Source organism: Hymenobacter sp. BT491 (assembly GCF_014349165.1).
GTDB lineage: Bacteria > Bacteroidota > Bacteroidia > Cytophagales > Hymenobacteraceae > Hymenobacter > Hymenobacter jejuensis.
Genome location: NZ_JACSJJ010000002.1, coordinates 1,267,880 through 1,325,550, shown reverse-complemented (window position 1 = coordinate 1,325,550; position 57,671 = coordinate 1,267,880). Strand labels below are relative to the sequence as shown.

Annotated in this window: 49 protein-coding genes (2 of these 49 running past the window's edge); 27 read left to right on the top strand and 22 right to left on the bottom strand. The window is 57.4% G+C overall.

Annotation, left to right across the window (positions count from 1 at the left end; translation table 11 throughout):
• Both H9I52_RS11390 and H9I52_RS11385 read left to right on the top strand, forming a co-directional pair.
• A protein-coding gene (locus H9I52_RS11390) for an FkbM family methyltransferase (protein ID WP_187453934.1) crosses the window boundary here: on the top strand, window positions 1-441 show its end. It extends 444 nt beyond the left edge of the window; only the last 441 of its 885 coding nucleotides appear in the window; the start codon falls outside the window, past its left edge; its stop codon occupies window positions 439-441.
• A gap of 63 nt (window positions 442-504) precedes the next feature.
• A complete protein-coding gene (locus H9I52_RS11385; protein WP_187453933.1) occupies window positions 505-2,151 on the top strand; it encodes a M28 family peptidase in 1,647 nt (548 codons plus the stop codon).
• A 74-nt stretch (window positions 2,152-2,225) separates the two neighbouring features.
• Here the strand turns inward: H9I52_RS11385 and H9I52_RS11380 are convergent, their stop codons facing one another.
• Both H9I52_RS11380 and H9I52_RS23035 read right to left on the bottom strand, forming a co-directional pair.
• The gene (locus H9I52_RS11380; RefSeq protein ID WP_187453932.1) at window positions 2,226-3,380 is read right to left on the bottom strand and encodes an MFS transporter; all 1,155 of its coding nucleotides are present in this window, start codon (window positions 3,378-3,380) and stop codon (window positions 2,226-2,228) included.
• Between the two features lie 284 nt (window positions 3,381-3,664).
• Window positions 3,665-5,089, bottom strand: a complete 1,425-nt coding sequence (locus H9I52_RS23035; protein WP_187453931.1) for a DNA/RNA non-specific endonuclease — start codon at window positions 5,087-5,089, stop codon at window positions 3,665-3,667.
• A 209-nt stretch (window positions 5,090-5,298) separates the two neighbouring features.
• Here H9I52_RS23035 and H9I52_RS11370 point away from each other — a divergent pair, with 209 nt between their 5' ends.
• The 4 genes from H9I52_RS11370 (at window position 5,299) to H9I52_RS11355 (ending at window position 9,364) form a co-directional block, all read left to right on the top strand.
• Window positions 5,299-6,147 (top strand): hypothetical protein, encoded by an 849-nt coding sequence (locus H9I52_RS11370; RefSeq protein ID WP_187453930.1) that lies wholly within the window; start codon window positions 5,299-5,301, stop codon window positions 6,145-6,147.
• A gap of 30 nt (window positions 6,148-6,177) precedes the next feature.
• On the top strand, window positions 6,178-6,501 hold the full coding sequence (locus H9I52_RS11365; protein ID WP_187453929.1) for a hypothetical protein: 324 nt from the start codon (window positions 6,178-6,180) through the stop codon (window positions 6,499-6,501).
• 202 nt (window positions 6,502-6,703) lie between these two features.
• On the top strand, window positions 6,704-8,479 hold the full coding sequence (locus tag H9I52_RS11360; RefSeq protein ID WP_187453928.1) for a DUF885 domain-containing protein: 1,776 nt from the start codon (window positions 6,704-6,706) through the stop codon (window positions 8,477-8,479).
• Between the two features lie 120 nt (window positions 8,480-8,599).
• The gene (locus H9I52_RS11355) at window positions 8,600-9,364 is read left to right on the top strand and encodes a YdcF family protein (RefSeq protein ID WP_187453927.1); all 765 of its coding nucleotides are present in this window, start codon (window positions 8,600-8,602) and stop codon (window positions 9,362-9,364) included.
• 40 nt (window positions 9,365-9,404) lie between these two features.
• Here the strand turns inward: H9I52_RS11355 and H9I52_RS11350 are convergent, their stop codons facing one another.
• Together H9I52_RS11350 and H9I52_RS11345 are read right to left on the bottom strand one after the other, a co-directional pair.
• On the bottom strand, window positions 9,405-11,510 hold the full coding sequence (locus H9I52_RS11350; protein ID WP_187453926.1) for a beta-galactosidase: 2,106 nt from the start codon (window positions 11,508-11,510) through the stop codon (window positions 9,405-9,407).
• 300 nt (window positions 11,511-11,810) lie between these two features.
• The gene (locus H9I52_RS11345; RefSeq protein WP_187453925.1) at window positions 11,811-13,217 is read right to left on the bottom strand and encodes an NAD-dependent succinate-semialdehyde dehydrogenase; all 1,407 of its coding nucleotides are present in this window, start codon (window positions 13,215-13,217) and stop codon (window positions 11,811-11,813) included.
• A gap of 260 nt (window positions 13,218-13,477) precedes the next feature.
• Between H9I52_RS11345 and H9I52_RS11340 the strand changes: the two genes are divergently transcribed.
• The 8 genes from H9I52_RS11340 to H9I52_RS11305 all read left to right on the top strand — a co-directional run bounded on the left by H9I52_RS11340 (window position 13,478) and on the right by H9I52_RS11305 (window position 19,307).
• Window positions 13,478-14,035 (top strand): RNA polymerase sigma factor, encoded by a 558-nt coding sequence (locus tag H9I52_RS11340; RefSeq protein ID WP_316248030.1) that lies wholly within the window; start codon window positions 13,478-13,480, stop codon window positions 14,033-14,035.
• A 2-nt stretch (window positions 14,036-14,037) separates the two neighbouring features.
• Complete coding sequence (locus H9I52_RS11335; protein WP_187453924.1) at window positions 14,038-14,922, top strand: anti-sigma factor domain-containing protein; 885 nt, start codon at window positions 14,038-14,040, stop codon at window positions 14,920-14,922.
• Window positions 14,923-15,047: 125 nt separating this feature from the next.
• The gene (locus tag H9I52_RS11330) at window positions 15,048-15,587 is read left to right on the top strand and encodes a heme NO-binding domain-containing protein (protein WP_187453923.1); all 540 of its coding nucleotides are present in this window, start codon (window positions 15,048-15,050) and stop codon (window positions 15,585-15,587) included.
• Between the two features lie 83 nt (window positions 15,588-15,670).
• Complete coding sequence (locus H9I52_RS11325) at window positions 15,671-16,009, top strand: arsenosugar biosynthesis-associated peroxidase-like protein (RefSeq protein ID WP_139517519.1); 339 nt, start codon at window positions 15,671-15,673, stop codon at window positions 16,007-16,009.
• Window positions 16,010-16,099: 90 nt separating this feature from the next.
• The gene (gene arsS / locus H9I52_RS11320) at window positions 16,100-17,149 is read left to right on the top strand and encodes an arsenosugar biosynthesis radical SAM (seleno)protein ArsS (RefSeq protein ID WP_187453922.1); all 1,050 of its coding nucleotides are present in this window, start codon (window positions 16,100-16,102) and stop codon (window positions 17,147-17,149) included.
• A gap of 21 nt (window positions 17,150-17,170) precedes the next feature.
• A complete protein-coding gene (locus tag H9I52_RS11315) occupies window positions 17,171-17,719 on the top strand; it encodes a rhodanese-like domain-containing protein (RefSeq protein WP_187453921.1) in 549 nt (182 codons plus the stop codon).
• On the top strand, window positions 17,712-18,341 hold the full coding sequence (locus tag H9I52_RS11310; RefSeq protein WP_139517516.1) for a TIGR04282 family arsenosugar biosynthesis glycosyltransferase: 630 nt from the start codon (window positions 17,712-17,714) through the stop codon (window positions 18,339-18,341). Before H9I52_RS11315 ends, H9I52_RS11310 begins: the two co-directional genes overlap by 8 nt.
• Before the next feature lie 60 nt (window positions 18,342-18,401).
• Window positions 18,402-19,307 (top strand): hypothetical protein, encoded by a 906-nt coding sequence (locus H9I52_RS11305; RefSeq protein WP_187453920.1) that lies wholly within the window; start codon window positions 18,402-18,404, stop codon window positions 19,305-19,307.
• Here H9I52_RS11305 and H9I52_RS11300 read toward each other — a convergent pair.
• From H9I52_RS11300 to H9I52_RS11290, 3 genes are all read right to left on the bottom strand, one after another.
• Entirely contained in the window at window positions 19,304-20,635 is a 1,332-nt protein-coding gene (locus H9I52_RS11300) for a glycosyltransferase 87 family protein (protein WP_187453919.1), read from the bottom strand. The genes H9I52_RS11305 and H9I52_RS11300 overlap by 4 nt on opposite strands.
• Window positions 20,632-22,104: a cellulose synthase family protein gene (locus H9I52_RS11295; RefSeq protein WP_187453918.1), complete on the bottom strand. Its 1,473-nt coding sequence runs from the start codon at window positions 22,102-22,104 to the stop codon at window positions 20,632-20,634. Before H9I52_RS11295 ends, H9I52_RS11300 begins: the two co-directional genes overlap by 4 nt.
• 64 nt (window positions 22,105-22,168) lie before the next feature.
• Window positions 22,169-22,879: a glycosyltransferase family 2 protein gene (locus H9I52_RS11290; RefSeq protein WP_139517512.1), complete on the bottom strand. Its 711-nt coding sequence runs from the start codon at window positions 22,877-22,879 to the stop codon at window positions 22,169-22,171.
• Window positions 22,880-23,080: 201 nt separating this feature from the next.
• Between H9I52_RS11290 and H9I52_RS11285 the strand changes: the two genes are divergently transcribed.
• From H9I52_RS11285 to H9I52_RS11270, 4 genes are all read left to right on the top strand, one after another.
• Window positions 23,081-23,551, top strand: coding sequence for a peroxiredoxin (locus H9I52_RS11285; RefSeq protein WP_139517511.1), 471 nt, complete (start codon window positions 23,081-23,083; stop codon window positions 23,549-23,551).
• 58 nt (window positions 23,552-23,609) lie between these two features.
• Window positions 23,610-24,167 (top strand): hypothetical protein, encoded by a 558-nt coding sequence (locus H9I52_RS11280; RefSeq protein ID WP_139517510.1) that lies wholly within the window; start codon window positions 23,610-23,612, stop codon window positions 24,165-24,167.
• A gap of 105 nt (window positions 24,168-24,272) precedes the next feature.
• Complete coding sequence (locus H9I52_RS11275; RefSeq protein WP_187453917.1) at window positions 24,273-25,274, top strand: alpha/beta fold hydrolase; 1,002 nt, start codon at window positions 24,273-24,275, stop codon at window positions 25,272-25,274.
• Between the two features lie 83 nt (window positions 25,275-25,357).
• Window positions 25,358-25,693, top strand: coding sequence for a hypothetical protein (locus H9I52_RS11270; RefSeq protein WP_187453916.1), 336 nt, complete (start codon window positions 25,358-25,360; stop codon window positions 25,691-25,693).
• 91 nt (window positions 25,694-25,784) lie between these two features.
• Here the strand turns inward: H9I52_RS11270 and H9I52_RS11265 are convergent, their stop codons facing one another.
• The 11 genes from H9I52_RS11265 to H9I52_RS11215 all read right to left on the bottom strand — a co-directional run bounded on the left by H9I52_RS11265 (window position 25,785) and on the right by H9I52_RS11215 (window position 39,592).
• Window positions 25,785-27,551 carry an ATP-binding protein gene (locus tag H9I52_RS11265; RefSeq protein WP_222940455.1) on the bottom strand — a complete coding sequence of 589 codons (1,767 nt, stop codon included), beginning with the start codon at window positions 27,549-27,551 and terminating at the stop codon, window positions 25,785-25,787.
• A gap of 67 nt (window positions 27,552-27,618) precedes the next feature.
• Window positions 27,619-28,791 (bottom strand): sensor protein KdpD, encoded by a 1,173-nt coding sequence (locus tag H9I52_RS11260; protein ID WP_316248029.1) that lies wholly within the window; start codon window positions 28,789-28,791, stop codon window positions 27,619-27,621.
• 8 nt (window positions 28,792-28,799) lie between these two features.
• On the bottom strand, window positions 28,800-29,915 hold the full coding sequence (locus H9I52_RS11255) for a porin (RefSeq protein WP_222940454.1): 1,116 nt from the start codon (window positions 29,913-29,915) through the stop codon (window positions 28,800-28,802).
• 113 nt (window positions 29,916-30,028) lie between these two features.
• Window positions 30,029-30,601, bottom strand: coding sequence for a potassium-transporting ATPase subunit KdpC (gene kdpC, locus H9I52_RS11250; protein ID WP_187453913.1), 573 nt, complete (start codon window positions 30,599-30,601; stop codon window positions 30,029-30,031).
• A gap of 78 nt (window positions 30,602-30,679) precedes the next feature.
• Window positions 30,680-32,728, bottom strand: a complete 2,049-nt coding sequence (gene kdpB, locus H9I52_RS11245) for a potassium-transporting ATPase subunit KdpB (protein ID WP_187453912.1) — start codon at window positions 32,726-32,728, stop codon at window positions 30,680-30,682.
• A gap of 68 nt (window positions 32,729-32,796) precedes the next feature.
• Window positions 32,797-34,497, bottom strand: a complete 1,701-nt coding sequence (gene kdpA, locus H9I52_RS11240; protein WP_187453911.1) for a potassium-transporting ATPase subunit KdpA — start codon at window positions 34,495-34,497, stop codon at window positions 32,797-32,799.
• Window positions 34,498-34,511: 14 nt separating this feature from the next.
• Window positions 34,512-34,589: a K(+)-transporting ATPase subunit F gene (gene kdpF, locus H9I52_RS23315; protein WP_139517938.1), complete on the bottom strand. Its 78-nt coding sequence runs from the start codon at window positions 34,587-34,589 to the stop codon at window positions 34,512-34,514.
• Between the two features lie 387 nt (window positions 34,590-34,976).
• The gene (locus tag H9I52_RS11230; protein WP_187453910.1) at window positions 34,977-36,338 is read right to left on the bottom strand and encodes a sigma-54-dependent transcriptional regulator; all 1,362 of its coding nucleotides are present in this window, start codon (window positions 36,336-36,338) and stop codon (window positions 34,977-34,979) included.
• 132 nt (window positions 36,339-36,470) lie between these two features.
• Window positions 36,471-37,829 carry a 4Fe-4S binding protein gene (locus H9I52_RS11225; RefSeq protein WP_187453909.1) on the bottom strand — a complete coding sequence of 453 codons (1,359 nt, stop codon included), beginning with the start codon at window positions 37,827-37,829 and terminating at the stop codon, window positions 36,471-36,473.
• Window positions 37,830-37,931: 102 nt separating this feature from the next.
• A complete protein-coding gene (locus tag H9I52_RS11220; RefSeq protein ID WP_187453908.1) occupies window positions 37,932-38,159 on the bottom strand; it encodes a hypothetical protein in 228 nt (75 codons plus the stop codon).
• Window positions 38,160-38,254: 95 nt separating this feature from the next.
• On the bottom strand, window positions 38,255-39,592 hold the full coding sequence (locus H9I52_RS11215; RefSeq protein ID WP_187453907.1) for an NAD(P)/FAD-dependent oxidoreductase: 1,338 nt from the start codon (window positions 39,590-39,592) through the stop codon (window positions 38,255-38,257).
• A 201-nt stretch (window positions 39,593-39,793) separates the two neighbouring features.
• Between H9I52_RS11215 and H9I52_RS11210 the strand changes: the two genes are divergently transcribed.
• Window positions 39,794-40,213, top strand: a complete 420-nt coding sequence (locus tag H9I52_RS11210; RefSeq protein WP_139517498.1) for a hypothetical protein — start codon at window positions 39,794-39,796, stop codon at window positions 40,211-40,213.
• A 285-nt stretch (window positions 40,214-40,498) separates the two neighbouring features.
• Window positions 40,499-41,233 (top strand): carboxypeptidase-like regulatory domain-containing protein, encoded by a 735-nt coding sequence (locus H9I52_RS11205; RefSeq protein ID WP_187453906.1) that lies wholly within the window; start codon window positions 40,499-40,501, stop codon window positions 41,231-41,233.
• A 91-nt stretch (window positions 41,234-41,324) separates the two neighbouring features.
• Here the strand turns inward: H9I52_RS11205 and H9I52_RS11200 are convergent, their stop codons facing one another.
• Window positions 41,325-42,782 carry an APC family permease gene (locus H9I52_RS11200; RefSeq protein WP_187453905.1) on the bottom strand — a complete coding sequence of 486 codons (1,458 nt, stop codon included), beginning with the start codon at window positions 42,780-42,782 and terminating at the stop codon, window positions 41,325-41,327.
• A gap of 134 nt (window positions 42,783-42,916) precedes the next feature.
• Here H9I52_RS11200 and H9I52_RS11195 point away from each other — a divergent pair, with 134 nt between their 5' ends.
• Window positions 42,917-45,661: a hypothetical protein gene (locus H9I52_RS11195; protein WP_187453904.1), complete on the top strand. Its 2,745-nt coding sequence runs from the start codon at window positions 42,917-42,919 to the stop codon at window positions 45,659-45,661.
• 88 nt (window positions 45,662-45,749) lie between these two features.
• Here the strand turns inward: H9I52_RS11195 and corA are convergent, their stop codons facing one another.
• The gene (corA, locus tag H9I52_RS11190; RefSeq protein ID WP_187453903.1) at window positions 45,750-46,955 is read right to left on the bottom strand and encodes a magnesium/cobalt transporter CorA; all 1,206 of its coding nucleotides are present in this window, start codon (window positions 46,953-46,955) and stop codon (window positions 45,750-45,752) included.
• A gap of 277 nt (window positions 46,956-47,232) precedes the next feature.
• Here corA and H9I52_RS11185 point away from each other — a divergent pair, with 277 nt between their 5' ends.
• The 3 genes from H9I52_RS11185 (at window position 47,233) to H9I52_RS11175 (ending at window position 50,568) form a co-directional block, all read left to right on the top strand.
• Window positions 47,233-48,234 carry a hypothetical protein gene (locus tag H9I52_RS11185; protein ID WP_187453902.1) on the top strand — a complete coding sequence of 334 codons (1,002 nt, stop codon included), beginning with the start codon at window positions 47,233-47,235 and terminating at the stop codon, window positions 48,232-48,234.
• Between the two features lie 74 nt (window positions 48,235-48,308).
• Complete coding sequence (locus H9I52_RS11180; protein ID WP_187453901.1) at window positions 48,309-49,589, top strand: hypothetical protein; 1,281 nt, start codon at window positions 48,309-48,311, stop codon at window positions 49,587-49,589.
• A 79-nt stretch (window positions 49,590-49,668) separates the two neighbouring features.
• On the top strand, window positions 49,669-50,568 hold the full coding sequence (locus H9I52_RS11175; protein ID WP_187453900.1) for a glycosyltransferase: 900 nt from the start codon (window positions 49,669-49,671) through the stop codon (window positions 50,566-50,568).
• A 15-nt stretch (window positions 50,569-50,583) separates the two neighbouring features.
• Here the strand turns inward: H9I52_RS11175 and H9I52_RS11170 are convergent, their stop codons facing one another.
• A complete protein-coding gene (locus H9I52_RS11170) occupies window positions 50,584-52,236 on the bottom strand; it encodes an ArnT family glycosyltransferase (RefSeq protein WP_187453899.1) in 1,653 nt (550 codons plus the stop codon).
• A 263-nt stretch (window positions 52,237-52,499) separates the two neighbouring features.
• On the opposite strand from H9I52_RS11170, the gene H9I52_RS11165 reads away from it, so the two are divergent.
• Window positions 52,500-54,161 carry a hypothetical protein gene (locus tag H9I52_RS11165; RefSeq protein WP_187453898.1) on the top strand — a complete coding sequence of 554 codons (1,662 nt, stop codon included), beginning with the start codon at window positions 52,500-52,502 and terminating at the stop codon, window positions 54,159-54,161.
• Between the two features lie 113 nt (window positions 54,162-54,274).
• On the top strand, window positions 54,275-55,252 hold the full coding sequence (locus tag H9I52_RS11160) for an acyl-ACP desaturase (protein WP_139517488.1): 978 nt from the start codon (window positions 54,275-54,277) through the stop codon (window positions 55,250-55,252).
• Window positions 55,253-55,339: 87 nt separating this feature from the next.
• Here the strand turns inward: H9I52_RS11160 and H9I52_RS11155 are convergent, their stop codons facing one another.
• Complete coding sequence (locus H9I52_RS11155; protein ID WP_139517487.1) at window positions 55,340-56,188, bottom strand: bifunctional transcriptional activator/DNA repair enzyme AdaA; 849 nt, start codon at window positions 56,186-56,188, stop codon at window positions 55,340-55,342.
• A gap of 582 nt (window positions 56,189-56,770) precedes the next feature.
• On the opposite strand from H9I52_RS11155, the gene H9I52_RS11150 reads away from it, so the two are divergent.
• Window positions 56,771-57,671 carry the 5' portion of a ScyD/ScyE family protein gene (locus tag H9I52_RS11150; RefSeq protein WP_187453897.1) on the top strand. The gene runs 251 nt beyond the window's last position, so only the first 901 of its 1,152 coding nucleotides appear in the window; the start codon lies at window positions 56,771-56,773; its stop codon lies beyond the right edge, outside the window.

Below are 57,671 nucleotides of genomic sequence, written 5' to 3'. Positions count from 1 at the left end.
GCGGCGGCCGAACTGGCCGTCAGCGATACGGATGGGCCGCTGGATTTTTTTGCGCCGCCCCCCAACAATAGCGGCATGGGCTCGCGCTACCGTCAGGCTGTTGGTAGCCGGCCGCAAGTGGTGCAAGCCGTGGCCCTCGACCGCTACGCGGCGGATCTGCCGGCTCTCAACCTCGTCAAAATTGATATTGAGGGCGGTGAATTGCTGGCACTGCGGGGCATGAGAAATCTGCTGGCTACGCACAAGCCCAAAGTAATAATGGAGATAGACCGCAGTATTTTGCAGAACGCACAACTATCAGATAATGACATAGTTGGGTTTATGGCTGCGTTGGGCTATCATATGCAGTTTATCACCCCCAGCGGTCACTTGAGCAAGGCTGCCCTTGCCGATAGCTCGACTAACTTCGTATTTGTGCACGAGCAAGATCTCGTGGCTTAACGGGCTGCGTACGCTGGTTTGCGGCTTTTCTTGTGGACTTAAGTTTTACCCATTCTTAGTGGCATGAAAATTCTTTCTTTTTTGGCGGGGGCGTGCGGGGCTTTGCTGGCGGAGAACGCTGTGGCGCAGGCGTTGAGCGTCGACAAAAACGTAAGCCAGGCGTTGGAGCAAGTGCGTCCGGATGATATCAAGGCCCACATCCAGTACCTAGCCGATGACAAGCTGAAAGGCCGCATGCCGGGCACCGAAGGCTACCAGATGGCCGTCGAGTACGTAACCGGCCAATACAAAAAGCTGGGCGTGCTGCCCGCAGGCGAAAAAAATACCTACCTGCAACGGGTGCGCTTGCGCCGTGGCATTCTTGATGCTGCTTCAGCCTTCACGGTTCGGGGCAACGATGGTGCTGCTGCGAACTTGGTTTCCGGCAAAGATTACATACTATACCCCAACCCCGAGGCAGCGGACGTGACCATGGAGGCGCCGCTGGTGTTTGCAGGCTACGGCATCAGCGCGCCTGCGCTGGGCTACGATGACTACGCTGGCCTCGACGCCAAAGGCAAGATTGTGGTGATCGTGCGGGGCGCTCCGAAGAGCTTTTCGTCCAGCATATCGGCTTCGAGTATGGACATGCACACCGTATTGAGCAATGCCTTGCAGCACGGCGCGGTGGGCGTATTGGTGGGCAGTACCAATCCTCGGCCCACGGCCGCATTGCCGAATCTGCACAAAGGCGTTTATTATGTGCTAGGTGCTGATGGAAAGGTTTCAGTATCAAGGAATTACATTTCCAAGCAAATCAAGGTGCTGGGCAATGTAAACGCGGCTACGCTACACCAGTTTTTGCGCACTGCCGCCGTTGACACCGCCAAAGCATTTGCCGCGATTGCGGGAGGTCATCCGGCTTCCGCGGCGCTCAAAACAACGGTTGTGGTAAAGTATCATTCTCGGTATCAGGACTTTGATAGCTACAATGTGGTAGGCAAAATTCCGGGCTCAGATGCCCGCCTGAAAGACGAATATGTGGTGCACAGTGCCCACCTCGACCACGTAGGCTACGGGGCACCGGTCAAAGGCGATTCGCTGTACAACGGGGCGCACGACAACGCTTCCGGCGTGGCGAGCCTTCTGGAAATTGCCAAGGTCTATTCGCGGTTGAAGGAAAAACCCAAGCGCTCGGTGTTGCTGGTGATGGTAACGGGCGAAGAAATGGGCCTGCTTGGGTCGGCTTATTTTGCCAAGAACGCAACGGTGCCGGTCAAGAGCATTGTGGCCGATATCAATACCGACATGCCCACGATTATCGCGCCGTTGCTGTCGGTGGTGGCGCTGGGCGCTGAGCATTCGTCGCTGGAAAAGGAGGTAGCGAAAGCGAGCAGCTACCTAGGCCTGACGGTCGAGCAGGACCCCGAGCCGGAGCAAAACCGCTTCATCCGCAGCGATCAATACAGCTTTGTAGCACAGGGCATTCCGGCGCTACACATCAAGTACGGCAACAAAACCGCCGACGGCCAGAACAATCTCAACCAAACCGTGCAGAAATGGCGAGCTGAATATTACCACAAGCCCCAGGATGACATCAACGGCACGTTTGATTTTGAAGCAGGCAAAAAGTACGTACAACTCAATTTCCTGATCGGCTACCAAATAGCCCAGAATCCGCAACGGCCTACTTGGAACACGGGGGATTTCTTCGCTAAACCAAAGATGTAAATTATTGATAATCAATGATTTATAAATTGATATAAAAGCTAGCGCCTCTCGTCGGCCCTAGCTTTTATATCAATTTACAGCTTCGATCGGCTGGCTACCACTGCGATGCAAAGGCCCATCACGGCGATGATGGAAAAGGAAATGCGCAGGCTCGTAGCGCCCGCTACCAACCCAATCATGGGCGGGCCGATCAGGAAGCCCAGGAAGCCGATGGTAGAAACAGCCGCCAGCGCCACGCCCGGCGACAGCACCTCGGACCGGCCGGCGGCGCTATACACCAGCGGCACCACCGACGATACGCCCGCGCCCACCAACAGAAAGCCTACGATAGCCGTGAGCATCGTAGGAAAAAGCACCGCCAGTGCAAGACCGGAAGCCGTGAGGGTGCCGCTCAGTAACAGCACTCGCTTCACGCCGATACGCGTTGTGAGCCAGTCGGCGACGAAGCGCCCGCCGGCCATGGTGCTCATGAAAGCGGTGTAACCTGCGCCAATCCAAGCCTGATCGGCGAGCACCACCTTTTTGAAATACACGCCACTCCAGTCGAACATCGCGCCCTCGCAGATCATCGAACAAAAGGCAATGATGCCTAGGTTGATCAGCGACTTATCGGGTTTGGCGAAAATGGGCTGGTCGGGGTTGCGGTTAGAATCTTGGGGCAGCGCGAAGCGTGAGGCAGCCGTAGCGCCGGCCACAATCATGATCATGATCAGCAGGAAGTGGTGAAACGGTTCGATGCCGTTGCCAATCATGAGCGTGCCAACCGCGGCTCCGGTGAAGCCCGCCAAGCTCCACAGGCCATGAAACGAAGCCATGATCGACTTGCGGTAGAGCGACTCGACGCCCACGGCCTGCGTGTTCACAGCGATGTTCATCATGTTGCCGGCAAAGCCAAACACCAGCAAGCACGCCACCAGCTGAAACACGTTCTGGGCCAACCCCAGACTCGCCAGCATCGTGGAATAAAGCAGTGCCCCGCCGATGGCCACCGTCCGGCTGCCTTTCTTGGTCACCAGCCAGCCCGAAAGCGGTAGCGAAATCATGAGGCCGACGGGCAACGCGAACAGCACGGCGCCCAGCGTAGCATCCGAGAACCCCATTTTTTGCTGAATGGTCGGGATGCGCGAGGCCCAACTCGCAAAGCACAAGCCTTGCAAAAAGAAGAGGGCGCCCACGGCCAAGCGATGCACGTGCTTGGGAAGCGCAGGCGAGGAAACGTATGTAAGCATCAGGTTATGAAAGCGTTATAATAGATAGCAAAATCAGGATAGCGGGAATTTGGATAGTGCACGATCGGAAACACAAAGGTCGTGTATAGAATTGAAATTCATAACACATTATAGATCAATTCATTATGATATATCATCGGTAGGCCCCTGTAAACTATGGTGTAGCAGTACACTTTTCGGTCCTAAGCGAAGCCCCCGCGGGGCAACACGCCGCCTTCCCGGCAGTGGTGTTGCCCCACGGGGGCACGTTCGGAGCGGAGAAAAAACGCTTGGGGTTTGCTGGCTTAACGCACCATTCGGCTATCAACCGTAGCTTCCAGGCGATCTTGCACCTCCACGGGCAGGGCGCTGAGCAAATCCAGGCCGGTCGCATCTTCAATTGCATCCACCGACACGCGGTAGCGGCTCCAATCCGGGTCAATGCTGTTGTCGTTGGGCGTATCGACGGCCAGAATGCGGGCTTGGCCAGCGGCAATGCGCTGGAGGTCGTCGGCGCCTTCGGGGATGATTACCAGTACTTTCCACACGCGGGCAGGCACCGTAACGCGGCCTTCGTCCAAGGTCACGGCACGGCCGTTGAGGCCAGTGCCTCCTTTGCCGTAGTTGCCCATAATCACGTAAATCTCATATCCCTGGTTGACTAGTGAGCGGCCGTATTCCTCCAGGCTCGACCACGTGCGCTGGTTGTTGTTGGGCGCCTGCGGAATCATGTTGGTCATCAGGAAGGTGGCCGAATTGTCGTCGAGGTCGGTGGTGCGATCGGCGGAGGGACAGTTGTGGCCTTTGTCGAAGCCGGAGCCGGCGTAGCTGTGCGGCGTAACCGAATACCAGCCGCGCGGCAGCGCCGGATCGGGCCGGAAATCATCTTGGCGCGGGGCCGAGCCCATCCAGGCGCGGTTGAGGTGCCAGCTTACCCAGTTGGGCGTGCCCCGGTCGCGGTTGTAGCTAAGCGTGTATTGGGGCTTGACCATCAGGTAGTTGCTGAAGTTATCGAGGCTGCTGGTGGCGCCGCTGGGGTTGCCGAGCGCCAGGTTGTCTTCCCGGCTTGTTACGATGGCCGCAATAGGCGGATTGCCTGCTGTGGTCCGAAGCGTCGGGGAGGTAGTGCTGCCGGTGGTGGCCACACCCGTGCCTCCGACAAACTCAATATCATCGACGTTGAGGCGGGAACTACTGCCATCGGTTTTGCGAATTTCGAGGCGCACTGAGTTGCCACCGCTTACCGGAAAGCTGCTGACGGAAAGTCGCGGGCTGGTAGTCCGGACTGGCGCGCCGGTGCGCACGTAGCGCCGCCCGCCGTCCTGGCTGATCCACAGCTCCCACGTGCTGGCTTGGTCGTCGCCGAAGGCCGCCGCGCTCACCCGAATCTGCCGGGTGCTGGAGGGTGCGTTAAAATTCATGCGCAGTCGACCTTTGCCGCGCAGGCGGGCCGCGTGGGAGCCGTTTTTGTGGTCGGTGGGCGACGAGCCGATCAGGGCATCGGTGAAGTGCCAGGTGCCGGTAGCCAAGGTTTCGTCGGCTTCGGTATACGCCCCTTTGCTACCCGTTTCGAAGGTTTCGACAACGCTACCGGTGCTGGTTTGCGCCTGCGTAGGCATGGGCGGGGCAGTGGCAACGGTGCTAGTCGTTTCGGGTTGCTGTTGCGAGCAGGCCAGGGGCGTCAGGCTCAGCAACAGGCCGTATAGTAGGAGGGAAGAGACAGGGCGCATAGGGCTCAGAAAATGATCCGACAACAATACAAAGTTGTAACGATTGTAACGCCTTTTCGTGCCAATAAGGGCATCGTTTATCCCTCCAAAGCCTGTGTGTATAGGAAAAGAAATATTATAGAAAAAATCCTACTATTGCATTAAACCTTTTGTGACATTCTCTCTCCAAGGGGTAAATCAACTTTTAACCCCTTTTCTCCCTCCATTTTATGCAACGCTTTTCAGTACCCACCCTCAGTTTTGTGTTCATAGCCAGCAGCATGCTGTGGCTCACAAGCTGTAACAAGGACAATGCGCCCGGTGCCCTAAGTACCACCGTTTCGGCTGAAGACCAAGGACTTGCCGACGAAGAAAGTGCTTCTGCCGGCGACATTATCGACGCCGCTTCGCCCGAAACCGAAGCCCAGTCAAACAGTGCCACAGTAGCATCAGCCGACGATTTGGCGCGGCTGCTGTCGGGGTGTGCGACGCGCAGCTACGATGCCGCTACCAAAACCCTTACCATCGATTTTGGTACCACCAACTGCGTGGGCCCCAACGGGGTAGCGCGGCGCGGCAAAATTATCGCAGTTTTCAGCGGACCCTACCGCCAAGCAGGTGCAACCATCACCATTACGCCCCAGAACTACTTCGTGAACGACAAGCAGCACCTCGGCACGCGCGTACTCACCAACTTGGGCAACGGTTCTTTTTCGCTGGATGTAAAAGACGCCAGCGTCGTGACGACTGAAGGCACGCATAAGTGGTCGGCGCAGCGCACGTACACCCGCACGGCCGGGTTTGGTACGCGCACGATTCTGGACGATAAATTTACGGTAACCGGCTCGGCTACAGGCACAAATCGCAAAGGCGTGGGCTATTCGGCTGTGATTACGCAGCCGCTGGTAAAGCAATTCACGCCCGGCTGCGCTCGTCATTTTACGGCCGGAATCATTACTATTACCAACTCCAAAGAGAAGTCGATGGTGCTCAACTACGACCCTACCGGAACGGCCGCCTGCGACAACATTGCTTCCGTGACGATCAACGGCGTTACCCGAACTGTAACTTTGAGATAAATACTTAATAATCAATATATTGTAAATAGCATGAAAAAGCTTCCTGTTCTTTCGGCTCTTCTGTTCCTAGTATTGGTCACCGCCTCGGCTCAAACGACGACGCCACGCGTTACGGCGCAACAGCATGCTCAAAGTGCCCGCATTCAGGCAGGAGTACAATCCGGGGCACTGACCCGCACCGAAGCCGCGCGCCTGAAAGCCCGGCAGACGGCGTTGCGCAACGAAAAAATAATGGCTCGCGCCGACGGGCGCGTCTCGGTGCCGGAGCGCAAGGAACTGCGGCGCGACGAAGCCCGCACCAGCCGGGCCATTTACCGCCAGAAGCACGACGCGCAGGTAAGCGCCCCGCGCTGAGCTTTGTCCGCGTAACGGCTATTAATAAAAAGCCCTGCTTCGGTGCGCCGGAACAGGGCTTTTGCATTTGGGCGGGCACAAAACCACCCCAGCGACAGCTGCCTCAAAGCGGGCCGCTTTTTTTAGTACAACTATAACCAGCTGCGGGCAGTACAATTCCGGTCGTGCTTTGTTGCTTATTTATTCCGCCAATTTCCCATCTATGACCCACTTCTCCTCTGCCAAACTTTTCTTCGCCGCCATAGTGTCTTCGGCCTGCTTGGCGGGCTGCAACCAATCGGAGGGCCGCAAGCAGGCCCTGACCGACACGCAGCCCGATGCAGTGTTTGAGCGCTACAAAAAACAGTTTATCGATTCGCTTTGGTACTACAACCCCGGCCGCGCGTCCAAGGCAGGCTACCACAAGTACGACTCGCTGCTGGTGGTGCCCACTGCGGCCCGCCGACAGACGGAAGCCGCCGCGCGTACCCGCATGCTCAAGCAGCTGAGCACGTTTGAGCTGAAAAGCCTGCGAGTCAATAATCAAACGGATTATCTGCTGATCAACAACTACTTGCGTAGCTCCCGATGGTCGGCCGATACCTTGCGCGACTGGCAATGGAACCCTGCTACTTACAACTTGGGCAGCTCCGTAGCCGAAATCCTGAACGGCCGCTACTGGCCCCTCGCCCGGCGGCTGCGAGCCATTTCTTCCAAGATTTCGCACGCCCCGGATTATTACGAGGCCGCCGAGCAAAACATCAGTCAGCCCACCCGCGAGCATACCGAACTGGCCATTTTGCAGAACAAAGGCGGGCTGGCCGTATTCGGCAAAGCGCTGGAAGATTCGATAAGCCGCTCGGAACTATCGGAGAAGGAAAAGCAGGAGTTTCGCAATCGCTTGTCAACCACGCGCTTAACGATAGAGAACTACATCAGCTTTTTGCAGAAGCAAGTATTGCCGGCGGGTAAGTTTCGCAGCTTCCGGTTGGGTAAAGCTCTGTTCGACAAGAAGTTCGCTTACGACATCCAATCTCGCTACTCCGCCGATGAAGTGTACCAGAAGGCCCAGCGCCACCGGGCCGAGCTGCTGCACGACATGGGCAAACGCGCTACCCGGCTGTGGCCCAAGTACTTCGCCGGTCAGCCAATGCCTGCCGATACGGCCACCACAATCCGGCAGATGATTGCGCGCCTTTCGCAAAAGCACGCCTCACAAGCCGGCTTCGTGGCGGCCGTGAAGCAGCAGATCCCGACGCTGATTCAGTTTGTCAACGATCACAAACTGCTCACCCAAGACCCCAGCAAGCCGCTTGTGGTGCGCGAAACGCCGCTCTACATGCGCGGTAGTGGGGCTGGGGCATCTATTTCAGCACCAGGCCCTTACGACAAAGCGGCTAATACGTATTACAATGTCGAGCCGCTCGACGGGCAACCTGCCGCGCAAGCCGAAAGCTACCTGCGCGAGTACAACGACTACACGCTTCAAATCCTCAACATCCACGAAGCCATCCCTGGGCATTACACGCAGTTGGTGTACGCCAACCTGTCGCCTTCGCTGATTAAGGCCATCTTTGGCAACGGCGCCATGGTAGAGGGCTGGGCCGTGTACGCCGAGCGCATGATGCTGGAAAACGGCTACGGCGGCAACTCCGACGAAATGTGGCTGATGTGGGACAAATGGAACATGCGCGTAACGCTCAATACCATCGTCGACCACGAGGTGCAAGCGGGCCACCTCTCGGAAAAGGATGCCGTGGCCATGCTCCTGCGCGACGGCTTTCAGGAAGAAGCCGAGGCTCGCAACAAGTGGCGCCGGGCCACGCTCTCGCAGGTGCAGCTCAGCAGCTACTTCACGGGCTACACCGAAATCTACGATCTGCGGGAGGAGCTGAAGCGGAAACAGGGCAAAAGCTTCGACCTCAAAACCTTTAATGAGCAGTTTCTGAGTTTCGGCAGCGCCCCTGTGAAGTACATCCGCGAAATGATGTTGCACTGATTTTGTAACTATCTGATAATAAGATAATTACAATTTGCCTCGATTGTCTGTTTTCTTCAGGTAGTCTTCACCTGTAACGGCCGCGAAGCAACCCGGGTAATTTCGGTTAGCTTCGCGGCCGTGTTTTTCCTGCTTTCCAAAATTCTGTATTACGTCATCATGCCAGCGGTTTGGCTGGTGGCGTTGCTGCTGGCGGCCGTCGTGGTGCGCCAGCCCGTTTACAAGCGGCGCTTATTGTTAGCAGCCTTGGTAGTAGCCTTGCTGGGTACCAATCCGGGGTTGGCTAACGAGGCCATGCTGGCTTGGGAATTGCCGGCCGTTTCGCTGCGCGCGGTGGGGCGGCACGATGCCGGCGTGCTGCTCACCGGCATCACGAAAGTAAATAAGTCGCCCCACGACCGCGTGTACCTCAACGAAGGCGCCGACCGGCTTACGCATACGCTGTGGCTGTACCGTTCGGGCCGAATCCGGCGTATTATCATTTCGGGCGGGTCGGGGCTGATCCGGAGCACCGCGAGCAGCGAAGCGGCCGAGCTGGCTATTCTGTTGCGCATGGCGGGCGTTCCCAAAGAAGACGTGCTGCTGGAGCAGCGCAGCCGAAACACCCGCGAAAACGCGCTCTACACCAAGCAGTTATTGCAACAGCACCCCGATATCAAATCGTTGGTGCTCATTACGTCTGCCTTTCACCAACGACGCGCGCTGGGCTGCTTTCGGCGCGTGGGCTTGTCGCCGACCGCCTTTCCCGCTGATTTCCGCACCATCGACCGCAGCTTAGCTCCCGACTATTGGCTCATACCGGATGCTGGCGCGCTGGGCTTGTGGAGCACGCTCCTGCATGAGATGGTAGGATACGCTACGTATAAACTGTTGAGGTACTGTTAGTTGTCTTGCAGTGTAGACCCCAAAATTTGGCAGCAGCCCATTATTCTTGCCACACCACTACGCCGGCTGGTTTTAGCTGTTTGTCCCCAACGAGGACCTGCGCTTTGGTGGGTAGGCTAACCGAATAGGGTTTGTCGGAATAATTGACGCCGACCCAAAACCCATCGCGCCATTCCAGGATCACGCCCGCGGGCAAGTCCTTAACCGGGATGCCGGCCTGCTGGTATACCCGGCGCATTACCTCTTTCTCTAAGGCTCCGTCGTCTGTGTCGGGGCCCACATAGGTCACCGTGCCTTTGCCCAATTTGCGGGAAACAACGGCGGCCCGGCCGGTATAAAACTGGTTGGTATAGGTGGCCCATACCTGAGTGCCCGGATTGGGCTCGAGGATATCGGCCCAGTTGTTCCAGTTGAAAGTTTGATTATTGAATAGGATGGTGCCTTTTTCGGTATCCGGCATCAAATCGTAAAACGAAATCTTGGCGCCTATCAGGTTGTAAATAGGTTCGGCCCATTTCATTTCCCACAGCTTGCCGTTGCGGTTTTTTTGACCGGTCCGGCTGGTCAGCACCAAATGGCCGCCCTTCTCCACATACTGTTTCCAGCGCTCGACGAGTTTGGCATCCAGCAGCTGGTAGGCGGGCGCGATGACGACCGGATATTTCGAGAAATCTTTGTCCTCGGTGATCACATCCACGGGGGCATTCAGCTGTTTGAGGCCGCCATAGTAGCGCATCAGGTGCTGCATATAGTCCCACTGGTAGGTTTGGGGCTGGTTGTCCATTTCCCACCGACTGTCCGGACTGTATAAGACGGCCGTCAAGCGCGACGCGTACTCGGTGGGTATTTTCGCATTGGGGCGGTAATGCGACTTAATGCCATTCAGCTCCTTGATCACCTGTGTGTATTCCACCCCACTGGTGCTCACCGTCACCCCATCGGTGCTGATGATGCCATAATGGTATTGTTCGCCGCCGTACAAAGGCTGTTTGAAGCGGTAGTTGCACACAAACTTATTGCCGCCGGCAAAGGCGTGCCAGATCCACATGCGCACGGTACCCGGCAGCGGCTGCGGGTTGAACTTGCCCCAGTTTACCTGCCCCGGCTGCAACTCCATAACCCCGGTTACGCCGTTGATGGACCGAAACAAATCGTTGGCAAAGGCGATGCTGGTAGGCGAGCCCATCCGGAACCCTTGCGACCCCAATCCGGCATCATACCCGGCCACTAGGTATTTGGTATAAGTGACAAAGTCGAGGTTGGTCATGCGGGTGGGGTCAACCGGCGCATGCTCCGGCATCAGGTTGGTTGTGATCCACTGGTTGGCCGGGATATTTTTACGCAGTATTTGGTACTGCATGCCCAGAAAGTCGGTGACTTCATCGCTCGAAAAACGCTTGAAATCGAGCACAGCATGGGGGTTAGGCTGCGCAATGAGCTCTTTGCCGTTGGGGATGCGTACCTGGTCGAAGTTGTTGTACCGAATGCTCCAGAAAGCCGTGCCCCAGGTGGCGTTCAGCGAGTCTATGGCTTTGTACTTGTTTTTAAGCCAGTTGCGAAAGCTGGTTTGGGCGGCCGGGCTATAATCGTACTGGCCGTAATGGGAGGGTTCGTTATCCAGTTGCCAGCCCCAGATTCGCTTATCGTTGGCGTAGTGTTTCGCTACGGCGGTTACCATTTTCGCCACGTACTGCCGGTACACGGGGCTCGACCACGAGATGTGCTGCCGCGAGCCATGCTGCATCGTCGTGCCGTTTTCGTTTACCATCAGGATCTCGGGGTGCTTTTGCACCAGCCAAGCCGGTGGCGTCGGGCTTGAGGTGCACATGATGACCTTGATGCCGTTTTTATGCGCCAGCTCCACGGCCTCGTCGAGCCAGGCAAAGTCAAACTTGCCTTCTTCGGGTTCGATAAAGGCCCAGGCAAATTCCCCATAGTGGGTGAAGTCAAACCCCAACTCGCCCATTTTCTTCAAATCCCGCTCCCAATACGCGTGCGGCCACTGCTCCGGGTAGTAATAGGAGCCGATGGTCATCAGATCTTTCTTGGGAAAAAATCGATCGGCGCTTTGAGCAAACAATGATTTGCTGCCCAGCAGGCACAACAGCGTCAGAACGACCGAGGAAAGGTGTAAAGGTTTGCGCATAGCTTAGCAAGCGTTGGGATTTGAATCGATGCCGTAGGGAGAGGGTAAGCAAGGGTGCCGAAGCCATATTCCCGCAGTGGCAAGGTATGCGGCCGTGGCGGCCGATGCAACGCAAGTAGCACCAGCATGATTGCTGTAGCATCATGTACTCTCTGGGCCAACATCCTTTCGACCTAAATGACGTCGGTATTCATCCAATACCCCGTTATAAAAACTTGCCGGCCGCCGTTCTGGTAAGGCTAAGGCACGAAGCCCAGAATGGCGGCCGGCAACAAGGCAAGTAGCATTTAGCAGAAAACGCTACTCGACTTTCTTCTGCTTCGGGGCTGTTTTCTTTTGCGCGCCAGCCACCCAGATACTTTTCTGATTGACAAACTCGCGAATGCCGAGGTAGGAAAGCTCGCGGCCGTAACCCGATTTCTTGACGCCCCCAAAGGGCATTTCCGGCGACGATTTTACCATCGAATTGACAAATACGGCCCCGGCTTCGATGCGACGAGCTAAAGTTTCGCCGCGTTTCTCGTCGCGCGTCCAGATGGCGGCTCCTAGGCCAAAGCGCGAGTCGTTGGCCAACCGAATGGCATCCTCCTCGTTCTTGGCTTCCATAATAATGGCCACTGGACCAAACAGTTCTTCATAATAGGCTGGTTGACTGGGCTTTATGTTGCTGATGATCATGGGGCGGAAAAGGGCGGTGCCGGGCTTCGACTGGCCGCCGTGCAAATCTACTTTGGCGCCTTTCGCTACCGATTCATCCACTTGGCGGGTGAGGTCGTCGGCAAGGTCGGGGCGGGCTAGGGGGCCAAACTGGGTAGCTTCGTCGAGCGGGTCGCCGGTGCGCATGGCCAGCAGGTGCGTCTTCATCTTGCTGATGAATTCTTTGGCAATCGGCTTTTCGACGATGAAGCGCTTGGCGGCAATGCAGCTCTGGCCGGAGTTAATCATGCGGGCCTGCGCGGCGGTTTTGGCCGCCAGCTCCAGGTCGGCATCGGCCAGCACCACAAAGGCGTCGGAGCCGCCGAGTTCGAGCACTGTTTTCTTGATCTGCGCGCCTGCGGTAGATGCCACCTGCGCGCCGGCCGGTTCGCTGCCCGTGAGGGTTACGGCCTTCACCCGGTCGTCCTGAATTAGCTTTTCGACCAACTCCGATCCAATGAGCAGCGTCCGGAAGGTAGCAGGGGGGAAGCCTGCATCATGGAAAATCTGCTCGAGGGCCAAGGCGCATTGCGGGACGTTGGAAGCGTGTTTGAGCAATCCCACATTGCCGGCCATGAGCGCCGGCGCAGCGAACCGCACGACCTGCCAGAACGGAAAATTCCAGGGCATCACGGCCAGCACTACGCCCAACGGCTCGTAGGCAATAAAACTGTGTTGCGCTTCGGTTTTGATGGGCTCATCGCGCAAAAATTCTTCGGCGTGCTCGGCGTAATAATCGCAGGTAAGGGCGCATTTCAGCACCTCGGCCCGGCCATCGGTGATGGGTTTGCCCATTTCCACGGCCATCATATGAGCAAGCTCGTTTTGGCGGTCGCGCAGCAGTTGACCGGCGCGGCGCATGCGCTCGGCGCGGTGGGCAAAGGAAGTAGTGCGCCAAGTGATGGCCTCCTTGGCGACCTGCGCCAGAATGCGTTCGGTTTTGGCCCAGGAAAAAGCCTGAAAGCGGCGCTCAACCCGGCCGGTGTAGGGATTGAAAGACTCGATAGCCATGCAAGGAAGGAAAAAGTAAATGCCAGTTCAGGGTACGATAACCCATACGCCAGGATGCGGTTATCGGTCGCAAAAGCCGGTCAAGCGGCGCTGATTTACCAGTTGAGCCGTAGCCCGTAAACCCAACCGCAGGAATCGGGTTATAGTAGCGCGAAATAGCTTCAGCGGCTTCCCGCATCGCAATACAAGCATAATCCTCTACTTTCGTCTCATTGTTGGCTGGATAATTGGTGCCGGCCGGCGTTTACTCCAAGTTGCCCGTGTCTGCTACACCCCCCGAGTCACTGACGCCTGTTTCGGAAGATCTGCTTGTGCAGCGCCTCCGTGCCCGAGACGAAGCAGCGATGACGCTTTTCTACGACAAGTACTCCGCTGCTCTCTATGGCGTGATCCTCCGGATTGTAAAAAAAGAGGAAATCGCGGAAGACGTTTTGCAGGAAAGCCTCGTCAAAATCTGGCATTCGTTTCACACCTACGATGCCGGCAAGGGGCGTTTGTTTACGTGGGTGCTCAACGTTTCGCGGAATTTGGCAATTGACAAAATCCGGTCCCGACAGTACCGCGTAGGTAGTCGTACGCAGCCCATCGAAGAAAGTGCAGCACTGCGTCAGGCCGCCTCTCCCACGTTCCGGCCCGAGCACATAGGCTTGCAGGACATGACCAATAAGCTCAACCCCGAGCAGAAACAGGTGATTGATCTGCTTTATTTCGGCGGATTTACGCAAAGCGAAGTGGCTGAAGAACTCAACCTGCCGCTCGGAACGGTGAAAACCCGCGCCCGGGCCGCTATCAAAGTATTGGCAAAATTGATTCGATAACCGTGAACATCCAGGAATACATCGAATCAGGCATCCTCGAACAGTACGCCCTCGGCGAGCTGAGCGAGGCGGAGCGCGCCGACGTCGAACGTCTGGCCGCCGAACATCCACAAATCCGTGAGGAACTCAACGTTATCACGGATGCTCTGGGAGCGTATGCGCAGGCCCATGCCCAAGCACCCCCCGCCGGGATGCGCGAGCGGGTGCTGAGTGGGTGGCAAGCGGCCATCAAGCACGATACAAGCGCACCAGCCCCCCAAAGCGCAGCCGCGCCACAACCACAAGCTGCCCCTGTGGCAGAAAGCGTGGTAAGACAAATGCCTGTTAATCAAGAATATACCCAAGAAGCTCCGGCAGCTCGCTTCAACTGGATGATGGCCGCTGCCATAGTCCTGTTGCTGCTGAGCGCGGTAGGCAACCTGCTGCTGTATACCCGTTGGAAAGAGGCTGAATCCAGCTTGGCCATTGCCCAAAACGAGCAAGCCCGCGTGGCCTCGTCGGTGCAGGCGGTGCAGCGAACCTTGGGCTACCGGACGCAGGAGCTGGCCATTCTGCGCAGCGATCAGTTTCATTCGGTTACGCTGGCGGGCATGCCGGTGGCGCCTACAGCGCGGGCCAAGGTGTTGTATAACCCTGCTACCCGCAAGGTATACGTCGATGTGCACAGCCTCCCGACGCCGCCTTCCGGCAAGCAGTACCAGCTATGGGCCCTCGACAACGGCAAACCCATCGATGCGGGCATGTTGGCCGCCGCCACCGCGGCCGGCGATAGTCTCCAGCAGATGAAAGACGTGGCCAGTGCCCAAGCCTTCGCCATGACGGTAGAAGAAGCCGGCGGCAGCGCAAACCCGACCATGTCGACCCTGACGGTGATGGGCAAAATGTAGCCTCGCGGCAACGGAAACAAGTAAGAGGCTGTAGAGGTTGAATTGGGAAGAACGGCGCGCATCAGGTTATGCCGGTGCAGCGCCAACCAATTCCGTACTTTACAGCTTCACTTTTTTCACCCTCCGTGCACGGATCAATCTTTATTCTGCTGAAGCGCTACGTCCAGACCCAATACGACCATAGCACTTGGGTACGCTTGGTCGAAACGTCGGGCCTTGGCGCCCTCGATTTCAACCACAAAGAAGTATACCCCGACGCGCACATCTATGCGCTGGTTGGCCATGCGGCCGAGATGACGGGCATTCCGGCGGAAAAGCTCCAGGAGAAATTTGGCGAATACCTCGTGCCCGATCTGATGTACATGTACGGCAAGCTCGTCGACCCCGTTTGGCGCACGCTGGACATGATTGAGCATACCGAGTCGGTGATGCACAAACGCGTGCGCCAAGACCACGCCGAAAACCGCCCGCCTGTGCTGGATGTTACACGAGTATCGTCGCGGGAAGTGCAGATCAACTACGTCTCGGACCGCCGGATGGGCGCGCTAGCCGTGGGCATTGTGCGCGGCCTGGCAACGTACTTCGACGAGGCCGACCAGATCGTGGTAGAACCCACCACAAGCGAAAACGGCGAACACGTTCAAATCCGGGTGCGCCGCATCTGACGTATTTGTAAACAATTGATAATAAACATGTTACGCTAAGCGCTTGTTGCTCAGCAAGAAGTGCTAGGTCTCACGCAACCCTCATGGAAAAATCGACTTATTACAACCCGGCCGACTTGTCGAAATTTGGCAACATCTCCGAGTGGCAACCCGAGCTGGGGCGCAAATTTTTTGAGTATTACGCCGAGGTTTTCAAGGAGGGAGCCCTCACCGAACGTGAAAAATCGCTGATTGCGCTGGCCGTAGCCCACGCCGTGCAATGCCCGTATTGCATCGATGCCTATACCAGCGATTCGTTGCAAAAAGGGGCCGACGAAGCGCAAATGATGGAAGCAGTGCACGTTGCGGCTGCCATCAAGGGCGGAGCGGCCCTGGTACACGGTGTCCAGATGATGAACAAAGCCAAGGAGCTTTCTATGTAGTTTCTGCGTTGTCGTCTGGAACGTCGGTGCGGCACCCTCGGTCTGAGGCCGCCTCTCCGTACCGCCGATAAGCCTGTTTTTGCCCTGCCCATGAAATCTTTGCATGCCCAGCACCATCCCTTAGCCGACTCCGGCTATCAGCTTACCGTGCTGACGCAGGCCGATGTGGAAGGAGCCCAACTGTTGCCTTTTGCGGCGCGCCTGCGCGAAACTGGTTTGCTGCCGTTGCGCCCAACGGGCATCCGTGTGATGCAAATAAACGTGGGCAAAATGTGCAACCAAACCTGCCGCCACTGCCACGTCGATGCCGGCCCCGACCGCACCGAAATCATGACGCGCGCTACCATGCAGCTCTGCCTAAATGCATTGGCGCAGACTGATATTCAGGTAGTTGATCTTACGGGCGGCGCGCCCGAAATGAACCCGGATTTCCGCTGGTTCGTGGAGCAGATTTCGGCTTTGGGGCGCCAAATCATCGTGCGCTGCAACCTGACCATCATCGTCGCCAACCCGAAGTACCACGACTTGCCGCAGTTTTTTGGCCGCCACGGCGTGCAGGTGGTGTCGTCGCTGCCGCACTTTTCGGCCTTACGCACCGATGCCCAGCGGGGCGAAGGCGTGTTCGCCAAATCCATCAAGGCCCTGCGCTTGCTCAACGAAGCCGGCTACGGCGTAGAAGGCTCGGGCTTGTTGCTGGACTTGGTGTACAATCCTTCCGGTGCTTTTTTGCCGGGCAGTCAGGCCGCATTGGAGCGCGATTTTAAGCAGCGGCTTTTGCGTGAGCACGGAATCGTGTTTAATAACCTGCTCACCATCACCAATTTGCCCATCAGCCGCTTTCTCGATTACCTATTGGAAAGCGGCAATTATGCCTCCTACATGGAGAAGCTGGTGCTGGCTTATAACCCCGCCGCCGCCGCTAACGTGATGTGCCGCAGTACGCTTTCCATCGGCTGGGACGGCCAGCTGTACGACTGTGATTTCAACCAACAGCTGGATTTGCCGGTCGAGGAGCGAGCCCCCCAGCACATTCGCGACTTCAACCTGGCCGCGCTAAACAACCGAGCGATCGTGGTGAACCAGCATTGCTACGGCTGCACGGCAGGCGCTGGCTCAAGCTGCGGTGGTGCTACTACATAAGCAATTGATAATCAATATGTTATGATTATTAAGTTGTTTGGGCGTGCCATATCAATACTTGTAATTGTACTGGCTTCGGCAGTTGTTTCCGCTTGCAATTCCGATAAAGGGGGCGCCGGCGGCGCTAGTCCGGCGTACCAACAGCTGCTGCGGACGCTTTACAGCGGTACGGTGCGCGTCATTCAACCCGCCGCCCTAGCCGATTTGCTGCGCCAAAAGCCCGAATCGGTTGTTGTGCTGGACACGCGCACGCCCGCCGAATATGCGGTAAGTCACCTGCGTGGCGCCCGGTTCGTAAACTTCGATTCGCTGGCAAAAGCCGATTTCAGTGCCGTGCCTCGCAACCGCACCGTCGTGGTGTATTGCAGCGTGGGCTACCGCAGCGAGAAAGCCGGCGAGCGTCTGAAAGCCTTAGGATTCAAGGATATCCGCAACCTGTACGGTGGCATTTTTGAATGGGTAAACGAGGGGTTGCCCGTGTATAACCAGCAAGGGCCAACGGCCAACGTGCATCCGTATTCGCCGATCTGGCGCCCTTGGCTCAAGCGCGGCAACCCTGTGTATGAGTAACGCCGTTGTTTCTGCAAACCCGCAGCGGCACCTGCTCATTTTTGCCCGTCACCCCGAGTTGGGCCGGGTGAAAACGCGGCTGGCGCAAACCATCGGCGACGAGGCGGCGCTGGAAGTGTACTGTGAGCTGTTGGCGCACACCCAAGCCGCGGCCAGCGGGGTAGCCGCGACTCGGACGGTTTGGTTTGCCGATGCAAAACCAGCGGCCGCGCCTCCCGATCTGTGGGCAGATTATCTGCACCAAACTCAGGGGCCGGGCGACTTAGGCGCGAAAATGCATCGGGCTTTTGCAGAGGCTTTTGCGGCGGGCGCGTCGGCTGTGGTCATCATCGGCACCGACTGCCCCGGCCTGACCTCAGCGCACTTAACAACCGCTTTCGACTGCCTTGCCACGCACGACGTGGTGCTGGGTCCGGCTCACGATGGGGGGTATTACCTGCTAGGAATGAGCACTTTACACGCCGATTTGTTTCTGAATAAAACCTGGAGTACCGCTTCCGTATTGGCCCACACCTTGCGCGATGCCACGCGATTGGGGCTCACTGTGCACCAGTTGCCGCAGCTCCGCGACGTTGATACGGCCGAGGACTTGGTGGCGTGGCGAGCGGCACAAATAACATAAGGAAAACGCGACCGTGGCTTTTGCACGTACTAGGGCTTCCTTACCGCGTTTCGCTACCCTATGCGCCATTTTGTTGCCACACTAGTTACGTCCGCAGTTTGTACAGGCCTTTTGCTGGGCGGACTGGTGGCTTGTTCGCCGGAAGGTGAGTCAAGAAAACCGCCTGCCAAAGCCGTTGCTACGTCCGATCGGCTGCGGCACCTCGACGAGTATTTCAACTCGCTTTGGGCCATGAATAAGCTCTGGGAAGACGGCTTGGCCGAAGTGGCCATTTACGATGCCGAGCGAGTGATCTACAACAAGCAGCGCCGCTTCGAGTACGTGCTCATCACGGTGAAAGAGGAGTTTAACCAGCAATTCAACGTCAAAACCGACGATTACAAGCGTAAGGACGTGTTTCCGGTGATGAAGGTGAATCAGTTTTGCCGCATCCCGACCGAGCAGTACCCTTACCATTTTCTCACGTCGCTGTTTTTTCGCCGCGATCAGCCTGTGCCGCTTTATAAGCTCACCACCTCGTCGCAGGAGTGGTGCGGCAACACGTTCAAAGCCATCTCCGACGATGGCATGGAGTACATCCAAGCTTACAATTCTTACTGGGACGGCCAGGGCGCCGGCGAGCGCCACCTGCGGCACGATGTGTTGTTTGAGGACGCTTTGCCTTACACACTGCGAAGCCTCAAATTCGACGCGAAGCCAAGCTTTCGGGTAGAAATCTGCGACTTGCAGCAAACCAGTCAAGCCAAGCCTCCCGTGTATTATGCGGCGCAAGTGCAAGTGGCCGAAGCGCCCTCGGCCGATGCTTCAGAGCCCGCCTGGCGCGTGCAGGTGCAGCTCGACAAGCAGAAACAGAACGTATACTGGTTCGCCAAAAAATACCCCAACACGCTGCTACGCCAAACCACCTGGGACGGCAGAAACTTGCGACTCAAGTCGTTGCGGCGCTACGCGTATTGGGTTCATTAGCTGTTTGTTAAGGGTTGAGGGCGGCGAACATCATATACCCACACGCTCAGCACCACCGCGTATTCCAGCGCCACCAAGCCCAGGTTTTCGGTATAGGCGGAGGTCTGGTAGGTGGCGTACGAAAGCATTGCCATCGCCGACCACACCAATGCGTAACGGTAGCGCGTAAACACGCTCAGCGCCACCAGCGGCGTGAGGTACCACGGATGCACGATGGTTGCCAGAAGATAATAGAGCGTCAGGATGAGCAGGCAGGCATTCGGCAGCGAAAACAGCGTGGGGTTCTTTTCGCGCCACGCATACAGCAGTCCGCCAACCGCCGTGAGCACCGCCAGCCCCGGCCCGATGTAGGCAATCTGGTTGTAGCCGGTAAGCCAATATCCGATGGGCCGCAGCAGGTAATACAGGCTGGCGTTGAATTCGAAATTGTGGAAATACAGGCCCAGGCTACGTGCCAAGTGCTCAAGCAGATCTGAGGAAAAAAACGGTGCAAACAGCACCAGCAAAGTGGCACCCGTCAGGAGTACATACCTCCAAAACCGGCGCCAGCCGAGCCGGCGCCCTAGCAACGGCAGCAGCAACAGTGGCAATAGTTTCGTAGCGGCCGCCAAGCCCAGCACTGCCGCCGACCATTGCCATCGGCCCCGCACGAGCAGCCACACCGCCAGCAGAAAAAAGCAGATGACCAAGGCTTCAAAATGCAGATTGCCTACAAGCTCTATAACTACCAGAGGATTAAGTAAATACCACAGCGCTCTTTGGGCCGGAAATCCGTAATGGGCCAGTAGCCGCAGCAAAAGCCCCGCCGTGCAAGCCTCCGCCGCCAGCAACACCAAGCGCATGAGCAGCACTGCCCCGCGCTCGTTGCCTGGAAAAATGACGGCAGCGCCCCCAAACACCATTTGACATACCGGCGGATACACCGAATAGTAATGCGGCGAGTTTAGGCGCGGATAAATAGCAGCTAGTCGCTGATTGTCAGTGCTTTGTAGGCTGTTGGTGGCGGGCAAAAGCTCGTCGGGGCGGTATCGGAAAGGGTTTTGGCCCGATGCTACTAACAGGCCATCCCAGTGAAAGCGGTAATAATCGTCGGAGAGGGTGGGCAGGGCCGGCAGCCAGAGCAGCCGGAAGACCAGCGCTACCAGCAACCCCGTGCGCAACGGCAGTTGGCAAGCCAGCAAGGTGGCATAGCATCCAAATGCAACTATCAGTAAAACAAGTACTTGTAAAAAGTGCGCGCGCGGCGTAGCATAGGCCAGAGCGGCATAGGCCAACACACTCAGCACCACAGCCAAGCCCCCGGCGATGCGTTGCGAGCGCGGCTTCATGCGGGCTGGCGGTTGTGGCGTAGGGAATAATAGAACACCAGTCCAAACCCGATGGTCAGGAGCAAGTGGAAGGGTAGCAGGCCCAAGTCACGGAAATATAGGCCCGCGCCCAACCCGAACAGGAAGTACAGCGTCAGCAGACCTTCCAGGGCCGTGAGCCAATCCAGCGCACCGGTGCGATAGCGGCGTCCTTGCCAAGTGCCCTGACGGCGCACCAGCCCCAGCTTGGGCGTTCGAACAAAGGCCGATTGCCGGCCCAGCAGCCCCAGCATGACCGCCCGCGAATTGTGCAGCGATAACCCCATCGAAACGGCCAGAAAAAGCAAAAAAAGCGGCACGAACTTCCACCAGGCCTTTTTTGCATTCGACAGTCGCCAAGCCATGAAGTAATAATAGGTGAGGGGCAGGAAACCCAGCAGAAAGATCGAGGCCATCTGAAAAACCGGCCTGAACTCCGGAATCCGTACCCGCACAAACACCAGCGGCACGCTCAGCAGCGCCATCAGCAGAATGGCCATAAACACGGTGCTGTTGAGCAAATGAAACATCGCGTGTACCTTGGTAGATGCTCTGACAGAAGAAGTTAACACTCGCCCCAAGTGCTTGCGGGCAGTTTCGGCAGCGCCTTTGGTCCAGCGAAACTGCTGCGATTTCAGCGCGTCCATGGCGGCCGGCAACTCGGCCGGGGCGACCACGTGGGGCAGATACAGGAACTGCCAGCCCCGTAGCTGGGCGCGGTAGCTCAGGTCGAGGTCTTCGGTGAGCGTGTCGGTGTGCCAGCCGCCGGCGTCGACGATGCAGGTGCGCCGCCAAGTGCCGCCCGTGCCGTTGAAATTGATGAAATGCCCGCCGTACGTGCGGCCTACCTGCTCGACGTAGAAGTGGGCGTTCAAACCAAAAGCTTGTAATTCAGTGAGTAACGAATACTCTTCGTTCAGGTGGCCCCAGCGCGTCTGCACGACGCCCACCTTGGGGTTGTGGAAATGCGGAAGGCTGCGACGCAGAAAATCGGGGTTGGGCACGAAGTCGGCATCGAAAATAGTAATGAACTCACCATCAGTCAGTTCCAAGCCGTGCCGGAGGGCACCGGCTTTAAAGCCTTGCCGGTCGGGCCGCCGCACATGCTCGATGCGTAGGCCCTGCGCCCGGTGGTACGCCACCCGCGCCGCTGCCAGCGCCAGGGTTTCGTCGGTTGAGTCGTCAAGTACTTGAATGTGAAGCTTATCGGCGGGATAATCCAGGGCGGCGGCCGCGTCGATGACGCGCTCCACAACATATACTTCGTTGTAAATCGGCAATTGCACGGTCACGCGGGGCCACTCGGTGGGAGGCAGGGGCTCCGGCGATAGGGGCTGGCGGTACGCACGCTGCGCCAGCCGCGTGAGCTGAAGCTGCGTAAGGCTAAAGCCCAGAATAAACGTCAGACACAGCCCGTACAGGACCAGAAGCGCAATTTCCAGACCTAGCATGCGTGAAATGAGGGCATTGCAAAAGCGTGATTTATAAAGTGAAGCTTGTATGTAATATATTGACTTACAAGTATTTAGCTATTGTCCAGAGGATCTTATAACCTGCGCCTAAAGTCCCTTTCACCGTGCCCGATACCTTCGACACGCCAATGCGGCGGCGGTAGCGCACGGGCACTTCCTGGCTGCGCAGCTTCTGTTTGGCGGCTTTGAGCTGCATCTCTACGGTCCAGCCGTAGGTTTTGTCCTGCATGTTCAGCTGCTTGAGCGCCTCAGCCCGGATGGCGCGGAAGGGACCAAGATCGGTGAAGCGCGCGCGGTACAGCACTTGTAAGAGAGTAGTAGCAAGCCAATTACCGAAAATCTGTTGGGGCATCATCGAGCCGCTTTCCCGTTGGCCCAACGCCCGCGAGCCGATGACCATGTCGGCTTCGCCCCGCAGAATAGGGTCGACGAGCGCAGGCATTTCTTCGGGATAATCGGAATAATCGCCGTCGAGAAAAACGACGATGGTAGGCTGCTCCGCTTCGGGGCGGGCAAAGCAATGGGCCATGCCACGCAGGCAGGCGTAGCCGTAGCCAGGCCGCGCTTCGCGCAATACAGTAGCGCCGGCGGCCCGTGCTACCGCGCCGGTTTGGTCAGAGGAATTATTGTCTACTACAATGACTTCGCGCACCAGAAAGGCCGGAATTTCCGCCAGCACTCGGCCGATAGACAGTTCTTCGTTGAAGGCAGGAATGATGACATCGATGCGCGGCGCGGTGGGCGAAAAGGACATGTAGGCAAGTGCGTGAGAAACACAAAGATGTCAATTCAAACGGAAGTAAACTGCCCGTAAGCTATAGTGGTTCGCGACGGGATTTGTGACGGGCCACCATAGCTCGACAAAACTATTTGGGCTTCGGGCGCTTATTACAGTTCTTTTGCGGCTCAGGGCCGGCACCTGAACTATTATGTTTGTTCTTTTAAACTCCCCGATATGCTTCAAGTAGGCGACAAAGCCCCCGATTTCACCCTCAAAACCACTTCCGGTGATTCTTTTCGCCTTTCTGAGCAGCGTGGGAAGCGCAACATCGTGCTTTATTTTTACCCCAAAGACGACACGCCCGGTTGCACCGCCGAAGCCTGTTCGTTTCGCGATCAGTACGAAGATTTTCAGGAACTGGGGGCCGAAGTAGTGGGCGTGAGCTCCGATAGCGAGGCTTCGCATCAGAAATTTACCCAGAAGCACCGCCTGCCGTTTCCGTTGCTTGCCGACGAAGGTGGCAAAGTGCGCAAGCTCTACGAAGTACCGCGCGTATTGCTGGGCATTCTGCCGGGTCGGGTTACGTTTGTCATTGATAAACACGGCGTTATCCGCTACATCTTCAACTCGATGAGCCGCGCTACCGACCACGTGCAGAACACCAAGGAAATCCTGGCCGAGCTAAGCACGGCCGAGCGAATCTAGCTAGGCAGCGCGGAGGCTATATTTGCCTCTTTATCAAAAACTGGTATTCTGCCTGGTTATGGGAGCCTTATTGATTGACATGTTGCAGCGAGCCCAGCGCAGCCGACGCGTGGTGGCCATGCAGTCGGGTGGCATTATGTTTTTGGGCTACGTGGTAAGTTTCAACCCGGAGCTGGTTGTGATGCGCACCATTACGCGGCAGGGCCTGCTCACGGGGGTACGCACAATCAGTCTGAACTCGGTTTCGCAGGTGCATTTCGACGACCGCTACGTGCGGCTGATCGAGTTTAAGGAACACAACCCGGAAGTTGTGTACGCCCGGGTCGGGGCTCCGGATGGGCTTGATGACCAATACCTTACTGTTCAGGCGTTGCTACAGCGTGCCCACGAGTCGCATCAGTTGGTGCTGCTCGAAACGCACTCCGACCACTCGCTCTACGGGTACGTAGTACGGCTCACCGAAGACGAGCTGATGATGGAGGTGTACACCCAATACGGCGAGCCCGACGGTCACACGGTGCTCGATACGGACGGCATCAGCAGCCTCGTTTGGAGCGACGAAGACACCCGCACCATTGAGCTGCTGATTCGGCAGCGCAACGAAGAAGAAAAGTAAGCTCGCCAGCTTGCCGCCGATGCTTTAGGCATGGGCGGCGGTGCCTGGCCAGTGCAGCCGAAACCGCGAAACGTGCGTACTGAGGTAGGTACTCAGTTGTTTGCAATGATTCGTTTCTCGCTTTTCGTACTGGCGTTGTGGCTTTCGGCCGCCGTCGGATTTTCACAAACGGCCCAAACCCCCGCGTCGCTCAACGCCACCCTCGACCGCTACGAATACCCTTTCCCGGTTAGCTTTCTGCCCCTCAAGCTCGAAGGCCAAGCCATCCGGATGGCGTATATGGATGTGCCAGCCTCTAGCAATGCCAACGGCCGCACGGTGCTGCTGCTGCACGGCAAGAATTTCTTTGGCGCGTACTGGCGCGAAACCATTAAGCAATTGACAAGCAAGGGTTTCCGCGTGGTCGTGCCTGATCAGGTGGGTTTTGGTAAATCCGACAAACCCGACATTCACTATTCCTTTCACCAGCTGGCGCGCAATACCCGGCATCTGCTTGATACACTGGAGATTAAGCGCGTTGTGGTGGTCGGGCACAGCATGGGCGGCATGGTGGCCACCCGCTTTGCCCTCCTGTATCCCGAGACCGTCGAAAAGCTCGTGCTGGAAAACCCCATCGGCCTGGAGGATTACCGCGTAGGCGTGCCGTTTCAGAGCGTTGATCAGGCCGAAGCCTCGGAACGGAAGAGCACGGAGGAAAGTATCCGAAAGTACCACGCCAGCTATTATCCCAACGGCTATCCTGCCGCCCACGACGAATGGGTGCGCCCCCTAGCCGCCCAGACGCGCCACCCCGACTTTCCGAAAGTGGCCCGCGCCAACGCCCTGACGTTTGACATGATTTACCAGCAGCCGGTGTGCTACGAGTTCGGCCGCTTGCAGGTGCCCACGTTGCTCATCATCGGGCAGGCCGACCGCACCGTGGTGGGCAAAGCCCTCATCAAAGACCCCAAAGTGCAAGCTGCCATGGGTCAGTATCCTGAACTAGGCAAGCGCACCGCTGCCCAGATCAAAGGGGCAAAACTGGTGCCGCTGGACAAAATCGGCCACATTCCGCATCTGGAAGCACCGGAACAGTTTTACAAGGCGCTGTTGGACTTTTTGCAGTAAAAGATAAAAGGCTACTATGCAACGATTTAGACTTGTTGCGTATCCTTAGAGAGGTTGTTTTAAGCAAGCCAACCTGATCAGTTATGAAACCCTTCGGCATTTTTTTCGCCTTGGTGCTAGCGGTTTGTTCAGCCGGCGCGGCCAAGGCCCAATCGCGTGATTTTCCCGACACGCTCCGCCTGAACCCGAAGATTCCACTGCCGTCGCACCTAAAAAATATGCTGCGGCAACCCTCTGACTACCAATCGTATAGGGCTCAGCCGTATTCCTTGCGCGTGCTGAAAGCGGAAACTTCTCCCGACAACATGCCCGTGAGCAAAGCCGATTCCAGTCGGCATTATAGCCTGCGCATCAAGCGTTTGCCCCAGCCTCAACTGGTGCCTGATAGCAGGAGGCAGCGGCGCCCGTTATTGCCGTAATGTCTTATTTTGCAAGTACTTACGTGAGCTGTCGCTAGGTGCGAACTAGCCACGATCGGTAGCCTACGCCTGGGAAACGTGCCTTATCAAATCAGCTGACCGGTAGCGTAAAGCGAAACGTGCTACCAGACCCCAGTTCGCTTTCCACCCACAGCCGGCCGCCTTGCGTGGTGATAAATTCGCGGGCAATGCTCAGCCCTAAGCCGGAGCCACCGCGGTAGCCGGCTTTGTCGGGAATCTGGGCGAAGCGCTGAAAAATGCGTTCGTGGTGTTCGGCGGCAATGCCGGGGCCGTTGTCTTTTACGCTGACTTGCAGCCATTTGCCTACGACTTCGGCACTCACGGTAAGGATTTCGTCTACGGGCGAATACCGAATGGCATTGGCCAACAGATTGATCAGCACCCAGGTGGTCTTTTCTACGTCGGCGCGGGCAGCGGGCAGGTTGGGCGGCAGCTGCAAATCAAGCCGGATGTGTTTGTCAGCGAGTTGAGCCTGCACCGCATCAGTCGCGTACTGCACTACATCGCGCATTTGGGTTGGGCGCAGATCAAGCTGAATACCTGCGCCCGAGTCGAGACGCGACACATCGAGCAACTCGCCCACCATGCGCTGCAAGCGTTGGGTTTCTTGCCGGATGCTGGCCGTAATGCGCTGACGCTCCCCAGCGGGCAGGCGGTCATCCTGCAACAGCTTCAAGTTGATGTTCATGCTCGAAAGGGGTGTCTTCAATTCGTGCGAAACGGTGGCCAAGAAGTTTGACTTCATTAGGTCGAGGCGCTTGAAATCCGACACGTTGCGCAGCGTAATAATCTGGCCCACAAACTCCATCTGGTCGAGGGCGTCGTTGAAGGAAATCAAATCCTGCACGGCTAGGCGATAGTAGGCTTCTTCGCCGTTTTGGGCAATGGTCAGCAAGGGAGCGTCGGCTACTACAGCATCGCGGCGGGGGGCATCCAAGGGCTTGAGCAGCTCCCGCAGCAGGTCGTTTTTCTGCGCTACTTCCGCGGCGGGCCGCCCGACCAATTGCTCGGCGGGAAGGTTAAGGAGCTGACAAACAACAGGATTTGCCAGCAGCACGTCCCGGTTCTGGTCGAGCAACAGCAGGCCTTCGTCGAGGGTGTTGACAATGCTGGAGGCGCGGTTACGCTCTGTTACGAGTTGGGCTAAGGTAGAGCTGCGATAATCGTTGAGTTGCACCAGCATTCGATTAAACGCCCGCGCCACGCGGCCAAATTCATCACGACTTTCTACGGGGATAGTAGCGGTAAAATCTTGATTGGTAGCGTGTTCTATGCTCACGAATAACTTGCGCAGCGGCGTAACTGCTGCCTCCGGCACGCTCAAAACCAGAAAAGAAGCCACGATGATGCTGAAAGCAATAAACGCTAGCAAATAGCGGCCGGTTTGCTCGGCGGTGCGGTTGGCAAAGTCACGTTTGGCGACTAGGGCATCCATGTTGAGCTGCACCATGCGATGCGTTTGGCGGCGGAGCTGCGCGAGCTCGCTGAGGCGTTGCGCGGCCGCGGCCGAGTCGTCGTAGAGTTGCTGGTAATCGGCTAGGTTTTGCGCCAGACTATCAACCAACTCCTTTTCGCCGGGCTCGGTGATGTTGCCGGCCTCGCGGGTGAGGTTCTGCCGAAACACCCGCAGGCCGGTTGCTACGGATGAGGGGCGCTCCATTTGGTCGAGGGCGCGGAGCATCTGCTGCCCCAGTTGCACCGTGTAAAAGTTGGCTTGCAGCACGGTACGGGCACTGCGGTCGAGGCGCTGCACCGTGTAGAAGGCGTAGCCGCCCAGCGCTACCAAGAGCAGAAGCATCGCCAAAAAGCCATTAGTGATCTTGCTTTTAAGGCTCACATTTGTAAAGATTTGATTGTGAGGCAATTATGAAAACATAAGAAGAGTATCATAAAGGACTGCAAACTCAATACATGACCAAGAAGATGTCGAGGTCGGGAGAAGAGCGGGCCAGAGCACGAATTAGGCGCTGGGTGATGTAGCGACGGGTGACTTGCTCCCAGAGGGTTTTCTCGGCGGTTGCGCCGCACACCAACAGCGTGGCGTTTTTCTCCTGCGCCACGCGCTGAATGGTGCCAACGATATCGTCGTCTTTCACGCGCAGAATCTGCGCGCCCAGTTCCGTGGCTAACTGCAAATTATTCAAGAGGTTGCGTTGCGCAGCTAGGCCAATACGGGCCGCTGATTCGTGACTCGTTTGCACGTAGAGCACGTACCAAACAGCCGCCGAAAGACGGTCGGCGAGGCGGGAAGTTTTGCGGATGATTTCCTTGGCGGCCAGGGCATTGGAGTTGATGCACGCCAGTAGGCGGTCGGTGTTGCGGTGCTCGGGCGCTACGGCTGCGCCGTGGGGGGCATTCTCGATTTGGCGGCCCAGTAAAAGAGATACTTCCTGAACGGCTAACTGACGGAGCTGTAACAAGTTATCGGCCCGGAAGAAGTGCTGGAGTGCCGTTGGTATCTTTGGGGCCTCGTAGATTTTGCCTTCTTTCAGGCGCGTCTGCAACTCGTCCACCGTCAGGTCGATGTTCACAACTTCGTCGGCCCGCTTCAACACTTGGTCGGGTACGCGCTCGGTCACGTCGGTACCCGTAATTTTCAACACCTGGTCGTGAAGGCTTTCCAGGTGTTGCACATTCAAGGCAGTAATGACCGAAATGCCCGCTTTCACTAGCGCTTCCACGTCCTGCCAACGCTTTTCGTTTTGGGAGCCCGGCACATTGGAATGCGCCAGTTCGTCGACGATCACCACCGCCGGCCGGCGCTGCAAAATAGCCTGTAGGTCCATTTCTTCGAGCGCTCGGCTTTTGTAAAACAGCGTTTTGCGCGGTATTATGGGCAGGCTGCCCAGTTGGGCCACGGTGTCGGCGCGGTTGTGGGTTTCCACGTAGCCCAGCACCACATCCACGCCGTGTTGGTGCAAGTTGTTGGCCTCCTGCAACATGCGGTAGGTTTTGCCGACTCCGGCGGCCAATCCCAAATACACCTTCAGCCGGCCGGGCTGCTTCTGCTGCAAAAGTCGCAGAAACCGTTCGGCCGATTGGTCGCGGGCAGCAGAAGAGTCGTTGGGGGCCATCATAGGAATGCTCAGAACGAAATAGCAATGCTAGACGTCACGTTGCCGTAGTTATCCGTGGGCTGACCGTTACGGTCGAGCAAAAAGTTTTTCGGGGAGTGAAAAATGCGGCCTTCAACCCGGCACGCTACCTTGCTAACGGGCAAATAGTCAAGGTTCAACGAAAAGGATTTTACCTTGAAGTCCTCGTCGCTGTCAGCGGGTGTAATGGAACTGATAATTACGCCGTGTTCGGCATAGTAATACTCGGCACGACCCGCCACGGCCCATTTCTCGGCTAGCTTGTAGCGCAGCAAAGCCGCACCAGTGTGCCAAGTATCGGTTTTGCTGCGGTTGGCTCGCGCTTGCTTGCCTACATCAAATACCCCAACCACACTTAGGCGATCGGTGGCGGCGTAGCTGGCGTAAAAATCGTGGAAGTAGCGCCGGCGGCGCGTTACGCCTTGGGGCTGCTCGTTGCCGTAGAAGGTACTTGAGTTAAAGAGCAGCTTTTCTGTTGGTTTCCACTGAATTTGGGTGCCTACGGCCTTGCTTTGGTTGGTTTCCTGTATGTTTTGCCACCCGTTGAGTACCAGGCCGGTCAGAGTTAGTTTGGGATCGACTTCGTAGGTAAAGCGGGCGCCAGTCTCGTAATAGGGCGAATTTTCGGCTGCCAGCGACCGGGTCAACGTCCAGTTGTCTTTGCTGATGGCCGACTCAAATCCGATGTGCGATCCGAAAATGCCAACGTCGAGCCACGCTTTTTCAAATGGCCGGAAGCCAGCATATGCTTCGTAGATGTGCTTGAAAACTTGTGGTTCGGCGGCGTAGTTCGCTTCTACATAAGAGCCCGCATGCAGACCAAATGCGCCGCGCACTTTCTCATCTTGGTAGCGCAGCCCCACGATGCCGTTGTTGATGGTGAATTCGTTTTGGCGGTTGTGGGAGTAGAGGAAACCGGGGCGCTTCTGGGTGTCGGCATGCTTGAAATCGTAGCCATAATAGCCATCAACATACCCATAGAAAGCGAGTGGGTTGGGCGGCGTAGCTTCGGGCGCAGCGGTCGGGGGCACCGCCAAAGTAGAATCGGTTGCTGGGGTAACCTGAGCGAACGCATGGCTAGCAGACAGCAGTAACAGGCTCAGCATTAGATAGTTTGTCATAATAAAAGCGCCCATCAACAGTGTGTCTTGCTACGGGAAGTAGGATGGGGTTAAGTGTAAAGGGCGGGAAAAATAAGTTGTAACAAGTCGCGCCGCTGCTATCTGTGGGCGCTAAGCTCGTCAAGCGCGAGGTTCAGACGAAGCACATTCACTTTTGCAGGACCAAAGAACACAAATAGCGGATCTTCGATGTGCGCGGCAACCAGTGCTCGGACGCGCTTGGCGGGCAAACCGCGCAGGCGGGCTACGCGATCTACCTGGGCGTAAGCCCCAGCGGGCGACAAGTGTGGGTCGAGGCCCGAACCGCTGGCCGTGACCAACTCGCCCGGCACCTGGCCGGCCTCTACGGTGGGGTTCTGTTGCAAAAATGCGCCGGCCCGGGTTTGCACTTCTTTTAAATAGTCGGGGTTGCTGGGCCCTTTGTTGGAGCCGCCCGAGCCGCTGGCGTTGTAATCGACGGCCGACGGCCGCGTGTTGAAGTATTCGGGCCGGTCGAATTTCTGGCCGACATTGGCGTAGCCGATCACGCGGCCGTTGCGCACAAGCTGTACGCCTTCGCCGTGCCCCGGAGCAAACTGAGCAGCGCCCCACACCAAGGCTGGATATACAACGCAGCAGAGCAGCAACAACAAGAGCGAAAGCCGAAAAGCCGGAAGCAGATGAGTTTTCATGGAAAGGTTGAAATCTGAAAAGTCACAATAAAATATAAGTAATTGATTGTGAGATACTTGTATTAAATTAGCTTTGTTCTACAGAAACGCTCCAACGAGTAAGTCAATCAGCTTAATGCCGAGGAAGGGCACCAGCACCCCGCCCAAGCCGTAGATCAGCAAGTTGCGGCGCAGCAGCGCCGAGGCTCCGATGGGTTGGTAGGCCACGCCTTTCAGGGCCAGCGGCACCAGCGCCGGGATGATGAGGGCGTTGAAAATCACGGCCGAAAGAATGGCCGATTGCGGCGATTTTAGGCCCATGATATTGAGGGCGCCCAAGGCCGGAATGGCGGCCATAAACAGTGCTGGCACAATGGCGAAATACTTGGCCACATCGTTGGCGATGCTGAAGGTAGTGAGCGTGCCCCGCGTCATGAGCAGCTGCTTGCCGATCTCGACCACTTCGATGAGCTTGGTGGGATCGTTGTCGAGGTCGACCATGTTGCCGGCTTCCTTCGCGGCCTGCGTACCCGAGTTCATCGCCACGCCTACATCGGCTTGGGCCAGGGCGGGCGCGTCGTTAGTGCCATCGCCCATCATGGCCACCAGCTTGCCCTCTTGCTGCTCGCGGCGGATGTACGTCATCTTGTCCTCGGGCTTGGCTTCGGCAATAAAATCATCGACGCCCGCTTTTTCGGCGATGTATTTGGCCGTAAGCGGGTTATCGCCGGTCACCATCACCGTTTTGATGCCCATGCGGCGCAGGCGGTCGAAGCGTTCTTGAATACCGGGCTTGATGATGTCCTGAAGTTCGACTACCCCCAGCACCCGGTCGTTTTCCGACACCACCAGCGGCGTGCCGCCGTTCGAGGCAATGGCGGCCACGCGGTCGGCCACATCGTTGTGGTAGACGTGGCCAGCTTGTTCGGCTAGCGTGCGGATGGCATCGGCCGCGCCCTTGCGTAGGCGGGTACCGCCCGCTAGCGTGACGCCTGAGGAACGCGTTTCGGCCGTAAACTTGATGAGCTCGGCCCCGGCCAGGAGGTTTTGGAGGTGCGCGGGGTTCACCTTGTTGTCGCGGGCCAGCTCCACGATACTTTTGCCTTCGGGGGTTTCATCGCTAAGCGACGCAAGCGTCACTGAATCAATGAATTGCTGGTTATCTACGTTGGGCGCGGGCCAGAAGTGGGTGGCTTTGCGGTTGCCAATGGTAATGGTACCGGTTTTGTCGAGCAACAATACGTCGATGTCGCCGGCCGTTTCCACGGCTTTGCCGCTCTTGGTGATCACGTTGGCGCGCAAGGCCCGGTCCATACCGGCAATCCCGATGGCCGAGAGCAAGCCGCCGATAGTGGTCGGAATCAGGCACACAAACAGCGCAACGAAGGCCGAAATGGCCAACGGTGCGTGTGCATACTCGGCAAAAGGCTGCAGCGTCACGCACACGATCACGAACACCAGCGTAAACCCGGCCAGCAGAATGGTGAGCGCAATCTCGTTCGGCGTTTTCTGCCGCGACGCGCCTTCTACCAGCGCAATCATCTTATCGAGAAAAGACTCGCCCGGGGCCGTGGTCACCTGCACCACGATGCGATCACTCAGTACCTTGGTGCCGCCCGTCACGCTGGACTTGTCGCCGCCTGCTTCACGGATCACCGGCGCCGATTCGCCCGTGATAGCCGATTCGTCGATAGTGGCGAGGCCTTCGATAATTTCGCCATCTGTGGGAATAATTTCGCCGGCCTCGACCACGAAAACCTGTCCCTTTTGCAGTTGGGCCGAACTCATAGCCACCATCGTGCCGTCGGGCTGGCGTACGGTGGCAGGCGTATCCTGGCGGGTTTTGCGGAGCGAATCGGCCTGGGCCTTGCCGCGTGCTTCGGCAATGGCCTCGGCGAAATTGGCGAACAGTAAGGTCAGGAACAGTACACTGAACACCGTGAGGTTGTACCCAAAGCTGCCCTGCGCCGCGTCGGGCTTGAAAAGCAGGCCCAGTGTAACGAACAACATCACTACGGTGCCGATTTCCACCGTGAACATCACCGGGTTGCGAAACAGGGTGCGCGGGTCGAGCTTCACAAAGGCTTGGCTAACAGCTTCGCGGACCAGCGCCGGCTGGAAAAGAGATTGGGATTTGGGGGTTGACATCTTCTGAACTAAAGGAAGCGTGTGGTTTCGGCCGATCTGAACTGAGTGACGGGCGACAAAGAGGGGGATCAGTACAAGGTGAAATGCTCGGCCAGCGGCCCTAAGGCGAGAGCTGGGAAGAAGGCCAGGGCGGCGATAATCCAGATCACGAAAAAGACCATTGCTCCGAAGGTGGCCGTGTCGGTGCGCAGCGTCCCAACCGATTCCGGAATGAATTTTTTACGGGCCAGCAGCCCAGCGATAGCCACTGGCCCGATGATGGGCAGATAGCGAGCCAGCAGCATTACCACGCCGGTGCTCATGTTCCACCACGGCGTGTTGTCGCCCAATCCTTCAAAGCCTGAGCCGTTGTTGGCGGCCGAGGAAGTGTACTCGTAAAGCACTTCTGAAAAGCCGTGAAAGCCAGGGTTGGCCAGCCAACTGCTCAGCGCTTGTGGGTCGTGTGAATGCAGGTAGGCCGCCATAGCCGTGCCCGTCAAGATCAGCAGGGGGTGCAGCAGGGCAATAAGAATGGCGATTTTCATCTCGCGGGCCTCAATCTTTTTGCCCAGTAGTTCGGGGGTGCGGCCCACCATCAGGCCCGAGATGAACACGGCCACAATGATGAACACGAAGAAGTTGAGAAAGCCCACGCCCACGCCGCCATAAAAGGCATTGGTCATCATGCCCAGCAGGGCATTCATGCCCGAAAGCGGCATGAGCGAGTCGTGCATGGCATTGACCGAACCGTTGCTGGTAACCGTGGTCTGGATGGCCCAGAGCGCGGCGGCCGGGGCCCCCAAGCGTATTTCCTTGCCTTCCATCGCCCCCAGGCTCTGGTCGATGCCGAGGCGGGCAATGGCGGGGTTGCCGTGCATTTCCAGGTACACAGTAGGGAGTTGCAGCAGCAGGTAGCCGGCCGTCATTACGCCGAATACCATCCAGCCCAGCTGCGGGCGGCGCAGGTAAAAGCCGAAGGCCAGCGCCATGGCCATCGGAATGAGTACAATGCTCAGGTTTTCGACGGCATTGGTCAGGTAGGTTGGGTTTTCGAGTGGATGCGCCGAATTGGCACCGAAGAAGCCGCCGCCGTTGGTGCCCAACTGTTTGATGGCAACCATGGCCGCTGCGGGTCCGCGGCTTACGGTTACCGAATCGCCTTGCAGCGTGACAAGCGGCTGCTTGGCCCGAAACGTCATGGGCGTGCCCTGGAAGGCAAGTACCAGCGCTACGGCCAGCGAGAGCGGCAGCAAAACGCGTGTAAGACTCTTGACGAAATACAGATAAAAGTTGCCCAACTTGTCGGTGGTCCGGCTTTGTAAAGCATTGAAGACCACCACGCAAGCTGCCATGCCCGTGGCAGCCGTTACAAACTGTAAGAACATTACCACAGTCAGTTGCGAGAGGTAGGTAAGCCCCGTTTCGCCGGCGTAGTGCTGCAAATTGCAGTTGACCACAAACGAAATGGCCGTGTTGAAAGCCAAATCGGGCGACATGGAGGCATTGCCATCGGGGTTGAGCGGGAGGCTGCCCTGCGTACACAGCACCAGCATCGCCCACAAAAACCAGAGCGCGTTGATGGTCAACAAAGCCACCAGATGCTGCTGCCAACTCATTTCCTTCAGGGGGTTGATGCCCGCCACGCGGAACAGCAGGCGTTCGAAGGGCGCCAGAAAGTCGGTTGGGGTGCGAGTGCCGCGGTACACGGCTGCCAGATAGCGGCCCAGCGGGATGGCCAGCAGTACTGTGCTCGCGAAAATGGCACCGATGCCCAGAAGTTCTTTATTCATGACAGGGGAAGAAATTAGAAGCGCTCCGGGCGAAGCAACACATACACCAGGTAGCCAAACGTGGCCAGTGAAAGCAGAAATAGTGCAAGCATCATGGCTAAAGTGAGGCTAGATGTGATCGAAATAGTCCACGGATTTGAAGAAGAGCCAGAAGCCAGCAAGGCCCGCGGCCGTCAAAAGCGTAGTGAAGAGTAAAGGAGGCATGAGCAGGGGTTAAGTGAGACTAGCAAACGCATGTGCTTCTCCGAAGGCAAGCGGCGGACCTGCTTTCTAAATCGGTTGCCAATTATTTACAAATACTTGAATATCAATATATTATGTAATAAAAAATATTTTATTACCGATGCTGGTAGCTCACGGGATCCTAGCAAAACGCTAGGGTTTTTTGCAAAACGCTAGTCCTCCATTAGGGCCAAAACGCCGACGACCCTGCCGGTCAGGGCAGGGTCGTCGGGGGAGGCGTGGTGCGAAAGCAGGAGCTACAAGGCGTACTCCTGGATTTTGCGGTACAGGGTGGTGAGGGCAATGCCCAGCACGCGGGCGGCTTCGGTTTTGTTGCCACCGACTTCGAGCAGAACACGTTGGATGTGCTGTTTTTCGGCGTTGCGCAAACTGCGTTCGTCGTCGGAGGTGGCACTGGAAGAGCTGTTCTGAGCCGCCATTTGCAGTTCCAGCGGAAGTCCTTCGACGGTGAGTGGCTCGTCGGGCGGCGTTAAGATGGAAGCGCGCTCTAGCACGTTCTTGAGCTCGCGCACATTGCCGGGCCAGGCATATTGCTCCAGCACGTGCAAAGCCTCAGGAGTCAGCACCAGCGGACGGCGGCGCAGCTTGACGGCAAAATAGTGCAGAAAATAATCAGCCAGCAGGCCGATGTCGGTGCGACGGGCGCTGAGCGAGGGCACCTGTACCACCACCACCGAGAGGCGATAATACAGGTCGGCCCGAAAGTGGCCTTGTTCGGCTTCCTGACGCAGGTTGCGGTTGGTAGCGGCTACCAGCCGCACGTTCACGCGGGTCGGCTTGGTATCGCCGATAGGGATAAATTCCTGGGTTTCGAGCACGCGCAACAGCTTGGCTTGCAGCGTCATATCCAACTCCCCGATTTCGTCGAGAAACAGTGTGCCGCCGTGGGCTTCGCTTAGCAAACCCTTCTTGTCGGTTTGGGCGCCCGTAAAAGCGCCTCTTTTGTAGCCAAATAATTCCGATTCGAGCAACTCCTTCGGAAACGCGCTGCAATTAAGCGCCACAAATGCCTTGGTGTGGCGCGGACTGGCTTGGTGGATGGCTTGGGCAAACAGCTCTTTGCCGGCTCCGGTCGGGCCTTCCAGCAACACGGTAGCATCGGTGAGGGCCACTTGCTGGGCCGTGCGCTTAGCTTGCTCTAGGGCCGGCGCTCGACCAATCATCGAAGCAAAGCTGTACTGAGCGCCTACTTTCTTTTCCAGTTCTGCCACCCGGCGTTGCAACCGCGCTTTCTCAGCAGCGCGATCCACGACCACGACCAGTTGGTCGTCGGAGTCGCCCTTGGTCAGGTAGTCGAAAGCGCCTTCGCGCATGGCCCGCACGCCGTCGGGAATGGTGCCAAAAGCCGTCAGCAGAATGACTTCCGCCAGCGGGGCCTTGGCCTTGTAGCGGGGCAGCAAGTCGAGCCCAACGCCATCGGGTAGCTTCACATCCGACAAGATTACCAGTACTTCATCAGTATGTTGCTGCAACGTTTCGAGGCCGCGTCGGGCGTCGGTGGCTTGCAGCACCGTGTAACCTTCTAGCTCCAACATGCGGGCTACAGCTTGGCGCAGCGGCGCTTCGTCGTCGATGAGGAGCAGGGTACCAGTAGGCATTGAAGCGAGAAAGATGATGGGAGCAGGCGCCGACTCGTGGGGTTGAGTATCTTATCGACATTTGATTGACTGTCAATGAGATAGTAGAAGGCTTGATCTGCTGTTCAAGGTTCAGAGAAGCAACTCACAAACTTACGACAACAGCCGCAGGCTATCCGCATGAATCAACTGCGAACCCGTGTAACGACCTGCGCGCGGACCATTTTCGAGGTTGAGTACGCCGCGGGGGCACGCCGTGGAGCACATGCCGCAGCCCACGCACGAAGCCCGGATGATGGGCTCGCCGCGCTGGGCGTACTGCTTCACATCGATGCCCATTTCGCACACGTTGGAGCAGTTGCCACACGAGATGCATTGGCCGCCGTTGGTGGTGATGCGGAAGCGCGAAAAGTGCTTTTGCAGCAGCCCCAGGTAGGCTGCCATCGGGCAGCCAAAGCGGCACCACACGCGGCTCCCCATTAGCGGGTAGAAGCCCACTCCAATCACTCCCGAAAACACCGAGCCGATGAAGAAGCCATAGAAACGGTACAAGCCATCGGCCACGCCAGCCAGCGGACCGCCTGGCACGTAGCGCACCACCCAGAGCATGGCGGTCAGTAAGATGATGAGCGCCAGTACGGTATAAATAATGCGCACTTCCCAACGCCAAGCTACGCGGCGCTTATCGGAAAGGTGGCGGTAGGGATCGCCGGCAGTTTCGGCCAGGCCGCCGCAGCCGCACACCCACGAGCAATACCAGCGCTTTCCATAGAAATAGGTGAGCACGGGCGTCGCCAGAAACGACATCACTACGCCCCAAAACACCATAAACACGCCCAGCGCCTGCCCGTCTTTTACCAAATAATCGACGCTGTTGGGAAACAGGTAGTCGTATTTCAGCGGCCAGAAGTAGGTGAAATAATACTCCGGTTGCTGAAAGAAGAGCAGCACACCGGGCAAAATAAAGGCAAAGCCCAGTTGGAAAAACATCACCGACAAGGTGCGGATTACTTGGTAGCGCGAGTGGCGATATTTCCAAAGCGCCCGGCCGCCCATCAGCAGCACGGCCAGCGTGTAGAAGGTGCCGTACACAAACCACTGATCGGCGGGCTTGCGGCGTAGGGCCTGGCTCAGCGGGTCGGCTGCCCGAATGAGGTTTTCCAGGTATTGGGGAAACCAGTACAGCACTACGTAAAAGCCGGTCAGCACCAGGCCGGTCACCCAGGCAATGCCGCCGCGGCTGGTGCTGGCCCGCAACCACAAATTGTTCTGCTTAACGCCCGATTCGCCGCGCCCAAATTTGTGCCACGACCACAGCAGCGTGCCCCCGCTAACCAAGGTCAGCGCGCCGTAAAATAGCAGCCGGGCGCGGTCGTGGTTTGCATCCGAAGCCGCTACCAGCAGCGCCAGCAGCCCCAACGCCACCACGGCCAAGGTGGCTTTTTCGGTGGCGTCGGCCTCGCGGACAGGAAGCTGAGGAAGTGCTAAATCAGGCGTGGCAGTGAGAGACATTGGATCTTCAATAAGAGCAAAAGATTACTGTATATAATAATTTGATAATCAGTGTATTATAATGATATATAAATTTAGCTTTGCTCGTTTAAACCAGCCGGTTTAATGGTGGTGATGGTGATCTTCGCTGGGCTTGCCGAACAGATTCATCAATGAGCCAATGACGTAAAGTGCCGTCCAGCAAACGTATAGCCAGTCGAATCCGGGCAGCGTACGGTGCACGAAAAAATGCAGGATTACGTGTGCGGCTCCGCTCATGATCAGGCCGGTAATGGCGATGAACTGGTAGCTGTTGAGGGCGCTGGGGCGGTATAGTTTGGAGAAGTCCACGGGCAATGACGTTGAGATGATCAAAATGTAAATGCGGGTACTGAGCGGTTGCGAAGCAAAATAACCTGCTGTTGCACCCGGATAATTCCAGGACGCTACCCCAGAAGTTTGGCAAACAGCCCCTTGCGACGCTGCAGAATTACCGGCTGCTGAGGAAATTGTTGGTTAAACTGGCGGATGACGTCGGGCTCGTATTCCCGAAAAAACTCGGGGTCAAAATTAGCAGCTCCCAAGTTGGCGAGCACCGTTTGCACCGGCGTATTGGTCTTGATCCAGTGTTCGCACACCTCGTGGCGCAGGCGCAATCCTAAAGCATTGAAGCCCAGTACGGCGTGATTGTGAGCGGGTGAAAAATTGATGCGCAGGCACTGCCGGCCGGTTGGGTTTTCCCAATAGAAGCTTTCTTCACCCGCCGTCGGCCTCGCGGGCACTCGGCCGTAGGTTTGGTATTCGAGGTTGAAAAATTTGGCCGAGTTGAACCACACGCCTCGGCGGTAGGGCGTGGTCTGGCCACAGATCGTATGCGCGACGGCTTCTCCCTGCATGCGGCCGGTGTACCACAGCTGCTCAATGGGCACTTCGCCCGCGCCGAGCTGGCGGTGCTGAGCGCAGTCGCCGGCGGCGTACACGCCCGGGATGTTGGTTTGCAAAAATTCATCCACCAGAATGCCGCGCTCGGTTTCCACCGGCGTATCCTGCGTTATGCTCAAGTTAGGCGTGACGCCAATAGCAATGCCAACCCATTGGCAATCAAGGGATTCTCCTTTGCTGGTGATCACGCCCTGTACGCGTCCTTCGGCATCGCCCACAACCTCGCGTAGCTCGGTGCGGTAACGGATATCTACGTGATGCTGAGCGAATTGGTGATCGATGAGGTGCGCTTCTTCGGGCGGCAGCACGCTGGCCCAGTAGTGGGCATCGCGCACCAACACGGTTACGGCAATGCCGCGGGTGTGCAGCATCTCGGCCAACTCCACCGCAATGAGGCCGCCGCCTACCACTACCGCCTGCCGAATGCCGTGCGTGTCGCGCTCCATTTGGGCCAGATCGGGGAGGCCGTACAGGCCCTGCACGCCGCGCAGGTGCTGGCCCGGCCAGCCGTGGTATCTGCTCACCGAACCTGTGGCCAGCAGCAATTTATCGTAGGGCAGAGTCTGGCCGGTACTTAGGTGCACTTGGCGCTTCTCCACGTCGAGGCGGGTGGCGGTGGCGTGCACCAGTTCCAGGTTATTTTCGGCCCAAAACCAATCTTCGTGCGGCTTAATATCCGGATAGCGCAGGTGGCCCATGTACACATACATCAGGGCGGTGCGCGAGTAGTGGTGTGCGCTTTCGTCCGAAACGATGGTGATGCGGGCTGTAGGCTGGAGGCGTCGCACGGTCAGGGCCGCCGTGATGCCGGTAATGCCGTTGCCAATGATAATCAGGTGCATAGAACGCGCGAACGAAAGCAAAAAGACAAAACCAAAGGTAGCCGGGTCGGGCTCTGGGTTTCTCAAGGTACTCTTTATCGCTGCATTCGGATTTTTGGACGCGCCGCATGCCTCCGGTTGTGGCAGCGAACCAACCCGGCCGTAGTGCGTAAGACCAAAGGCAGACAATCTCTGAGATTTCCACCCCAACGGCTTACTACTATGATACTTGATAACTTGTTTGGCAGCGACGACAACGGCAACGAAAACGAGAAAATCACCGAAAACACGCCCGTTTCCAAGAACGAGCGGCTCGAAAACGAGAAGGACTACAAGGAAGAAGAAAGCAACGGCAAAGTAGCCAACGACCCGTCGGCGTTGCGCAATACCGGCGCCCAGGGCTACACCCAGCGCAGCAATCAAAAAGACCAGCTCGAAAACCTGCACATCGGCGGCGACGAAACCCACCCCCAGGGCGGCAACGAGCACCACGACGCCGGTGAGCAAGCCCAAGGCCCTGGTTTTGAGGTCGAAGGCACGTATGAGCTGGACCACAGCGTGCGTTCCGGCGAGCAGAAATTCGGCGATGACAAGAAAACGCCGGGCGAACCATCGCACAGCGAAACCATCTCCGGCTCCTAGCCTTCAGCCCTCCACGATCGACCCCGCGCCCCAAGCGCGGGGTTTTTTGTTGCCCAAAATTTGGGGCAAAATGGAGGATTGGCTGCCCTGCGGCAAAGTCAAGGTTTGAGGAGTGCAACTACTGGCATAATATCTGCCACACAGGTATTTGGAGATGATATCGGCATCGTTATACCTTTATCAACATCTGAAAAGCCGATTGTCAATCTCATCATAGTTAAGTGCAAATGAATGAGTTGGCTCTGATAACCCTTTACATACTCCCTTAATTCAATCCTCCCACCTATGAGCACACCTTCTACCCAGTACGAATCCGAAACGCAGGACACCGACCAGTTGCTGGCCGAAGAGAAGCAGCTTGCTTCCGGCAACACCCGGCTGGCCATTATTGCCGGCGCCATCATGCTGCTGGCGGGCGCCAGCTATGCGTTGGTGCCATCCCAAACGGCTTCCAATGCCGTTTCCAGCATGATGCCTTCCATGGTGCTGGGCGACGCAACAGTTACGGGCACTCGCGAAGTGGCCGCGAAACCCGCTGCTCAGCCAGAAGACGAAAACACGGACGCAGCAAAAACGGCTACTGCGCCACTGGCAGATGCCAAAGACAAGTCCAAGGCAAAAGCAGCCCCAACCGTGGCCGCTGGCAAAGCTGAGGTTCCAGAGAAAGTTACTGATAATCAAGTAAATCGTGTCGAAGAGACCGTGAATGCAGCCCCTGCTCAGCCGGCTCCTGCGGAAACGGTTGCCGAAGCGACACCCGCTAACGTCATGCTTTCCGGCCGCATCCTCGACGAAGAAGGCGAGCCCCTGGCCGGTGCCACCGTCTTTCTGAAAGGCAGCAAGAAAGGCACCAGCACCGATGCCAAAGGCAATTATTCGCTCGAAGCACCTGCCGGCGACAACACCCTCGTCTATGGCTACGCGGGTTACGACGACAAAGAAGCACACGTGCGCAACGGCGCGCCTACTATCATCAGCCTCCAGCCCCGCGAAGACGTAAAACGCCGGCGCCGCAAGTAGAAATTCGAGTTATTATTTTAACAGAAAGCGCCTCTGCGATAGCAGAGGCGCTTTCTGTTATTTTATAGGTAAGCAATTGATTAGTAATTACTTATAGAGATTTATTGCCAAAGCGATTTCGGAAGATGAAGTATACCGGTACGCCCAGGGCAACCAAACCCAGACCGCGTTGGGAGTAAGTGGAAGTGCTGGGGTCGAGGAGTAAGATGAGGCAGAACGCGGAGGCCAACACCACGTACAACAGCGGAATAAAAGGGTAGCCAGCCGCCCGATAGGGGCGCGGGGCGTCGGGGCGGGTGCGGCGCAGCACGAAAATGCCCACGATGGTGATCACGTAAAACAGAATCACCGAGAACATCACGTAATTGAGCAGCTGCCCATACGAGCCCGACAGGCACAACCCGCTGGCCCACAGACACTGGGCCCACAAGGCTACGCCCGGCACGCCGGCTTTGTTGAGGCGCGCCATGCCGGGAAAAAACAGGCCGTCGGCGGCCATGGCGTAGTAAGCGCGGGCACCGCTAAGCAGAATGCTGTTGTTGGCGCTGAACGTGCTGATCATGATGAGCACCGCCATGAAATAAGCCCCCACGCGGCCCAGAATGCTCTCGACGACGGCGGTGGCGACGCGGTCATTGGTGGCGAACATGATGCCACGGCCTGCTACGGTCGTCGCGTTGGGGTCGCCTTGCAGGGGCAGCACCAGCAGGTACACAATGTTGATCAGGATGTAAAGAGCAGTAACAATGGCCGTTCCGATGGCCATGCTCAATACAATCGTGCGCTGCGGATTGACGATTTCGTCGCCCGAAAACCCGATGTTATTCCACGAATCGGAGCTGAACAGCGAGCCCGTCATGGCCAATCCGATGGCCGTGATCAGTGCCCAGCCGCCGAGCGGCAGGGCAGGAGCGCCGGGTATGTAGCGCGTGGCCGTCCAGAGGTCGTGAAAGTTGAGGTCGACGGTTTGCTTGTTGATGCCCAGCGCCAGGCCAAACACAATCAGTCCAAACAACGCTACCAGCTTAGTGCTGCCGAAGATGTTGGCAATGAGCTTGCCGCTGCGCACGCCCCGCGAATTGACAGCGGTAAGTCCCACAATCAACACAATAGCAAGTAGTTGCACCGTGGTGAATTGGAAGCTGCCGATGGTAAATAGCACGTGGGCTTCGCTGAACCACGGAATGAGAACGCCGGTGAACTTGGCAAACGCCACGGCCACGGCCGCAATCACGCCGGTTTGGATGACCAGAAACAGCGTCCAGCCATAGAGAAAGGCCGTCAGCTTGTTGTAAGCCTCGCGCAGATACACGTACTGGCCGCCGACTTTAGGGAACATAGCCGCCAGTTCGCCGTAGCTTACGGCGCCGGCCAGCGTGATAAAGCCCGTCACGAGCCACACCACAATCAGCCAGCCCGCCGAGCCGACTTGCCGCGCGATGTCGGCCGAGACAATAAAAATACCGGAGCCAATCATGCTGCCGGTCACGATCATAATGGCATCAAAGAGCGTAATGGCGCGCTGAAAGTGGCCTTGCTTTTCGGACATAAAGGGGAATAAATTCGGAATGAGGGGCTGAAGATAGAAAAAACGTACTGTCGGGCTGTGCCTTGGCGCGCAACTTTCCCGCGGCTTCTGCCGAATAACTACTTTTGCAGCCCTTGTCTTTTCACCGCCGCTTGATGTCGCAAAAGCTACTGGTGTTTTTAGTGGGTCTGCTGCTGGTTTCGGCTTTGGGCTCCTATGTGTATTACCGCCGTGCCGTGGCCGCCGTTCCTGTCGACCCGTGGTCGCTCGTGCCCGACGATGCCGTGCTGGTGATGGCCACCCGCGACCATCCCACGCTCGTGCGGCACCTGAAGGAAACCCAACTCTGGGACAACCTAACGGCCGTCAACTATTTCCAACAAGTCGAAGACAACCTCGCGTTGGTAGACAGCGTGGCCGGGTCGCGCAACGTGGTGTTGCGGTTTCTGGGCACCAAGAAAGTGTTTACCTCGGTGCACGTGACGGGCCCGGCGAAGTTTGACGTGCTGTTTCAGGTGCCCATTGGCACGGTGCGCGAGTATCGGCAGGTGCGCGGCCTCGTCGATGGCCTGGCCCGCGACGCCCGCTACCAAGTGGCTACCCGCGACTACCGTGGCGAGCAGCTCACCGACGTCCGCGACCGCCGTACGGGCTCCGGCATGACGTTCTTCAACTACCGCAATCACTTGGTAATCAGCGCCAATGCCGAACTGGTAGAAGGCGTTGTGCGTCGGCTCGAACATCCGGAAGCGCCTACCGTGGCCTCAGAATTCCAATCCACTGATTATCTGCGTCTTAAAGATGTGGACGCGGCGTTGCTGATTAATTACCGGCGGCTGCCGCAGTTTTTGGGTGTGTTCTTCCGCTCCGAGTTGGGGCCCGACTTGGCGGCGCTTACCAGCCTGAGCCGCAATAGCCTCATGGAAATGAAGCTGATTGGTAACAGAGTGTTATTCAACGGCTTCGCCAACCCCGAAACGGCCCGCGATGCGCTGCACCAGCAGTTGCGGGGCCAGTCGGCGCAGCGGTTGCGCATGGCAGAGGTGCTGTCGTTGCGCACGGCGCTGCTGGTGCATCTGGGACTTGACAAAACGACGGTTCTGCGCGAATCACGCCAAGCGGCGCCCGCCGCCGACACGCTAGGCGCAACCAGCGTCCCGCTCATCGATAGCTTAGCTGTTTCGCTGTCGCAGGAAGCGGCACTGTGCTATTTGTCGTCGGTGTCGGCGCGGCAGAAACCGGCCAAACTTGCTTTGGTGTATTGCGAAACTCCGGCGCGCGTAGCTGCCTTGCTTGGGCAGCTGCGGCGGGCAGTGGGTGCCAGTCCTTCGTTTGAGCGCGTGGGCCCGTACCAGATTCACCAAACCGGCGTACCCGAGTTGCCTGCGCGGCTGCTCGGGCCGCTGTTTTCCAACTTTGGCACGGCCTCGGTAGCGCAAGTGGGTAATTATCTGGCGTTTGCCGAGGACCCGGCGGCCCTGCGCCTCTGGCTCACCGACGTAACGGCCGGGGAGGTCTGGACGCGCTCACCAACGCAAGTAGCGTTCCTGCAAGACACCCAACCCTTGGCTCGCCTCAGCGTGTTCATGGACACGCGCAATTGCTGGAACGTGCTGCTGCGTGCTTTGGTGGAAGATCGGCGGGCCGGCTTGTTGCGCAACGAAACGCTGTTCAAACGCTTTCCCCAGATCGCATTTCAGTTCGTGCCGGCCGCCAACGAATCCGAGCCGGATGCGCAGTATTTTACGCAGTTTGTGTTTCGCCATCCGGCCTCCGGACCCGCCGTTGCGCGGCCCCAGACCCAGACCGAAACCGGTACTTTGCTCGCCTTCAAAACGCCCTTGAGCAGCGCTCCCACGCTGGTGCCCGTTTCGGGAGCGCGTACGCCGGGTGTGCTGGTGCAGGACCAAGGGCAGGTGCTGCACTACATCACGCCCGACAATGTAGTGGCGTGGTCCGACTCGTTGGCGGGCGCGGTGGTCGGCAGAATTAAGCGCCTGTCGCTGCCGGGAGGAAACACGGGTACTTTGTTTGCTACTCCTAACCGTTTGCACCTGCTCGGCGACCAAGGTCAGGAACTGGCAGGATTTCCTTTGAATGTGCCTGACACGGTGCAGGTTACCGCGCTGGCAGTTTCGCCTTCCGATGGCCGCAGCGCCCCGCGACTACTGGTGAGCGGCCGGAGCAGCAACCTTTTTCTCTTCGACACCAACGGCAACACATACGCCGGTTGGCAACCTAAGCAGCTGGATTTTGGCCTGGCCGCTCCGCCTCAACTGCTGGTCGTGGGGGGGCGCGCTGTGATCGTGGCCCTGCTCGAAAACGGCTATATCTACGCTTTTGATCAACAGGGCGGGGTGTATCCGGGGTTTCCCATCAGCGTTGGCGCGCGGCTGCACTCGGGCGCCTTTGTGGAAATCGGCCCGACGCTGCGGCGCACGCGTCTGACGGTCGTCAGCCAACACGGTGAGCGTGTGAGCTTTAACCTCAGCGGCGACGTGGTCAGCCGCAGCCGGGTAGCCACCTGGAGCCGTAATTCGGTCTTTCGGGTAGTGCCCGATCAGCAAGGCAAAAGCTATACGGTGTTGCGCGAGCAGGGCGGCCTGACGGATTGTTTTGAGCCTTCGGGACAGGCCATTCTCTCCAAAACCTTCGTGACTTCCGCTCTGAAATCGGCGCAGTATTTCAACTTCGGTAACGGCCACCGCGTATTTGCCCTCACCGAAACCGGCCCGCACAAAGTGTATCTGTTCGACGCCAAAGGCCGCCTCGTAGCCAACCAAAGCTTCGACAACAGCGCACCCGAAGTTGGGCTCGAATTTGATGCCGCTGCCAACACGTACCAGCTGTATCGTGTAGTCGGCAACGAGCTTCGGAGGACTGCTTTGAAATTGAATTGATCATTAAAGCCAATACATATAACTATTTGATTATCAAATAGTTATATGTATTGGCTTTTGAGTCGTTTAGACGGTTGATTCTTCACGATCAGTTATTGGTCAGCCAGCCTTTTCGATAAAAATACACCAGCTGCACAATGACAATGAGCAGTAGCACACCAATCAAAATTGGGTAGCCCAGCGGGTGATAAAGCTCCGGCATGTTGAGGTAATTGATGCCGCCGTGGGGGTTTTCCCGCTGAAAATTCATACCGTACAGCCCGACTACAAAGCTCAGCGGAATGAAGATGCTGCTGATGATGGTCAGTACTTTCATCACCTCGTTCATGCGGTTACTTTGGTTGGACATGAACAGGTCCACGAGGCTGGTGACCGATTCGCGGTAGCTTTCGGCCAAGTCCATGGCTTGGATGGCGTGGTCGTAACAGTCTTTGTAAAAGACCTTTATATCGTCGGGCACGATGTCGTCGGGCAGGCGCAGAATCTCGGCAATTTTGTCGCGCTCGGGGTACACGAGGCGCCGAAAGCGCACGATGTCTTTCTTGATGTGCAGGATGCGACTGAGCATGCGGCGGTCGGTGCGGCCGTGGAAAATGCGGTCTTCCAAGGCCTCCACATAATCGCCGATGGCGGCCATGGTGGGGTAGTAATGGTCGAGAACCACGTCGGTGAGCGCGTAAGCCAAATACAGCGACGAATACCGCAAAATGTGGCTCATGCCCGACCGGATGCGGTTCCGAACCGGCTCAAGGCAGTCGTCGTAATCGTCCTGAAACGTGAGCACGTAGTTGGGTCCGGTGAAGATGGAGAGCTGGTCGTCGTCGATTTCCCACTGCGAAGTAAAATCCGTCATGCGCGACACCATAAACAGGCGGTTCTTGTCGAATACCTCCACCTTGGCCCGTTGGTAGTCGCCCAGCACATCTTCCATTTGCAGCGGGTGCAGGCCAAAATCGGTCATGATCTGCTCCATCAGGGGCAGGTCGTTGTAGCCGCGCACGTCAATCCAATGGCGCCGTTCGGGGTTCTCGCGCACAAACGCAAGCAGCGCGTCGTAGTCGAAATACTCACGCTCCTGAAAGAAATCTTCGTCGTAAGAAATCAGAAAAAGGCGCGGATTGAGCGAGCCGGGATGGATTTGCAGGGTGCCCGGCCGCTGGCCCACGCTCTGCATGTGCGCCTGCCGAGTGGCATCCCGATCGGAAACCCGGATGCGGCCTTCCGCAGAACCGTTGGTGGCATCGGCATCGGGGAGGGGTATGGAAACCGCAGGATCGGAGGTCGAAGAAGTCATAGGAGCAAGCTAAGCAGCCAAAAAGGAAGGGGAGCTGAACAGGAAGTGACAAACGCGTGCTGAAGCTGCGCACGGGCCTTTCCAAAACTGGCTTTTTATTTTGAAGAAAGCATGAAGTCGGGTGGAGCCCATCCCAAACGGGCCAGCGGGCCGTAGGTTTCGGCGTGCAAATACACCAGCCCTTTGCCAGTGACCAGCCGAAGCTTCGGGCAACGAATAGGGCAGACTCGGCGGCGCATTTCCCGTACTTTCGTGGCTTCGAAATCACTTGTTGCCCGTGAGTTCAGCTCCTGTTTTATTCCACTGGTTTTCCCTGGCCGCGGCTGACAGTCGTTATGGCGTGCGGCTGCACGTCGGGCCGACCGTGCCCGCGCCATTGTGGCCCTTCGCTTTCGAGCCCTTCCTGTTTTTAAGGCCCGAACATCTGAATTTACAACCGTTTGAGGGTGAGATATTTACGTTTTATCTGGAAGATAGCAAAACCCAGCAAACCGTAGCCCAGTGGCATGAGTTCGTGGTTGCCGGGGCGGAGGTAGCGCACAGTCCGTGGCAGGCACCTTTCGGATCGGTGCAACTGGCTGCAGGTTTGGATAAAGCAACGTTGCGGGCTTTTGTAGAAGCAGCGCGCACCGAGCTGGCGCAGCGTGGCATCCGACAAATTCGCCTCAAGAGTTACCCTTTTGCCTACGACCCGGCCGCCAGCGCCCTGCTTACCGATGTGCTTGTGCATCAAGACTTTCGTGTGACGCTGGCCGAACTCAACAACCAGTTGCCGCTGGCGCGGGATTTTCGGGCGCATCTGGTTACGGCGCAGGAGCTGCGCCTGAAGCGATGCCACCGCGCGGGGTTCGTGTTTGAGCAAGAATCGCCGCTGCTCCTAACGCCGGCACACGCTTTTATCAGCGCCTGCCGCCGCGAAAAGGGCCACAGCGAGCCCCTATCGCTGGAACGCTTGCAAGAGCTTTTTGCCAAATTCCCGCGCGACCATTTCCTGTTTTCCATCCGCGACGCTGCGGGCGAATGGGCCGCTTTGGCCATAGTGGTGCAGATTAGTAGCAAGGTGCTGTACAGCTTTTACCTGGCTAGTCCCTTGTCTTACAACCTGTTCAGTCCGGTGGTAATGTTGCTGGAAGGCATCCACGGCTTCGGCCGGGCCAACGGCCATCGCCTCCTCGACATCGGCACTTCAACGCTGCCTACAGGCCTGAACGCGTCGCTGCTGGCTTTTAAGCGCCACATCGGCGGAGTGCCCGGTCTGAAGCTTACCTTCGAAATTTAGCCCGGCATTGCCACGGGCAGTTGCTTGCGCAGCGCGTACTTTTAACCCCGATGTTGCCCGTACCTCCGCCTGTTGTGACTAAGCCCGAACCGCGCGCTACCGTGCTGGGCCGCTTTCTGCGGGGCTCGCTCGGCTCCGGGGTAGCTGTACTCGCACGGGCAGCCGGTGCCCTGACAGTCAATAAGTTACTGGCTGTGTACGGTGGCCCCGGTGGCCTGACGCTGCTGGCGCATTTTCAAAACCTGATGGCCCTGTTTACCACGCTGCCCAACGACGGCGTGCACGTTGGCTTGGTCAAATACCTAGCGCCATTGCCTACGGGCTCCCGGGGCTACCGGCGGTGGTTGCAGGCTGGTATAGTGCTGAACATCAGTATCTTGTTTTTGGGTTGCCTGCTGTTGGTGCTGGTGCCAACGCCGCTGGTGGGTGTGTTTCACCCGTCGGCAGGTTGGGTAGTTTTGTTTGCAGTCGGCATTGCCTTGCTCACGGCATACGGGCTGCTGGTATCGGTGCTGCTAGCCGCCGGAAAGCTGCGCGTGTACGTAGGGTTGACGGTGGCACTCAGCGGGTTAGGGGCCGGAGCAGTGGCATTGCTGCTAGCCTTGCACGTGCCGCGCCTCGAATGGGTGCTGTTGGCATATCTGCTGGCGCAAGGCCTGACGTTGGTGCCCGCCCTGCGTGCGTGTCGGCGCCTGGGGCTTTTGCGCGGGGTTGAGCGGGGGCGGGTGAGCCGGCCCGCCTTGCTGTTGCTGGGCAAATTCCTGCTGATGGCCCTGAGCGTGCTGCTGTTCGGCAAAGCCGTAGATTTTGCGTTGCGGGAAGTGCTGATCCGGCGTTTCACCCTGGGCCAGACCGACTTATGGCAGGCCGTGGCCAAGCTTTCCGACAACTACACGATGGTGTTCTCAGCGATCATGAGCAGCGTGTACTACCCGCGGCTGGCCGCCCTGACAAACCATCCCGCCGCTCTGCGCTCCTACGTGCGGACGGTGCTGCTTCTGCTGGCGCCGGTGCTGGCCGGCGGGTTGGGCGCGATTTATCTGTTGCGCGACTGGCTGTTGCCTCTGCTGTTTGAGCAGCATTTTGCCGCCGCGCGCGGGCTCCTTGCTCCCCAATTGATCGGCGACTGGGCCAAATTTCTAACCTGGGTTTTGCTGTTTTTGCTTACGGCCCATGCCCAGGTTGGGCGTTACATTGCTGCCCAGGTGATCTCGGCAATTTTATATGCCGGACTGTTGGCTGTGTTGCTGCCACACTACCAACTGTTGGGGGCGCCGCTGGCGCATGCCGCCCGCTTTGGCATCTTGCTCGTAGGCTACGGTATCTACTTTCAACGGTACTGGAAGCATGCGTAACAGAGTATGTTGAGGTTAAATTTATAGATTGTCTTCGATAGTATAAATGTCTGATAGTCAAAACAATATATTTCCATTGGTGAGTATTGTTGCTTTGTGCTACAACCATGCTCGTTTCCTGCCGGAAGCCCTCGATTCTATTCTGGCCCAGTCTTATCCAAACATCGAAGTGCTGCTTGTCGATGCGGCCAGCACCGATGGAAGCGTCTCGATTTTACGGCAATACGCCGCACAGAATCCTACGTGGAAGACTGTTTTTTTACCGCATAATGTGGGCAATTGCGCCGGCTTTAATCAGGGATTTCGGCAGTCGAGCGGAGCGTTCCTTATCGACTTTGCCACCGACGACGTGCTGTTGCCCGACCGCGTGGCGCAGCAGGTAGCCGCGTTTCAAACCCACGGCGATAACTGCGGCGTCATCTATTCCGATGCCGAACTGATCGACGAAGAGTCGCGGCACGTGCGCTACCATTTTCGGCGCGACGGCCGCGGCCATTTGCACCCCGAGCCGGCCTCCGGCGATGTATTTGCGGCAGTGTTGCGCCGATATTTTATCAGTTCCCCCACTATGCTTATCCGGCGGCAGGTTTTGGAGCGCCTAGGGGGCTACGATGAGGCGCTGGCCTACGAAGACTTTGACTTTTGGGTACGCGCCGCCCGCGATTACGAGTTTCAGTACCTCGACGTCGTTACAACCAAAAAGCGGTTGCACCCGCAGGCCATGTCACGCAAAGGCTACCGCCCGCACGATCCGTACCTGGCTTCTACCATTCGGGTTTGCCAAAAAGCGCAGGCCCTGTGCCGGACGCCCGCCGATCGAGCTGCCCTAGCTGTGCGCCTGCGCTGGGAGCATCGCCAAGCCGTACGGTGGCGGAATTATCAGGGCGCCAACGAGTTATATAAAATGCTGAAAACCGAGCAGGCGCTACAACCGCTCGATTGGGCATTACATCTCTGGAGTAAAATGAACTATCGATAAGTGATTGATTGTCAATCACTTATCGATAAAGACTTCGTACAGCGTCACTTTACCCGTTTCGGCCACCGGCCGGCGCTGCGGAAACCAGCGCAACACCGAATCGGCGGAGTAGCGGATGAGCTTACGCGTGAGCTCGTCGTTGGTGAGGGTGCTGCGGTTGAGCAGCAGCCACGCCCGCTGCCCCGGCGCCAGTCGCACCGAATCGCGGGCCCAGTAGCGCCGAAAGGAGAGGCCCTGCGGCACCTGAAAGCTGTAGTAGAAATCGTAATTGCTTATCAGGTAGTCATCTACAAACACCACGCCTTGGGCCGGCGCTTGTAAGTGTTGCCGGAAAATCTGGTTCTGGGCAAAGTGCGACGACACACTGGGCTTGCCCATGAAATAGAGGGGCCGAATGGCAAGGAATCCGGCCAGTGCCAGCAAGGTCAGCGTTGCGAAGGCTGAAGTGCCCGGCCGCAGCCGCCTCGACACGCCGCTCAGTTGGTTGCCAAGAGCCGCGGCCAAGAAATATAAGCCCAAACCCGCATACACCACCGAAACGCTGTTGTGCAGCCACGCGGCGCAGGCCAGCAGCGCCGCGCCCAGCAGCCAGCCCCCGCGCCCCGTCCGAACAAAATTGCGGAGCCCAAAGCCGGCAGCCAGGCACAAAGGCGGCAGCACGGGCGTGGTCATGCGCGGGAGCAGCGTAATCGGGTTATATTGGCTCAGTGACGTGCTGCCCAACCAAAAAAACGCCAACGTACTGAACCCCAGTGCCATCCAGAAACTGGCATCGGAGTCGGGGCTGGGTTCCCGATTGAAAACTACTGCTACCGCCAGCACCAACGCCGCTCCCAAACCAATGCCCACGAAGAAAAGCACAGGCAAATACGTCACCCGCGCCAGCAACTTGTCCTGATGGCCCTGCAAAAAATTGCCCTCTTTCAGATACGCGTTGGTATGCTCAATAAGATGAACACGGTAGAAAGCGTCATTTGTAAATATTTGATAATAAGATAGATACAGAATAATCAACAGAATGCCCGTGCCCAGCGCGGCGACCCAAAATTGCCGATGTTGCCGCTTCCAGAGGTCAAAAACCAGCAGGCCCAGGTAAAAAGGCAGGTAGTAGACGATGGTCTCTTTGCTGAGAAAAGCGGCGAAGTTGAGCAACGCAAATCCAACTCCCCAAAACCGCGGCGCCTGCGTTGGGCGGCGACCGGTGAGTAGGGCGGCGGCGCTACACAAACACCAGAACATCAGAATGTTGTCGGGGTAGAGGTAGCGCGTGAGATCGAGGGTGAAGTAGTGCAAGTTGAGCAGTAGCATGGCTGCTGCCGCCACTACAGGCTCGCGCCGGCGGTAAAGCGCCCAGATAACTACCGCGCAGCCCAGGGTGCAGACCAACGGCCAGAGCGTGGTGGTAACGATGTCAGTACCAAAGAGTTGGTAAAGCAATGCCACCGGCGCAAAGATGAGCGGCCGTTCCTTCAGCGGATCGTGCAGCAGGCCCAGCGGGTCGGGCCGGACGTGAAAAGTACCCGAAGCCAGTTGGTGCGCGTAGCCAGCGTAGAGATAATCGTCGAGGTCGTAAAGGCCTTCGTGCGCCAGAAAAAAGAAGGCTACGGTCAGGGCCACGACCAACAGCAAGGCCAGATCGGGGAGGCGCCGGAAAACGGAAGAATGCACGCCGCAAGTTGGCGAAGAATCCAGAATAGGCAGCTGGAAGCAAGCGGCGATGGTCCTTTCGGCCTTCTGCGCTGCAAGTCGTTTTGCTACCTTGCAGGCAAAAATGAGTTCATGAGTATCCGGTTCAACCAGCGAAGTGAAGACGATGCGGCGGTGCACCAGCTGGAATTTTTGCTGCACCTGCTACTGGGCACAAATGTGAACCATAAAGCCGCTGCTAGTTGCGCAGCCCTAGAAAGGCTATTTTGGCAGGTCTTCAACTGATGCTAGCAAGTACCAACGCAGCGACTGGCTCGCGGGCGCTTTTGTGGAAGCTAGGGCGGGTCGTTGCCTTGCCGGCCTTGCTAATCTTGCTGAGCGGATGGGCACTGGGCTGTTTTTACGAAACCAACGACGACGCAGTCATTACACTGTTGCTGCGGGGCAACATGGCCGTTGCACCCGTTACCAATCTGCACCTGTATTTTCACGGTGTAGCCTGGGTTTTGACAACACTATATGAAGCTTTTCCGGCGTGGCCTTGGTATGGCTTTGCGCTTTATGGGCTTCTTTACCTGTCTACGGTACTCGCCTTTGCTGTGCTCGATCGGTTGCTGCGACCTCTTTTTTCGGCTCCAACGATTACGGTTTTGCTGGTGCTGTTTTTCTACGTGGCTTGGGTCGAGCACGGCATGTGGTTCAATTACGTGCGGGTGCCGATGCTGCTGGGTGGCGCAGGCTTGCTATATGCTACCCAACGCCTTGGCCAAGCGGGCACGCTGATGATGGGCTTGCTGGCTTTCGGCCTCGCGTGGCTGATTCGGCCCAGTGCGGCCATGGTGGCCCTCATAGCTGCTGCGCCGGGAATCTTCTGGTTAGGTGGCCGCCGGGCAAGCGTTTTGGTGCTGGCAGCCAGCACGTTAGCTGTAGTTGGGGGAGGAACTCTCACGCTTACCCGCTCCACCGCGGCGAGTAACTACCGCACGTTGGACGTGCTAAAGTCCAACCTCAACGACTACCATCTCTACCGCCCAACGCCTGTTACCGCTCCGGACAGCCTCGCGATGCAAGCCGTAGAACAATGGATGCTGAGCGATTCGGCGGTGGTAAATCCTGACTTATTTAAGCGAGCCAGCCGCTTTGAAGCAGGGTATTTTTTGCGACACCAATTCTGGTTGAAAGCCACGGAAACAGTGCAGCAATTGCTACGTGATTATTTCCAGTTGCTCCTGCTGCAAGTTTTGATCTGCTGGCAAGTATTTGATAGTCAAAGATATACACATGAGAGGCGTTTTTGGGTGGTGCAGGTCATGATGATTGGCTTACTGCTGGCCTTGGGCATCGTACTGAAATTACCGCCGCGGCTGGCCTTGCCACTCCTCGATTTGTGGGTGCTGGGTAACTTGGCTTACCTGCTCGATGCGCGTCATCCGCGGCCGCGCTTGGCGCCGCTAAGCGCCGGGCTGCTGGCACTTGTTGTGCTGGCTTACGGGTACAAGACTTGGCACCGAAAAGCAGTTCTGAGCCAAGAAGCGTTGCGCGGGCAGCACATACTGGCGCGTTTTGCGGCGGGACTTACAGGCCACGAAGCCGCCGTGGTGGTAGCCGGACTGGAAGAGGCATTTAAAAGCCAGTCGCCGTTTCGTGAGTTCAGCGTAAGCGCGCCCAAACTGGTACTGCTCACCGGCTGGCCCACGCTCGATCCATCGCAGCCTGCCTTACGCCAGCAACTCACCGGCACGCGCGATTTCCCCACGGCCATGCGCGCTTTGGCGCAGCGCTCCGATGTAAAATGGTTTCTTGCGCCGGATGCAGCCGCTTTGCTCAGCAGGTTTTGTGTTTTAAAATGCTCCGGCAACCCACCGCAAGTGAGGTGGCTGCCGCTGCAATCGGGCCTTGGTCCGGCACCCGTTTTTTATGCGCCGCATGTAGAAACCGTGAAATAATCTCAAATAGCCAAAATTTTATAGGTGACCGAGGGGAGTTGTTTTTCGTATGTGAGTGTAGTGAATGTATACCTTTGGCATTCCCTATACTCTTGTATTTTTCCCGCCCTGCCATGATTGCAACCGTAACCTCCCGCGGCGAGGTACTGCAGCATCTCGAATCTTTCCTGAAAGAAAACATGGGGACCTTCCTCAAGAAGGTAGAAGATAGCTGGCAGCCCTCCGACTTTCTCCCCGACTCGCGTCTGGATTCGTTTTTTGATGAAGTACGCGCCCTTCGCGAACATGCGAAAGAACTCAGCTACGACCTGCTGGCCGTGCTGGTAGGCGATACCATTACCGAAGAAGCCCTGCCCAATTACGAGGCGTGGTTTCATCAGCTCGACGACCTCAACCGCGACCCCAACAACGGCTGGGCGCAGTGGATTCGGGGCTGGACGGCCGAAGAAAACCGCCACGGCGACTTGCTCAACCGTTACCTGTACTTGTCGGGCCGCGTAAATATGCGCGAGTTCGAAACCAGCACGCAGTACCTCATCAACGACGGTTTCGACCTGGGCACGGCCCACGATCCGTACCGGGCGTTTGTGTATACGAGCTACCAGGAAGCGGCCACCAACATTTCGCACCGCCGCGTAGGTACGCTGGCCCGCAAAGCCGGCGACGACCGCCTCTCGAAGCTCTGCGGCATGATCGCCGGCGACGAGTCGCGCCATGCTCGTGTGTATCAGACGTTTGTCACCAAAATCTTCGAAGTAGATCCTTCGGAAATGATGCTGGCGTTCGAAGACATGATGCGCAAAAAAATCGTGATGCCGGCGCACTACATGCGTGAACTCGGCATTGAGATGGGCAAAACCTTCGGCCACTTCACCGATGCTGCCCAACGTCTCGGCGTGTACACCAGCCAGGACTATACCGACATTCTGGAAGGCCTGATTAACACCTGGAACCTGGAGCACATGACCGGCCTAAACGGTGCCGCCGACAAAGCCCGCGATTACATCATGGCGCTGCCCGGCCGCTTGCGCCGTGTTTCGGAGCGTATGCCCGTACCCAAGCTGGAATACAAGTTCAAGTGGATCGATTAGTGTAACCAATTGATAAACAAATAGTTGCAAAAGGCCTCTGCTGGAAACAGCAGAGGCCTTTTGCTTTACGCTGGTTGTCCATCGTTATTAAGTGAGTAGTGGCAACTCATGCAGGCTCTCGGCGTGGGCCGCTTCCCAACCAATGAGCGCCGCTTTGCGGGTGCTGCCCCAGCGGTATTGCCCCAACTCGCCCGTCTGCCGGATTACGCGGTGACAGGGGATTAGGTAGCCTATTGGATTGCTGCCGATGGCGGTGCCCACGGCCCGCACGGCTCGGCTGTATTGAGCCTGCTCGGCCACCCGCGCGTACGTAGCCAATCGGCCCTCCGGAATGCGCAGCAACGATTCCCAGACCTTGAGCTGAAACGGCGTGCCCTTCAGGTGCAGATGCAGCCGGTCGGTGGGGCCAAACTCATGCCGAAAAAACCGGGCTACGGCAGTATGGGCTTCGGCCACAGCCTGTTCTAGCGTGGCAAAGGGCCATTCGGTCCGCAACTCGGTGAGGGCTGCTTCGGGCTCTTCGCAAAAGGTAAGCTTGCAGATTCCTTTCGCGGTAGAAGCGACCAAGTAGTGGCCAAACGGGCTTTCGCCAAAGCTGTATTGAATGTGCAACTCGGCGCCGCCCTGGCGGTATTCGCCGGGCGTCATGCCTTCCAGCGTGATAAACAGATCGTGTAGGCGGCTTGGGCTCGACAGGCCGGTTTCGTAGGTCGCCCCGGCTACCGATTGCTGGTCTTGCAAAAGCGTTTTGGCGTGTTGGATGCTTACGTACTGCAAAAATTTCTTGGGGCTGACCCCGGCCCACTGTTGAAACTTGCGCTGAAAGTGAAAAGGGCTCCAGTTCGCTTGTTGGGCCATGGCCTCCAGATCGGGCTGCTCCTGAAACCGCTCGCGGATGTAGGCAATGGCCGCTGCTATTCGTTGATAATCCGTCATCGTGCTTGGGCTTTAAGAACTCCCAAATGTACCCTTCGGCAACGCCTTACAACACCCGAAACTTGCGCACCTTGCGCAGATCTGCAATTAGCAGGGGGGGCAACATATTTTACCACATGATTATGTATTGGTATAATGAATTTTAATATGTAAATTATTCTATATAAAAAGCGAGTTGACACGTGTTTCCCGCACAGCTGGTCTGTGCGAGCGGGTAGCAATGCATTGCTACTAAGGGATGGTGAACAGTTTCCGTAATTAACGTTATGCACTGGTCAAGTATATAACTGCTTGACTAACAATGTTATAAGTTGCTGTCTTTTCGTGATGGAGATTGCGTAAGGCGCATGCGCCTTCAGTATCTGCGCTTATTGGCTGGTCCGGTATGCATGCCGCACGACCTCGGGGACTCCGCGCTTCCCCGATGATGGCCAGTAAGTGTGCGACGCCGTGCGGGGCAAGTTGAGTCTGCTCACTGTTTTTGGTTCCTGGGTTGCCGGAGGACAGCTTCCGCGTGCCAGGCTTTTACTATTGACGCCGCTCGTACCCCTGTTTCAACACCAGATCACTGAAACCCACGTTATGAAACTGAATCCTACGTTGCCGTTGGGAGGCCTCCTCACGGGTATACTGCTGTTTACGTCTACATCCTGCAATAAATTCGAACAGCCCACCTGCCGTCCGGGCAACAACAAAGTCACGGTATTTGCTACGGGCCTCAACAACCCCCGCGGGCTGAAATTTGGCCCCGATGGCTACCTCTACGTGGCCGAAGGCGGCACCGGTGGAACCAACTCCACGGTCGGCCAGTGTACGCAAGTTGTACCGCCGGTTGGCCCGTACAAGGGTAGCGAAACGAGCGGGCGCATCTCCAAAATCAGTAAGTCGGGCGTGCGCACGACCATCACCGATAAGCTGCCTTCTACCCAAAACACTGAGTTGGTCGGCGGCGATATCAGTGGGGTAGGCGACGTTGCCTTTATTGGCAATACCCTGTATGCCCTGATTACCGGGGCCGGATGCTCACATGGCGTTACCTCCATGCCCAACGGTCTGCGGAAAATCAATGCCGACGGCTCTTCGACGCAGGTGGCCGACCTGAGTGCGTACACTATGGCCAACCCGGTCAAGAACCCGGAAGAGGATGACTTTGAGCCCGACGGCGACTGGTACAGCATGATCAACCTGCGGGGCGATTTCTACGCCATTGAGGCCAACCACGGCGAATTGGTAAGGATCACGCCCGACGGGAAAGTGTCGCGCGTCATTGACATATCAGCCAGCCAGGGCCACATCGTACCTACTTCCGTAACGTACTGGGATGGCAACTTTTATGTCGGCAACCTCAACCCGTTCCCGATTGTCGATGGTGGTTCCAGCATCTACAAAATCTCGCCCAGCGGCGACATTCAGAAGTGGGCCACTGGGTTTTCCACTATTCTGGGCGTGGTGTTCGACAGCGAAGGCGACCTGTATGTGCTAG

Excerpts from the sequence above, each read along its gene's own strand:
- H9I52_RS11385 (WP_187453933.1), top strand. The coding sequence starts at position 505 with ATGAAAATTCTTTCTTTTTTGGCGGGGGCGTGCGGGGCTTTGCTGGCG.
- H9I52_RS11380 (WP_187453932.1), bottom strand. The coding sequence starts at position 3,380 with ATGCTTACATACGTTTCCTCGCCTGCGCTTCCCAAGCACGTGCATCGC.
- H9I52_RS23035 (WP_187453931.1), bottom strand. The coding sequence starts at position 5,089 with ATGCGCCCTGTCTCTTCCCTCCTACTATACGGCCTGTTGCTGAGCCTG.
- H9I52_RS11370 (WP_187453930.1), top strand. The coding sequence starts at position 5,299 with ATGCAACGCTTTTCAGTACCCACCCTCAGTTTTGTGTTCATAGCCAGC.
- H9I52_RS11365 (WP_187453929.1), top strand. The coding sequence starts at position 6,178 with ATGAAAAAGCTTCCTGTTCTTTCGGCTCTTCTGTTCCTAGTATTGGTC.
- H9I52_RS11360 (WP_187453928.1), top strand. The coding sequence starts at position 6,704 with ATGACCCACTTCTCCTCTGCCAAACTTTTCTTCGCCGCCATAGTGTCT.
- H9I52_RS11350 (WP_187453926.1), bottom strand. The coding sequence starts at position 11,510 with ATGCGCAAACCTTTACACCTTTCCTCGGTCGTTCTGACGCTGTTGTGC.
- H9I52_RS11345 (WP_187453925.1), bottom strand. The coding sequence starts at position 13,217 with ATGGCTATCGAGTCTTTCAATCCCTACACCGGCCGGGTTGAGCGCCGC.
- H9I52_RS11325 (WP_139517519.1), top strand. The coding sequence starts at position 15,671 with ATGGAAAAATCGACTTATTACAACCCGGCCGACTTGTCGAAATTTGGC.
- arsS (WP_187453922.1), top strand. The coding sequence starts at position 16,100 with ATGAAATCTTTGCATGCCCAGCACCATCCCTTAGCCGACTCCGGCTAT.
- H9I52_RS11315 (WP_187453921.1), top strand. The coding sequence starts at position 17,171 with ATGATTATTAAGTTGTTTGGGCGTGCCATATCAATACTTGTAATTGTA.
- H9I52_RS11310 (WP_139517516.1), top strand. The coding sequence starts at position 17,712 with ATGAGTAACGCCGTTGTTTCTGCAAACCCGCAGCGGCACCTGCTCATT.
- H9I52_RS11305 (WP_187453920.1), top strand. The coding sequence starts at position 18,402 with ATGCGCCATTTTGTTGCCACACTAGTTACGTCCGCAGTTTGTACAGGC.
- H9I52_RS11300 (WP_187453919.1), bottom strand. The coding sequence starts at position 20,635 with ATGAAGCCGCGCTCGCAACGCATCGCCGGGGGCTTGGCTGTGGTGCTG.
- H9I52_RS11295 (WP_187453918.1), bottom strand. The coding sequence starts at position 22,104 with ATGCTAGGTCTGGAAATTGCGCTTCTGGTCCTGTACGGGCTGTGTCTG.
- H9I52_RS11290 (WP_139517512.1), bottom strand. The coding sequence starts at position 22,879 with ATGTCCTTTTCGCCCACCGCGCCGCGCATCGATGTCATCATTCCTGCC.
- H9I52_RS11285 (WP_139517511.1), top strand. The coding sequence starts at position 23,081 with ATGCTTCAAGTAGGCGACAAAGCCCCCGATTTCACCCTCAAAACCACT.
- H9I52_RS11280 (WP_139517510.1), top strand. The coding sequence starts at position 23,610 with ATGGGAGCCTTATTGATTGACATGTTGCAGCGAGCCCAGCGCAGCCGA.
- H9I52_RS11275 (WP_187453917.1), top strand. The coding sequence starts at position 24,273 with ATGATTCGTTTCTCGCTTTTCGTACTGGCGTTGTGGCTTTCGGCCGCC.
- H9I52_RS11270 (WP_187453916.1), top strand. The coding sequence starts at position 25,358 with ATGAAACCCTTCGGCATTTTTTTCGCCTTGGTGCTAGCGGTTTGTTCA.
- H9I52_RS11260 (WP_316248029.1), bottom strand. The coding sequence starts at position 28,791 with ATGATGGCCCCCAACGACTCTTCTGCTGCCCGCGACCAATCGGCCGAA.
- H9I52_RS11255 (WP_222940454.1), bottom strand. The coding sequence starts at position 29,915 with ATGCTGAGCCTGTTACTGCTGTCTGCTAGCCATGCGTTCGCTCAGGTT.
- kdpC (WP_187453913.1), bottom strand. The coding sequence starts at position 30,601 with ATGAAAACTCATCTGCTTCCGGCTTTTCGGCTTTCGCTCTTGTTGTTG.
- kdpB (WP_187453912.1), bottom strand. The coding sequence starts at position 32,728 with ATGTCAACCCCCAAATCCCAATCTCTTTTCCAGCCGGCGCTGGTCCGC.
- kdpA (WP_187453911.1), bottom strand. The coding sequence starts at position 34,497 with ATGAATAAAGAACTTCTGGGCATCGGTGCCATTTTCGCGAGCACAGTA.
- kdpF (WP_139517938.1), bottom strand. The coding sequence starts at position 34,589 with ATGCTTGCACTATTTCTGCTTTCACTGGCCACGTTTGGCTACCTGGTG.
- H9I52_RS11230 (WP_187453910.1), bottom strand. The coding sequence starts at position 36,338 with ATGCCTACTGGTACCCTGCTCCTCATCGACGACGAAGCGCCGCTGCGC.
- H9I52_RS11225 (WP_187453909.1), bottom strand. The coding sequence starts at position 37,829 with ATGTCTCTCACTGCCACGCCTGATTTAGCACTTCCTCAGCTTCCTGTC.
- H9I52_RS11215 (WP_187453907.1), bottom strand. The coding sequence starts at position 39,592 with ATGCACCTGATTATCATTGGCAACGGCATTACCGGCATCACGGCGGCC.
- H9I52_RS11210 (WP_139517498.1), top strand. The coding sequence starts at position 39,794 with ATGATACTTGATAACTTGTTTGGCAGCGACGACAACGGCAACGAAAAC.
- H9I52_RS11205 (WP_187453906.1), top strand. The coding sequence starts at position 40,499 with ATGAGCACACCTTCTACCCAGTACGAATCCGAAACGCAGGACACCGAC.
- H9I52_RS11200 (WP_187453905.1), bottom strand. The coding sequence starts at position 42,782 with ATGTCCGAAAAGCAAGGCCACTTTCAGCGCGCCATTACGCTCTTTGAT.
- H9I52_RS11195 (WP_187453904.1), top strand. The coding sequence starts at position 42,917 with ATGTCGCAAAAGCTACTGGTGTTTTTAGTGGGTCTGCTGCTGGTTTCG.
- corA (WP_187453903.1), bottom strand. The coding sequence starts at position 46,955 with ATGACTTCTTCGACCTCCGATCCTGCGGTTTCCATACCCCTCCCCGAT.
- H9I52_RS11165 (WP_187453898.1), top strand. The coding sequence starts at position 52,500 with ATGCTAGCAAGTACCAACGCAGCGACTGGCTCGCGGGCGCTTTTGTGG.
- H9I52_RS11160 (WP_139517488.1), top strand. The coding sequence starts at position 54,275 with ATGATTGCAACCGTAACCTCCCGCGGCGAGGTACTGCAGCATCTCGAA.
- H9I52_RS11155 (WP_139517487.1), bottom strand. The coding sequence starts at position 56,188 with ATGACGGATTATCAACGAATAGCAGCGGCCATTGCCTACATCCGCGAG.